This window comes from Trichocoleus sp. DQ-A2 (genome assembly GCF_039961915.1).
Taxonomy (GTDB): domain Bacteria; phylum Cyanobacteriota; class Cyanobacteriia; order Cyanobacteriales; family FACHB-T130; genus FACHB-T130.
Genome location: NZ_JAMPKD010000027.1, coordinates 1 through 57,671 on the forward strand (window position 1 = coordinate 1; position 57,671 = coordinate 57,671).

Here is a 57,671-nt window from a genome sequence, read left to right on the forward strand (position 1 = left end):
TGAGTTTCTCGGCTTAAATCTCTAATAAATCTCATAAGTCTCTTGTTTTCTTGACTTTTGTTTTAGCTTATTCTACTTTTTATTATGTGTAATTTATTTTACATAAGCACTTATATAAATTAGTGCTTGGGTGCTGCTCTCTAAAATCACCGCCACCTGACCCCCAGGAGGCGTGTATTGAATTGCATTCACCACTAAGTTAAAAATCAGGCGATACAGCTGTTCTTCGTCGCCGTTGACGTGCAAAGGTTCTGGCGTGCGAATATCTATAGAAAGCGTCAAATCGGCAGCGATCGCTAGTGCTGACAATTCTTCTGCAACGTCGCTGACAAGATCGTTGAGACAGGCGGGACGATATTTAATTGACAAAGCCTGCCGATCCATACGGGAGAGTAGCAATAAATCCCGAACCAATTCAGATAGGCGGTAATTTTGCCGTTCAATGGTTTTTAGAGTATCCCGCGCCTCTAGTTCGCTGAGTTGATTCATTCTCAACGTCGATTCAACGGTTGCTTGGATTGCCGCTAAGGGCGTCCGCAACTCATGGGCGGCATCGGCTGTGAATTGTTGGATTTGCCCATAGGATTGGTAAATTGGTTGCATTGCTAGCCCTGCCAACCACCAACTGGAACCAGCAACGACAATCATTGCCACGGGCAACCCCAGTAAGAGAATAAATTTCAGGGCAGTCAGATGATCGTCCAATTCTTTGAGACTTCGCCCCACCTGAAGATATCCCCAAGGGCGATTGTCTTTGGTATGCAGCGATAGAGAAATTTGATGAAAACGGGTGCCCTGGCGATTCTGGAGGATTTGCCACAATTGGGGTGTAGAAACGCGATCGCCTTTATCTGCCGCTAGCAATCCCACTGGCTGAAGTCCTGCCAAGGCAACTGGGCGTCCCGAATTCTCTAGCAGCCGCACGTAGTAGTCGCCTTGGTGAATTGCCCCCAAAGTGTGCCGAGTCGGATTTTCTATCTGACTAACGCATTTTTCCCCAAGCAAACAAATATCCGGCAACAGTTGTTGGATAGCAGGTTCCAGGCGTCCCGGTTGCTGCAAAATCGGCTCAATACTGTCGTGAAGCGTACCGGCAACAGATTCTAATTCTCGGTCGAGGGCAACCCAATTCGCACGAGCGATCGCTTCATAAACTGCAACTCCACACAAGCTTAAAATCACTCCCATGACGCCTGCATACCAACCTGCCAGTCGCCAACGAGTTAGTTGAAAAAGTTTGTTTTCATTCACGTTAGTTGGTAATCGGGAATTGGTAATTGGGAATTAGTAATTGGTAAACTCCATTAGCTATTATCTATTTGTTAATGACTAATAACTAATAACCAATGACTAATGACTATTCAAACGATAGCCTATCCCATAGACAGTTTCGATAAAGCGATCGCACCCAAAAACCGCTAATTTACGCCGCAACAATCGCATCTGCGCGGCTACCACATTACTCATCGGTTCTGCGCTAAATTCCCAAAGCTGACTTAGCAACTGATCGCGGGTAAGAATTTGGTTAGGATGCTTCATAAAATATTCCAGCAATTGAAATTCCTTGCTAGTTAGAGGAATGATTTGTTTGTCATCCAATGTATTCTGAGACCAAACCGTATGAGTACCGTAATCTAAAGTCAGGTTTCCTACTTGTAGGTGTTGGGGATGAAGCTGAGGCGATCGCCTTTGTAATGCGCGTAATCGTGCCAACAGTTCCGCCATACCAAACGGCTTCACCAAATAGTCATCTGCACCAGCATCCAATCCAGCCACCTTATCTTCCATGCGATCTTTAGCAGTTAACATCAAAACCGGCAGAGGATTGTTTTTCCCCCGCAGTCGCTGACATAACTCAATTCCTGATAATCCTGGCAGTAACCAGTCAAAAATAGCCAGCGTATATTGCGTCCACTGGGTTTCTAAAAACTCCCATGCCTGCGTGCCATCCAGAACCCAGTCAACCACATACGCTTCTTGACTGAGAGTTCGCTTAATTGCCGCCCCTAAATCTGGCTCATCTTCAACTAGGAGAACCCGCATAATCCCCTTTTTTCTTCGATTTGCTACACATCAGCAAGGTAGCACTCTGTAGGGGCAAAGAAATTGCGCCTCTACAGCAGTATTTTAAGCACTTTGGTAGATGTAGATAAGAGTAAATATTGCTACAAGATTGGTAGCAAACCACAATTTCCCTGCTCCCACGCAGAAAAAAAAATGCAGACTAGACCAAACCAACCGATGACACCAGACGATGCATCTACATGGGTGGAAAGACTGGCACGTTTGGGCTTTGGGGCGAGAGGGGTAGTTTACGCTACGGTGGGAGTGCTGGCAGCGCAGGCAGCCTTTGGTGCAGGCGGCAGAACCACCGATACAGAGGGTGCGCTGGTGACGATTGTGACACAGCCGTTTGGGAAATTCTTGCTGGCAATCGTTGCTTTGGGTTTGGTTGGGTACGTGTTGTGGCGTTTCGTAGAAGCGATCGCCGATCCGGAAAACAAAGGCACCGATGCCAAAGGTCTTGCATCGCGCTTGGGAGCGGTTGGCAGCGGCTTAATCTATGCTGGTTTAGCCTGGAGTGCGATTAAGCTGATCATGGGTTCGGGAGGCGGCGGTAATAGTAATTCGTCCCAAGACTGGACAGCACGCTTGTTAGCGCAGCCCTTCGGTCAATTTCTAGTTGGAATTGTGGGAGCTGCTGTCATCGGCATGGGCTTCTATCAATTTTACAGAGCCTATAAAGCGAAATTCCGCAAAAAGTGGAAAGTCAACCAGATGAGCGAAAAAGAGGAGAAATGGGCGACCTTTGCGGGCAGATTTGGGATTGCTGCCCGTGGTGTCGTTTTTAGCATTACTGGTCTTTTTCTGCTCCAAGCGGCGCGGCAGTCTGATGCTAACCAAGTTCAGGGGCTAGGTGGGGCGCTAGCTGCACTGGCACAACAACCTTTTGGCCCTTGGTTGTTAGGAACTGTGGCGCTTGGTTTAATCGCTTACGGTATTTATAATTTCGTAGAAGCTCGATACCGCCATTTTGCTACCAGGTAGTCAATTTTTAATGCAGAGGTAATAGCAAAGATAGGCTTTACGGTGGTTGAATAGATAGTTAGGTATGTTCCTAACTTCAGATATTTCTAAGTCCTATGCTCAACAAGCATGATGAGTTGTTACTGAAGGATCTTAAGCTTCAACCACTTTGGCTGCTCCAGTTATATGTAGTTCTAGGAGTAGCGGCGGCAATTTCTGGATTCGTTCTTGAGAGCGGAAATCTCTCAAAAGCTGCTTGTCTTGGAGGGGGTTTCCTGATTGCTCTGGGAGCTGAAAAATTAGTAACGCACCGAATCAGAAAGGCTGCACTTTCTTTGATTAATAGAAACTAACGCTATTTTTCAAGCTTATCCTCTCACTTCTCAACCATCGGTAAAATATCTGCACTGTAAAATTCAAAATTCAAAACTTATCAAATGGTTTGACGGCAAAATCTCCCAGTGTCACCGTGAAACTTTCCCGATTACCAGTGGCGACAAAATTAATAATTACTTCACTCGCTACGGCAACAGCCAACATTACTAAATTTCGCGCTAACGGGTAGTCGCAAACGTCATCGTTTACTGGTGAAGGAACGCGGTAAATTTCGTTCCAGATAATTTCAGCATAATCGGAAGCTAAGCCAACGTGCAGACAAGGAATATTTGCCGCTGTGCAATAATCTTTGACAGCTTGACGGCTGATGCTGTTATCAAAAGTATCAATAACAACACTGCTACCACTAAGCAACTGGGCAGCATTTGCCGATGTTAATTCTTTCGGACGCCCATCAACAGCAACACCCAAAGCACGGTAGAGGGTATTGGTGAGAATTTTAGCTTTGTAAGCGCCAACATCTGAGCGGTAGTAAGGCTGAGTAGAAAGGTTGCGTTCCTCAATGCGATCGCGATCGATAACCACCAGCTTCCCAAAGCCAGAACGTGCAAGATTTTCAGTAATATTCGCCCCCAGCGCCCCCGCACCGCACACCGTCACCGGGAAGTCTTTTAGCTTCGCCATCAGTGCGGATGTTCTGTGGAGTTGTTCGTGAAAGAAGATAGACATTTTTGCTAATGGCTAATGACTAATTCAAAAGTCCCAGTTATCTCGCGCTTCGATAACGCCAACGAGGGATTGCAAGTCAAAATCGCGATCGCGTCCGCTTAGGCAAATGCCAGAACTAATCACTGTCAAATCGCGCTTGTCAATGGCAGAGATGTGACGTTCACCGCTGCGGGTTGTCCACTCGACTTGCCAAAAGTCACCGCGATCGCGCACATCTTCGAGTTCGCCACCACCCATCCCCAAGGCATCGCGCACGCGGCTTTCATCACCTGACATCGCCCGCCGATCCGGATCTTGCCGTACCTCTTGGTAGTGTCTGTATGGGCGTTGTGCTTGCTGCTGGCGTCTTGTATCCCGTCGCTGCTGGCGCAAGCGTTCTTCTTCAAGTTGTTGCTGCCTTCGGCGTTGATATTCTTCTGTCTGCTGTAACGCCAAGTCATAGACGGTACGCATCTCTGGCGTCATCCCCGCAAAGCGAAGATTTTCCGTTTCCGTCCCATTCCTCAATTGTTCTCTGAGTTGTTCCGCCACCAGCGGATCGGCACGTCGATCCAGTTCATCAAACCACCAAGCGCTGCCATCCCAACGCGCAATTATTGGCTCAAATGCTGCACCCTCAGTAACTAAATATACCGGCACTGGCTTAGCGGCACCCAAGCGCTGCTGCATATCAGATTCGTTAACAGGGTACGCAAGCCAAGTTTGTCCTTGCAACACATAAGCCAGACGCAAGCGCAACGGCTTCAGCAGTCGCAGATATTCCGCCACCTGCGGCAAGTTTGCTTCATCCACCATTTCAGCCTTTTTCTCATTTATCGGCTGAAAAATGCCCCATCCTTCAAAGTCTTGTGGCTGCGGTTTAAAGGTATAAACCATCCCCGCTACAGAAGCGCGTACTTTCCCCCCACCTACGCATGGTGCGAGAAACTGAGTATCGCGCAATTGCACTTCCTGTGCAGCAATTTGGTTAAGGAGGTTGCGAATATCTGTCATGATATTGCCTTGATTAAGATGTTTGGCTTAGTTAATTTTTTTTGTAAATAGTGATAAGGCTGACTGCGGGCAACTGTAGGTTTGATTGAGCGGCGAAAACCGATATTCCCAGGATGATGCTGAGTTTCGTTACCTCAATCCAGCCTACAAAATGGGTGTTTAAATTAACATAACACTATTGCCTTTTCCGTCTGCCGTTGTTCAGCAAAGCTTATGCCGCCAGTTAAATAGAATACATATATGTCTCTTCTTCTTTCTTTGTTTATTTGTGGTTAAATAACAACCTTGTATCTTCATTTATCTAACCTTACACAAATCGGTGAGCGAATTCATAGGTAAAATCAACTCTTCCCTTGCGTAAAACGGCTGGATCTAATCTTTCAGTTGTATTGCAAGTCATCAAAACCACTAACTTTTGCTTCGTATGAATTCCCGAATCATCAATTACGCTTTGATACAATGTTCCATCCAGTAAGCTCAAAATATGCTCCGTCTTATTATTATTTTGAGCAGCTTCAGAAGCGCGATTTTTGGCTAAATTATCCGCTTCGTTGATAATTAGACAAATTCGCTCTAAGTAACTTGGCGGCACAAAATTCTCAACCGCATCGTGATCCAGAATAAAAATCACATATCCGAGAGGCGCGAGAATTTCTTGTGCTACAGCTTGCGTCCAAGCAGTTTTCCCCGTACCCGGATCTCCGTGGACGAGAACCGCCAACTGGCTTTGGTCGAGAATTGCCTGCTGTACCGTATCGGTAAAGCTTTGAATATCGGCGGGAAACGACCGAATTGGAAATTCGCCGTGAATTTTTCCTACACGACTTTGGTAGCCACTCAGCATCACTGCAAGATTGAAAGTTGCTTTATTGATCAGTGGCGCTAGTTCCTTCGCCATTAGGGTATAGCGTCGTCGTCCCCGATCTAAATTTTCAATTTCTAGCCAAGCTTGCTGTTGAGGCCAATAGGCATAAACCGTGTTAATAATATCGAGACGTTCCCAGTTAACAAATCGATCTACCGGAAAATAAAAATATCGATCTAGATAATACTGGGTAATCATATCTGGACGACCCAATAATTCCAGAATTTTGAAAATCGTTATTTCTTGTAGCCGGTTGAGGACGTGTTCAATGGGAATGCTGTTACGACTGACAAATTGAATCACAGGCGAATCAACACTTAAAACGTCTTGGAAGCGATAATCTGGAGTTGGAGGATCTGGGGTAATATAATTCCAGAATTCATCAACTTCATATCGCGTACTTTCAGAAAATACATTTAAAATATTTGCCCACCAAGTATATTCGTTGCGACCCATTGCATCAGCAATGTCGCTTGCTAAACCCAAAGTTTTCTGGCTTAGCTCTTTGGAATCGTTAAATACTAAATGCCAAAGAAATCCCCAGTCTATCTGCCGAGTTAAGGGTCGCCAACCTGCACCTAATAAGCCTTTAGCTTGCGGGTTTTTGTTGCCTGGATTGCTTTCGTCGTTTCCGAAATATCCCGATCCCATAGTTTCAGTTCTTCTTGCTTTGTGATGGAATGATGAGAAAGTAATGCGCTTAATTTTTTTCCAAGCTGCCATTAAATTTGTTGCAAGTATTCGGCTGGAACGCAATCCACCAACCAAACCCCATTTTCAGAACAGTAAAATTCATATCCTGCTTTGTGCATCGCCGCCGCATCTACAGCAAAAACCACCGGAAGACCATGCCGTGCGCCGACAGTTTTTGCGGTGGAAATATCCTTCGATAGATGAACGTGGTGTCGCGACATTTTACACAATCCCGTACTCAAAATTGATTCGACTGTACCCTGTCCTGTACCGTGGTATAACACATCTGGAGGAACAACGGCTTCTAGCTGCAAATCAACTTCTGTACTATGTCCTTGATTCGCTCGAATTAAGGTGCCTGTTGAGTTAAAAGAAAAGCGTTTTTTGTCATTTTTAGCAACAACTTCATCAAGTTCAGCACGAGTAAGCATAAAAGAACGATCTACACACGCTTTTAGAAGTTCATCGACAGCAACCCAGCCACCAGGTGCAAGTTCAAGACCAATGGCTTCAGGAGTATGCCGAAGATGCTTGCTGAGATATTTGCTAATTTTAACTAAGCGAGAATTATTCATTAAGTCGCTCTTTTTAGCTTAACAATACCAGTCATCTTCTAAATATCGCTTGACCAATCCTGCGTGGGATAAAGGACTCGATAAATCGTCTAAATCGCAGTTTGTTTCATAATCTAATAACAATACTGTTTGGTCTGCACTTAGCTGTTTGAGTTCCGCAAGTAGGTTCTGAAGGCGGTTCTCTAGTACCCATTTATACGATGGTAAGTAGATGGCACGACGCGCTTCTACATAGGACAATAATTTGTCTCCGGTTAAGCCTGCACGATGCCCTAGAACCTTGCCGAAAGTTCGTGTCGTGCGCTTGATCCCTTTCATATTAGCGATCGCTAGTTTGCCCGGATCTACATCCGCAGACTCAAAAACTTTTAATCCTTGCCAAATTCCTTCAACGGTATAGCTGAAGTGTCCTGGGGAAAAAGGAACGGGAATTCCACCATGCGGATAAAAAGGGCTAAAGCGAACCCAAGATTCGGTACTGCGAGAAGTTACGTCGAGAATCGTTGCTGCATCATAGCGTTTATGCAAAGTATCTAGGGATGTGCGGCGACTTTTTACAAAAAGCGGCATTGAGGGCTAAATGTGTAGAGACGCGATGAATCGCCTCTTGAGTCCTGAGTGGGAAAGAAGAAAGGGAAATTGAATATTTGTATTATAAGGTACTACAGGATGGTTGTGGCAGATTCCCGATCGTTTCTATTTTCCCAATCATAGGGGCGCACAGGCGTGTGCCCCTACTGTATTACCGTGCAATGAGTTTGATATTTGGCTAATGCAACTCAGTACCGTCTTTGCCGAGGAGGTAGCGCTCGCTGCAAAAGAAGCAACGCGCAGAGAACAAAGGTTTAATAAAGAAGGAAATTAACACCGAGTTTGATGATGAACTTTGTGCTGAATACGACAGCGCTCAAATGCATGGGTATGTCAAGGGGAAGTATGTTGAACGTTACAAACAAAGCACTAACTTAGTATTGCTAGCACCCAATGTTGCTAAGGCTTTTCCAAGTGATGAAGCAGTGAATAAGGCACTATGACTTTTAATTAGATTTTCTAAAACTCATCTGGAAAATCTTGAGTAAAAAATAAATTTACCTTTGATTGAACTGAATGGCGGGCATTGCTTGCCAGGTAATTTTTGGCTCAAACTGGAAGCATCGATCTAAGTCAAGTGAAGTTAATATAAAAGCTTGGGTTGGTGGGCAATGCCATTCTACTCTGTGTAGGGATGTCGGGATTTTCGCGGGCAATGCCCACCCTACAAGAGATCGCGCTAAAAATGAAGCATTGGTACTGATGAGCTATATGACAAATCCAAATTCCCGACCATCAAATCATCCTTTAGCTACGCTAAATTATCTGTCTGAATCATTTGTTGATGATGCAACACCCTTGACTGAATTTGATTCAGGCGAGCCTCCAAAACCTCCGCGACGCAGACCTCCTACTGGAGCAGAGTTTGAGCCAACCTATCTGGGGAAAAGGATCGTCAACGTGATGGAAGAGTTGGTGCAAAAAGAGGCGCTCGCACAGTTGGCGGAAATTGAAGCCACAAGCGATTGCATCCAGAAGCTGAGAGATATTGTTGCCTATGTCTTGAATAGAGTGCCCCCTCTCTATGCCACCACAAAAGAAGGTGCCGAGTATCAGCAACAACGTGCCAGAGACGAACTCCAACAACTGATTTCCCAGCAAGTCACAGAAGCGATCGCCTACATCAATAGACCATAATTTTTACCATAACGACAAGCCAAGTCCCACTTTAAATTTAATTAGTAGGTTGGATTAAGGTAACGAAATCTAATACCCCTTCTATAGTTGGGTTGAGCTTACGCTCAACCCAACTACATTCTTTGAGCAGTTACTTATCATCCCGTACTGGTAGCGGTGTCTCCAGAATTTCCATTAGCAACTCTAGACGCGAAGGACGAGACAAAAGCAGGATAAGATTCGGCAGCGAGTAGTAGTCACCCGCAAAGCTGAAAGTATCTACTTGCACCTGTTTTTCCTGTAACCGACGCTCCAGCCAATCGTAGGTTTCTATTTTTCTAATCATAAGAGCGCACACTCGTGTGCCCCTACACCTATATACCGTGCCATAAATTTGATACTGACTAATGCAACTCAGTACCGTCCTTGCGGAGGAGGTAGCGATCGCAGTTTTGAACAGAGACAAGACGCGATCGCTCTTCTGTACCAATTTTGGCTCTAGCGATCGCGCAAAGGCTTATCCACCAAGCAATTTCTCTGTAAGATAGCTGCATCTGCTCCTAGAAGATAGATTTGTCATCCGCGATGAAATAGCTAAAAACAAGGCGGCTAAACTTATACTTGAGCTGAGACTTCTGCAATCTGCAATCCTCCATCCCAAGTCAGCGTGACTCCATTTCAAAAATAGACACTATGACACTCAGTAGAGAGCAAGCGCTAGAAACCCTACAAACATATCTGGTCGCTGGAGAACGGCTCAAAGCCACATCATTCCTGGCGGATGCCTTGATTAATAACGGATTTGTTCAAGCTGCTGCCTTGTTTAACGATGCTCAAGGGAAAGAAATTGCCCCTGATGTTTGGATGTCAGCAATAACAACAATTGAAAATACCCCCGAAGGATCTGTAATCGATAATGTTTTGTACAGTCCACATAATTGCCACTTGATGGGCGTTTATCCAAATGAAGAAGATGACGAACCAGAGTTCACATACTCAATTGGACTTTGGTATAACTTTCAACACCCAGAAATCTTATGTCTGGGGCTTCCTAATCGCGTTTCAGGGGGACTGATTAACGAGTACGCTCAGGAAATTGCCGAGGGGAATGCCCCACCTCTGGATACTCCTTTGGATGGCGTACTTGCCGACGGTTATCAGCTCCAATTTAAACTTTGTAGTAACAAGGCAAAAACAGAATACACCTGCTGGGCTTCTTGGTTTAACGGAGGTCTCCACTATCCTGTTATCCAGATGATTTGGCAAGACAAAGAATACCGCTGGCCTTGGGATGAAGGGTTCCGCCCAATTCAAGCTCAACCCTTGCTAACCTGAGTTGTAGGGTTTGCTTGGTATAGTTGTAACTGCCCGTAGTTTTTTAGAGTAATAAGGACGAATCCTCAATTCATCTAAAAACTTTTCGGAAATAATACTATCAATCGGAAAGTAGAACGCCAAATCCCCAGATTTGAAATTACCCTTGGCGGTAATAACCTGATACGCCATCCCTTCAAACGTGCAAATGTCTAATCTGTCTGCATTTGGGTGAGGATTGGCGCTATTAATTTTGACTATTTCTACTTTAAAAATGCTCATGACAAATTTATTAAAATTTGAAATAAGTCTGAATTCTTTTTCCCTTTGCTTTAACGCGAAAAATTCGTTTTAATATTGCTAAATCATCGGGATGCTCTTCGCCAGCAATTTGCCATACGGCAAGGGCTACCACTTTGTACGCTGTCTGTATTTCGCTCATGGCATCTTTTTGGGATGAATATATTTTTGGCAAGGATTTGCCACTAGCGGCAAATCTACATTTATCGTTGATATATTTCACCGATAGCGAAACCTATGCAGTCCAGCGTAGGGTGGGCAGTGCCCACCCTACTTTTTTTGTCAGGGTAAGTTTTTTAAAACCTACCCCTACTTGTCATCCCGGACTGGCAAAGGTGTCTCCAGAATTTCCATCAGCAACTCTAGACGCGAAGGACGAGATAAAAGTGGCATCAAGTTCGGCAACGAGTAGTAATCACCCGCAAAGGTGAAAGTATCTATCTGCGCCTGTTTTTCCTGTAACTTGCGCTCTAACCAATCGTAGGAATAACCTACTTTGACGATGAGGACGCTTGGCTCTACTTTGAGATCGCGCTTGTAGGCGTCGAAAGTTTCCACAAAGTAGGGAGCTTTATTTTCTCCTCCGTCCGTCACCAGGATGATTTGCTCAACCAGCTGCTTTCTTAGGCGCATCGCTTCCAACCCGCAACCGATGCTGGTGGCACCGTTTGCCTTGATGTGCTGGAATGCCCGTTCCCAGTCACTCAACTGGTTCCCAGTCGCTTTGACGGGGTAAGGCATGGTGTCGAAAGCGTAGACGAATAAATCTGCCGCCGCCATACCGGAAATTAAAGCGGCAATGCGCTTTCCGACTTCGATGGCACTCTCCATCGAGCTAGATTTATCAACTAATAAGGCAGTCGGTTTAGCAATTTTGCCACGCTTTTTTACCTGTTCGTCCATGACGCGCTCTAACCGTGCAGCGGTATCGGCGTCTAATTCTGCCGCATCTGCTGCTACACGCGCCTTGAGAGCCGCTACTCGGACATCTCCTTGCGCTTTCTCCAATTTCTCGTCGATGAGTGCTTTTACCTGGGGGTTTTCCATCGCACCGCGAGTTTGGAGTGACTTGAGGTTATTAATCACCTCTTGGGGTGTCATGGAGTTAATTAGCGCGACTAGCACGGTGGGGGTCATCTGTTTGATGGCTCCCACGGCAACTGTGTAGGGAATTTTGTGTTCTACAATTAGTTGCGCTTGTTCTAAGGGTGAAGATGCGATCGCCATCAGCTTTAGCGCAAAGGCTAAACTATCTTCTGGCGGGTTGTCCTTGAATAACACTGCATCCGCGCGATCGCTCGGTTTAATATGCAAGCTAGCATACAGGTGCTTCATCGCACTCCGTGCCCGGAGCGCTGCCCGATCGAAGAATACAGGATTTTTCTCCCGTTCCTTCAGATAGCGCCGCACCGCAGTCCGAGTAGAACGCGGCAACTTACCCCGGTGTTGCTTCAAGAAGTCTACAATCCGCGCAACTTGATATGGCGGAAACTCTTGCAAAAGCACATAACCAGCATCGCGGTGTTCCCCTAAGCTACTGCTTAGCAGACTCCCCACAAATACCTCTTTGTGGTCGCGGACATCCCCGTTGCGCTGATACCAGACTGCTAAATGTCCGTAGAAGATGGGGTCGCTTTCCACCATCGTCCTGTGAACTTCACTCACCTTCTCTAGCTCCCGGTGAGGCGTGGTTAGCAGACTATTTAACATATCTAAACGCAAGTCGCGCTCGGCTGTTTCCACAGGAATCACCTCGATATAAGTCACCCCGTACAAGTTGAGAAAGCTCTTAGTTACTTTGGAAATAAGTATGTAAGCTTTCTCGGTTTGGATACGGGGCGAACGCTTGAAGAATTGGAAATTATAAGCTCCGCGCAAGTCGGCAAAGCCGTTTCACTTTTTCTGGTACTCTACCACTGAGCTACATCTCCAATTGGAGAGAATGGGATTTGAACCCACGACAACCAGAACCCTAGGTGTGTATGCTTCACTCATCTGGGCGCGGAGCAGAAAAATATAAGTGCCGTCTGCTCTTTGAGATAAAATCCCGTCGCCTAAAAGCGTCGGTTTCGCTTCCACGGCTACTGCCAGATGGCTTCAAAATCAGATACTTCTATATACTACAAAAGTAATACAATACCGTCAAGAGACTGGAAAAAAATTTTTGCGCTTTAGAGACTGACGATAGAATACAAATTCTCTACCAAGTCAGAACACCTGTATGGGGATGGTTCATTTCTATCGCCGTCCGGTTGCGGTCGATTTATTTGCGGGTGCGGGTGGATTTTCTTTAGGGATTGAGCAGGCTGGGTTTGATGTAGCGGTGGCAGTTGAAGTTGACCCCGTTCACGCAGCCGTTCACGCCTTTAACTTTCCCCATACCGAGGTTTTGTGTGCCGATGCGAGGACGCTATCCGCTGAAGCGATTAGAAAAGCGTTACAGAGATGGGCATTGCACAAGGGTAGCAGCGGGGTTTCCCCACCCGCACCCGCTTGGAATGGTGAAATCGATTTAGCAATTGGGGGACCCCCTTGCCAAGGGTTCTCTTTAATGGGCAAGCGGCGTCTCGACGATGAGCGCAACGATTTGGTATTGCATTTCTGTCGATTAGTCATTGAACTGCAACCCCGTTACTTTCTCATGGAGAACGTACCCGGCATTGCTCAGAAAGAACACGCGATTTATCTCGAACAGCTCAAGAGCGCGTTTAAATCCGTTGAGTACCACATCACCGAACCCGTGCAGGTATTAAATGCGGCGGATTTTGGGGTGCCGCAGAATCGGAAAAGGCTATTTTTATTAGGAACTCGTGCCGGGGAGGTGCCTTTGTCTTATCCTGTTGTCGCAGGTTTTGTCGCAGGTAAAGGCGTTAAGACAACCTTCCCCGATACTTCATTCTCCGATACTTTATTCCCCGATATTTCCTTGCCAAAGACTTCCTTGCCAAAGAAAAGAGGCAAAAAGAAGAATCCTTTGAGCCTGCACTCTTTATCCTTTCGAGTGACCGTGAAGGATGCGATCGCCGATCTCCCCAACCTAGATGATTTTCCCGAACTCCTGACAACTGATGAAGTCTTGCTACAGCAGCGACAACTAGAGCAGATGGAGACATTAGCCAGCATCTATGCACAGCACTTAATGGGGATTGCACCCGAACCGAATAATTTCGCCTATCCTCGGCTAGTCAATCCTCATCTGTTGACTAGCTCTCTGCGAACCCAACACACGGTAGCTTCGATTGAACGGTTCGAGAAAACAGTGCCCGGACAGCTAGAATCGGTGAGTCGCTTTCGACGGTTGAATTGGGATACGCTGTCTCATACCTTACGCGCCGGTACGGGTTCTGGAGGCGGTCGCTACACCTCTCCCCGTCCGATTCATCCAACTTATCCCAGAGTGATTTCAGTCCGCGAGGCGGCGCGACTGCACTCTTTTCCGGACTGGTTCCGCTTCCACACAACAAAATGGCACGGGTTTCGACAAATTGGAAACGCCGTGCCGCCAAAACTGGCAAGAGCCGTCGGGTATCAAGTTATTGCTGCCTTAGGGATCAGACCACCCATGCCACAACAGCCGATAAATTTGGGTGATATCGAGCTAGTGAGGTTTAACCCGTGGGACGCGGCTCACTATTGGATAAGCGTCAATCGTCATGGTTGATTGCAACCCACTACTGAGAACTGACGACTGACAAACCGCTAAATCTACTTTTGTACCTGACTCTTGGTTGCAGAGACAGGATTGTATCCCGGTGCTCCTGGAGGATTTTGGGATTCAGCAGCCCCTTCTGTAGGACCTGCGATCGCTTTCCATGCAGGAAAACCGCCTTTGAGTTCAGCCACGGACTGGAATCCAGCCGAGCGAAGTTCGGAAGCTGCGCGAGAGGTTTCGGTGTCGCTGTCGCCATAGACGTAGATATCGCGGGCGGGACGAAGGCTAGTTTTCGCACGCTCTACTAATTCATCCATCGGCATGGACATGGCTCCCATGATGTGGCCTTCGTTGAAGGCACCGCGCTCGCGCACATCGAGAATTGTTAAAGCTGGCTCGCCCCATTCCAGACGGGATTTCAGGTCATTCACGCTGGACTGCGTTTTCATTCCCGGTGGGGTGGGAGTAATATCTGGAAGGGCTTCTTTTGCCTTAGAAATGGTGTCTTGAACCTTGGCACTAGCGCTTTCAACGCCACTTACGGCTTTGTCTTTAGCGCCTTCAATGTTGTTTTGAATGTCACTCATAAAAAAACTCTAAGTAATTGATCTCTTCAATGGAAATTTAATCAAAATTTGATATTTAACTTCTCTTTCTGGAGAAAGAACATTTAAATAATCCTTCTTTAGGCAGAGTAAAGTGTTAGAATTCCTATCCCAATTGACAAATATTTTCGGCAAAATTGCGGCAAATAAACAGCAACTCTCGCCTAAACTAAACTGGATCTCATGGTGTCTAGTATTCAAACTCTACCGGCAGAGGTAGTAAATTTAATCGCCGCTGGAGAAGTCATTGACTCTTTGGCTGCTGTAGTGCGGGAATTAGCGGAAAACGCCCTTGACGCCGGTGCAACCCGCATCAGCATCTCCCTATCGCCGGAACAGTGGCGGGTGCGAGTCGCAGATAATGGCTGCGGAATGGACTTGGTAGACCTGAAAGAAGCTGCAACTGCCCACAGCACTAGCAAAATCCGCGACTTAGAAGACTTGTGGAAAATTAGCAGTCTGGGATTTCGGGGAGAGGCGTTGCACAGTTTGGCAGCGTTAGCAGAGTTGGAGATTTTTAGTCGTTCTGCGGGAAGTTGTGAAGGTTGGAGAGTGGTTTATAACTCAGTCGGGGAATTCGTGCAGGTGGAAACTGTAGCGATCGCGCCCGGTACTGTTGTCACCGTCTCTAATCTGTTTGGCAATTGGTTGGCGCGGCGTCAGGGAATGCCTTCCGTCGCCCAACAACTCAGATCAGTGCAAGCCACGATTCAGCAAATCGCCCTTTGTCATCCTCATGTCACCTGGCAGGTTCAGCAAAATGACCGCCAATGGTTCACCATTAGTCCTGGGAAAACCGCACAACAGATTTTGCCTCAAATTCTCCGGGAAATCCGACCGAGTGATTTGCAGCATCTGACGGTGGAAGTGCCAACCGTTCCAGAAAAAGCAGGAACCGACGCGCCGGGGAGTCGGGGAGAATCCAATTCCCGTCAAAACTCAACCCTGACAGTGGTACTCGGCTTGCCAGATAGATGCCATCGCCGCCGTCCCGATTGGGTACGGGTGGCGATGAATGGAAGGCACGTAAAGTCGCCGGAACTGGAGCAAACGATCCTGGGGGCTTTAATGCGAACGCTACCGCGCGATCGCTACCCGATTTGTTTTCTCCATCTTTTCATTTGTGCCAGTCAAATAGACTGGAACCGCCATCCTGCCAAAGCAGAAATTTACTTGAACCAGCTCAATTACTGGCAAGAGCAGGTGACAGCAGCCATTGAGCAAGCTTTGCGTCTAAATGTGGGGACGATTCTGGAAAAAACTCCAGAGCGAGTCAGCCGCCTCATCAAAGCAGCGGAAGCGAAAAGTGCCTACAGCGTCAATCGTTCCCTGCAATCGCACCCAACCGATAGTCAGGCAAAGAAAACGGATGAGATCGGATTGATGGAACTCCGAGCCGTTGCCCAGGTTCACAACACCTACATTGTGGCAGAGCATCCGGCTGGGGTGTGGTTGGTGGAGCAGCACATAGCCCATGAACGGGTTTTATACGAGCAGTTGTGCCAAGCTTGGCAACTCGTCCCCCTAGAACCCCCCGTCATCTTGAATCATCTCTCTCCCGCCCAGATCCAGCAACTCGAACAGATCAACTTAGATATAGAACCTTTTGGAGAGCAACTGTGGGCGATTCGCACGGCACCCGCACCCTTACAAGAGCGAGAAGATCGTGCCGACGCCTTAGTGGAACTCAGCTTAGGTGGAGATTTGCAAACCGCTCAAGTAGCGATCGCCTGCCGCACCGCCATCCGCAACGGGACTCCTCTCGGCTTGCCCCAGATGCAAACTCTCTTAGAGCAATGGCAGCGAACTCGTCATCCTCGCACTTGTCCCCACGGTCGTCCAATTTATTTGTCCCTAGAAGAATCAGCGCTTTCGCGTTTCTTCCGCCGTCATTGGGTAATTGGCAAAAGTCATGGGATTTAGAAATAATTCAGTAAGGACACGGCAATGCCGTGTCCTTACTGAATTATCAAGAATCAGCAGTAACCTTTTGTTTCTTTTTCCTCCCTTCTCTCTTGATATTGTGTTCGTACCAATTCATCAAAGGAGTAGCACTAATCCCATGCAAAAATACAGAAATCACGATGACGATGTAAGTAATCCAGGCAATTTGTTCGCCCAAAGTATCTTTTAAACCTTCGCCAAAAGCATAGGAAAGATAATATAAAGAACCAACGCCACGAATACCAAACCAGCCAAACAAAAAGCGGGTTTCAGAGGGGTAGCGACGACCGAGAAAGCTAATCCAAACTCCCAGAGGTCGAATCAAAAAAATCAACAAGACTGCTACCAAGAGACCCTGACCACCAAACTGGCGAATCGGCTCATACCGCAATAGCGTTCCTAAGATCAAAATTGTTGCAACTTCCAGTAATTTCTCAACTTGTTCGGTGAATTCAAATTGCGAAATTTTCTTTTCGGGATCGTGGTAACTCCGCTGAACGACGACTCCAGCCACAAAAACTGCCAAAAAGCCGTAGCCATTAACAATTTCTGTCAAAGCATAGGTAATTAAAATCGTACTGAGAGCAACAAAATCCTCCATCAACTCATCGACCTGGCGGAAACGTTGCAGTTGCTGGTCAACCAAAACAACCATTTTTGCCGCGATAATTCCCATGACAATGCCAGCTGCGATCGCCCAAAGTAAATCAACCGCTACCCATTGTTTAAACCAGTTGTCCCAGTTGCTATCTTTTAAGGAGTGAATCCCGAAATAAACAAACGGAAAAGCGAGCGCATCGTTTAAACCCCCTTCCGAAGTTAAACCAAAGCGCAGCTCATCTTTATCTTTTAGATCTCCCATCTGAACTTCTGAAGCCAAGACTGGATCGGTTGGCGCGAGAATTGCACCGAGTAAAATCGCTGGTCCCCAATCCATTTTTAAAAACCAATGACCAACCGCAGCGATCGCAAAAATTGAAATCGGCATCAGAAATCCAATCAACCGCACTGTTGTGTTCCACGACCTTAATCTGAGTGGGCGATTCATCTTTAGACCGCAGTTAAAGACGGAGACAATCACCACAAATTCCGTTAGTCGTTCCAGAAATTCGGCGTCTGGTCGTATCTGAATTAACTTAAGCCCGTATTGCCCTAATCCGATACCCACGAGCAGGTAAATGATGGCATAGGAGAGGGGTAATCGTTTAATCCAGCCCGATCCCAAAGTAACCATCAGCAGGAGTAGACCAATCACCAACAGGTCAAGAATATAGATAGATACAGGAGGGAATAGGACTTGGAGCATACATTTAGCGATCGCATAGTTGAAAACAGTACCCTCTGAACTCTACTGACTTGCCGAAGACCCCAAATCATCACCGGGCTAGATTTTAGACAAAATGCGATCGATCCACTTTTACGACTGAAGGCTGAGGATCGCACTCCTGAAAAGCCTCTAAACCCTGACGCCAAATTATCTTGTAGTGGAAGGTTTTCTAGTGGAAGGTTTTCGCTCCAGATTACAGCGATCGCATCGCTGCCTCTGCTAGCTTAGTTTTGCGATCGATAAAAGGAAAAAATAAAAGGAAAAACGCTATGACACTGCCTGATGGGCCGCAGACGCCGCAATTCCTGCAACTACTCCAATGGATTTCCCAGCCCGTGCAGTACCTAGAAACGTCTGTTAAAGCTTATGGTGACTGCTTCACAGCCCGCTGGGGTGGCTTTCCCCCGTATGTACTCATTAGCAATCCGCAAGGAATTCAGGAGCTGTTAACGGCAGATCCCAGACAATTTAACAGCGGTAGTGGGAATAAGATTTTACAACCTTTGCTGGGCGACCAATCTCTGATATTACTAGATGGCGATCGCCACCAGCGCCAGCGACAGCTATTGACTCCCCCCTTTCACGGGGAACGAATGCGAGCTTACGGCAAGTTGATTTGTGACATTACCGAGGAAGTCATGAATCGGCTAACGATTGGCAAACCCTTCCTAATTCGTGCCACCGCGCAAGAGATTTCTCTGGAAACCATCTTAGGCGCTGTCTTTGGCATCAATGAGGGTCAGCGTTTCCAGGAACTCAAGGGACTCCTTACTTCGATGCTGGATGCTGTGAGTTCTCCCCTCTCATCCGCCGTCCTCTTTTTTCCATCACTCCAACGAGATTTGGGTTCTTGGAGTCCTTGGGGAAAATTTCTTCGCCAACGGCAGCAAGTTGACCGACTCATTTACGATGAGATTCAGCAACGCCGGGAGCAATTCGATCCAGATCGCACAGATATTCTCACGCTGCTGATGTCTGCGCGGGATACTGATGGGCAACCAATGACGGATGAAGAATTGCGCGATGAGTTAATGACCCTCCTGTTGGCGGGTCACGAAACCACGGCTTCAGCGATCGCTTGGGCATTGTATTGGATACACCGTCAACCAGAGGTACATGACAAGCTTCTCCAGGAACTGAATAGTGTTGGGGATGTTTCAGATGTCAGCGCCATTTCTAAACTTCCCTACCTCAACGCTGTTTGCTCGGAGACACTGCGAATTTATCCAGTGGCGATATTTACTTTTGGTCGAATTACGCGATCGCCAGTGCAACTGATGGGCTATCAATTTGATGCCGGTACACCGCTTGCTGCCTGTATTTATCTGGTTCATCACCGTGAGGATATTTACCCCCAAGCAAATTCTTTCAAGCCTGAGCGCTTTTTGGAACGGCAATTTTCTCCCTATGAATATTTGCCCTTTGGTGGCAGCAATCGTCGTTGTATCGGGATGGCATTTGCCTTGTTTGAAATGAAGCTGGTACTGGCGAAGATGCTTTCGCGTTATCAACTAGCTCTCACCGATCAACGTCCGGTTAAACCTGTCCGTCGTGGCGTTACCTTAGCACCCCCGGCAACGATGCAGATGCTTATCACCAGTCAGCGTCCCCAGAATACTCAAATACATCAGCCCCTTTCTACGTCTGCATAAATAACTGTTCGCTCAATTGTCATTCAGTTTGAGCTTTAGCCAGTCCAATCAGGATTTACAAGAAACGCTTGGAAAACTAACAGGTACGGCTGAAGATATGCAAAAGACTCTATACACTGCAAAAATGGCTTGTGAAAATCCCTAGTAAATTTGCACAGTTCTAACTCTTATTGATTCCTTCTGTCTTCAGTCCTATCTTCTAATGAAAAGGTCATGGGCTTAAAATATGCAAGTCTTGGTACCAAATCTTCTTTCCCATGTCCTCTTGCAATTCACAGCAGCGGCGGGAAAACCCCGCCTCTACAGGATTCAGCAATTTTTAAAGTCAGGACATCCAGAGGCGATCGCTACCAAGATAGCGATCGCCTCTGGTTTAAGATTGAGAAAAACAACGATTTTGTAAATATGGTGAAGTAAATGCTCAATTTCTATGTATTTTTAGCTAAAGGCTGGTTAAAATCTGGAACTTTTAAGTGTTTTCTTCATTCTCAGATTTGTTGAAGCATAGTATCTTTAGTTAAGAACTAATCAGGGCAAAATAATGATAATACTTAACATTATTCTAATTTGTGCAGGTTTAGGGATTAGTAGTTGGTTACTTTTAAGTTATGGAAATGAGTTAGTTAAAGCGATAAATGTCTTGTTTTCAGGATTAGAATCTATATTTATGGTGATTATCGTTATTGTTTTTAAAACTGTAAAATCCCTAATAATTGGAGGAATTATTGCTCTAGTCTGTGCTGGAATATTTAAAATAGCGGGTGCCCAGATAAGCCTTTTAAAAGCCGCTGCGATTGCAGTAGGAATTATATCTTTCGCTTTTCTCATGCTTAAAACCTTCGTAGAAGAGTGGAGTAACTTTTACTGGAGTATCCGCAATGTGATTCGCAACAAATATCGCTAACGGTGAAAACATCTAGTTTCTAAACAGAGCAAACTAAGCTAAGATTTTGAAGATTGTCATCTTCCAGTTTTTCTTATGAGAATTGCCCAAATTGCACCGCTGTGGGAACGAGTGCCACCTTTTCGCTACGGCGGGATTGAACTCATTGTCAGTTTACTAACTGATGAATTAGTTCGGCGCGGTCATCAGGTAACATTATTCGCCTCTGGAGACTCGATTACAAAAGCTCAGATGAAGTCAGTGCATAACCAGGCGCTGCGCTTAGATTCAAAGATTAAAGAGCCTGGAGTTTATGAGCTAATGATGCTCTCTCAGGTCTATCAACAGGCGCATCACTTTGATATTATTCACTCCCACGTCGGCTATGCAGCTCTGCCCTATACGCCTTTTGTGAAGACGCCGACCGTACACACCACACACGGCATTTTCACGCCAGATAATGAGAAAATATTCCGGCAATTTGCATGGGAGCCTTATATCAGTATCAGTGAAGCTCAGAGAGAACCCCGACTCGGTTTAAATTACATCCATACGGTCTACAACGGCATCGACCCAGCAGTATATCCCTTTCAGGAAAAACCAATTGAACCGCCCTATCTAGCCTTTGTGGGGCGTATTTCCCCAGAAAAAGGTCCGGAAGGAGCAATAAAAGTTGCTCGTGCCAGCGGCTATCCTTTAAAAATGGCAGGTAAGGTTGACCCAGTAGACAAAGTTTATTTTCATGAACAGATAAAACCGCTGATTGATGGCGAACAAATCCAATATCTCGGTGAAGTTTCTCACGAAGAAAAGGCGCAGTTACTAGGAGGTGCCACCGTGACGCTATTCCCGATTACCTGGCGGGAACCATTTGGCTTGGTAATGATTGAATCGATGGCAACGGGGACGCCGGTGATTGGAATGGCGATGGGTTCGGTGCCAGAAGTCATCGCGCATAGCAAGAGTGGATTTGTTTGTCACTCTCTGCAAGAAATGATTGACGCAATTCCACAAGCGATGACCTTAAACCGCCAGACGTGCCGAGACTACGTTTTGAATCGCTTTAGCGTCAAGACGATGGTGGATGAGTATGAACGAGCTTATCAAATGACGCTAATGGGGAATCCGGAAGGAGTAAAACACTAGCAAATTACTAATTTTTGGCATAAGTTTTTTCCTTGAATTTGATTAATTCTAAGGGATCTAAACCAGAGGGCGTCATCAATTCTTTTGCTAATAAATACCCGGCACAAGTCCAGGTTTGATGCCTTCTGGCTTCTCGACCAATTAAGTGACCGCTTTTCCCGTCATAATATTCAGGCCAATCTTCTTTTTGCAAACGTTTTCCAGCTTTTTCAATTGCTGCTTTTGCAAACTGCATATATTCTTCTTCTTTTGCATCTTGACCCAATTTTCGAGCGGCCGCTGCCCACATCCACATCAAAACAGGCCAACTTCCCCCATTGTGATACGACCAAGGGCTATTTTTAGGATCGCAACCCGTCAAAATTCTCCAATCTTCGTCTTCTATGGCTGGATAACAGATTTTAAACGGCATTTGTCCAAGTAGCTCTTTATCTCGTTTTTCGATGAGATTCATGATTTTTTCGGACTGATCGTTGGTAACTAAGGAACAAACGATTGCCATCAAGTTACCAACCGAAAAGAATCGAAAATCCATCTGCGATGGGCCAATATTTCCAACTAAATAACCCCCGTCTTCTGGCAGCCATTCGTCTAAATTAGCATAAGGAATAGATGCGGCATAGATATTGTATTTGTTGATAGCGGTTGCCCCATATTCCTCAACATTGTACTGATAGGTTTGATTTAAACGATCCATATCCATCCAATACTCAGTCCGAATATGGTTAGCCAGAGAACCCAATCGTTTCTCTATCGCTGAGAGAATATCTTTATTGTTGTGATTTTTGCGGTCGAGTAGCTCATCAGCAGCACGCAAGGCAGCGTAGAATAGGACTTGGATTTCTAGTGGGTATCCATAGATGCCCATTCGACGGTCAATCATAAAAGCTCCATCGGGAACTAAGAGAGTAGGTTCTCGATCGAAGCGATCGCTAAAACAAAGTTCCAGAATTAATCTGATTCCTTCTTGGAAGTCGGCTTGATGGACTAAAGAGGTGTCGCCCGTCGCTTTCCAATAAGCCCGCAACAGGATAATCCACCAGAGGCTAGAATCAACTGGCGTGACTCTAGCGATCGCGTGCTGACCAAAATCGGGGTCTAAGTGTTCTTTGCCCTTCTTATTCTTAATAATTTTGAAGCTAGCTGGCATTAAAACTCGACCCGTATTCAAAAAAGTTTCGGATCTTTCTTGCTGGTGTAGTTCTAACGTTACTTCTAGAAAATTTTTGACAATTTCCTTGCCGTTGACTGTCACCTCTTTTTTGTTATCAAGTTGAACGGAAAATTCACCTTTAACTAAAAATAAAAGTGCTACTGGAACAAAATCACGAATAAAAACTTGGTCATAATTCAGCGTATCTCTACTAACTTTTTTGGGGATATTTATTTCATTTTTATCTTTTTTATAAGTATGAGCGGCTGGAGTTCCAACCAGCCGTCCTTTATAAGAGATAAGCGAATCCACCAGTATTTGTAATGCTTCTATTTCCAGTGCCTCTACTCCCATCAGATACGAACCTCCTTAATTTCTAGAGCAATCTATTATACGAGATGCTGCTTCATCACAGACACTTTTAAGCCAGAGAATTGTGCAACATAATCCCTTAAATAGAGCGTACTATAGAATGCAGGGTGTGGTGTATTGTTGAATTTCCATTTAACGCCGTCATCCCCGCAAAGGGCATGATTGACCAGGTTGAGCGAAGAAAAAATCCGTCCGCAGTAAGAGAGTTGGAAAAAAATTGGAAATTTTGTTCTCTCCGAACGATAGAGCGGATCGTTGATTAGATTTGTAGAAGTATAAAAAGGGCACATTTGTCGAAACCTCGATCCTCTACTGAATATCAGTAGCGATGGGTAAGGTTTTAAATTAGATCGTGTGACCCTGATTAAAGCCTCACAAAGACCCTGTATTCTTGAGCAGAAACCTGATTCATGGCACCGGATATTCTTGAACTGGACGGAAAAACCTTTGTTCCCGCACAAGAGCTGCCCATTCCAGAGTGGCCTTGCGTTCTTGGCGATCGCCCCCAACCGACTCTTACTATTAAAGACAATGACCTGTTTTTAGTCACCGATACCCTGGGCAACATTGCCGGGTGTTTAGGCGATGACATGAATGCCAGCATGGGGCTTTTCTGCGCCGATACGCGGTTCCTTAGTCGCCTGGAACTGCAAATTAACGGACGCTCCCCCGTCTTGCTCAGTAGCACAGCTGACAAAGGATTTGCCCTTTCAGTTCTGTGTACCAATCCCAGCATGGACGGAGGAGAGCGATTAGAGGGAGGGGATAAATTAGAGCCAAATGAGCAAATTGACGGCGGGGCAATTTTTGACTTTGCACCTCTTCGAGCCGACACCATCGGAATTAACCGAGAAATTGTCCTAAATGGAGCGCTGTTTGAAGAATTAACTGTTTCCAACTACAGCACCAGTTCCATTCGCTTTCAACTGAGTCTCAGCTTTGATGCGGATTTTGTGGACTTATTTGTAGTCCGGGGGTACGGTCGAAAAAACAAGGGGCAGCTGTTACGAGCCGTGCCTAAAAGTCAAGCCGCAGAACCCGAAAAGCAAGAAATGACGCTCGCTTATCAAGGGTTGGATGGCTCTGTAATGGAATCGCACATCGAGTTTGTTCATCGCCAGCCAGACACTCTCAGTGGTTATACGGCAGTTTGGCAGCTGGAGATGGAGCCTCACGAAACCCAAAAACTGGGCTATCGGCTGCAAATGCGTACCAATAACCGTCCCACTTCTAGGGTATCTGCCCCAGTCACGCTGGTACAGGCTAGAGCCGCAGAGTTATCGGAGCAGCAAGAGTGGCGTCAACACGTAACCGGGATTCGCTCAGACAAAAACACGTTTAATCGAGCGATCGAGCGAGCCGAGCAGGATACTTATTTACTACGCCAGTCTTTCGGCAAAGGGAAGGTACTCTCGGCTGGGGTGCCTTGGTTTTCGACGTTGTTTGGGCGCGACTCGATTATTGCGGCGTCGCAAACGCTGATGCTCGATCCGACAATTGCCCGCGAAACCCTAACGATCTTGGCTGAATACCAAGGGAAGACGGATAATGAGTGGCGCGATGAGCAGCCAGGGAAGATTTTGCACGAGCTGCGTTTGGGTGAAATGGCGCGTTGTGAAGAAATTCCCCATACGCCTTATTACGGCACCGTAGATGCGACCCCGCTATGGTTAATGCTGTATGCGGAACACTTTGCCTGGACAGCCGATCGGGAAACCCTAGAGCTACTGTGGCCGAATGCCTTGGCGGCAATGGATTGGATTGACCGCAACAGCAAGGAAACGGGTTATCTCATCTACCAACGTCAATCGAAGCGGGGTTTGGCGAATCAGGGGTGGAAAGACTCTGGCGACTGTATTGTGAATCGCAAGGGGCAGATGGCGATGGGCGCGATCGCTCTTTGTGAAGTGCAAGCTTATGTCTATGCTGCCAAAATCCGTCTGGCAGAAATTGCCCGCATGAAGAAGCGCCTTGATTTAGTCGACAGGTGGCAAGATGAGGCGAGAGATTTGAAGAATCGCTTCAATCGGGATTTTTGGATGCCAGAGGAAGATTTCTGCGCCTTGGCTTTGGATGGCGACGGCAATCAGGTTGATAGTATTACTTCTAACCCCGGTCACTGTCTGTATTTGGGCATCTTGACACCAGAAAAAGCTTATAGCGTGGCGGAACGGCTACGGGCACCGGATATGTTCAACGGCTGGGGAATTCGCACCCTCAGTAGTTTGTCACCGGCTTATAATCCGATGGGCTATCATGTCGGTTCTGTGTGGCCTCACGACAATGCCATGATTGCGATGGGGGTGCGATCGCTCGGTCTAATCGATCAAGCGCTGGAACTTGCCAAAGCTTTAATTGATATGACTTTACAGCAACCTTATCAACGACCGCCAGAACTTTTCTGCGGTTACGAACGCACAGAAGATAACACTACGGTCAAATATCCCGTCGCTTGTTCTCCTCAAGCTTGGGCAACCGGCAGTATCTTCCAGTTGCTGCAAATGATGGTAAATTTAGTCCCCGATGCTCCCAATAACTGCTTGCGGATTATCGATCCTGCTTTGCCGGAGTCGATTAATCGTCTAGCGCTACAGAACTTGAGAGTGGGGCAGACTTTGCTGGATTTGGAATTTGAGCGTTCCGGCAATACCACTGCCTGTCGGGTTGCCAAAAAACGCGGTAATTTGCGGGTTGTGATTGAAGCTTGATTTAGAAGCTGGGTGGGGAATGCCCACCTAGCTCTATCAAGCTGATTGCCAGTCTCTAAAAAACCTTGCTAATTTTTCGGCTAAATTATCCAATTTTACTTTTGAAATAGCTCTGATTCATGCTTCCTCAGTGTCCCCATTGATACCGGGAGAAGATTTATAGAGGGCGTCCAATTGTTCGCGGGCGTCTTCTACGGTCATGGAACGCATCACGAGAAGCGGTTCATTAATCGGGTTCCCGGCATCATCTAATAGTTCCGGGTGTGGGATTGACCCATAAGGAGAGCGAGAATCTCTAAATTGGGACTGCATCCCTGGTGGGTAGCGCCGTTGAGAATCCATACTACTGATGGTTAACAAGTTGCGGAGCATATTCCCTATAGCAAGAAACGCCAGAACAGTAAAGGCAATTAAATAAAGCAGGTGTAACATACGATTTTCCTCCAAGCCGCACAGTCTAATGGGATGTTCGTCAATAGGGGCTTTCGCATTCGTGGCGAAACGGTAATGCTTGCCCCCGGATTTTCCGTAAAAATGTTTCGCCCTTAGATTTACTTGTTCGTGGAAGTGGATTGCTCAGCGTGGAAGCGCATCGACACCTGCCAACACTCAGTAACCAACTGGTGCCACGGCATCAGAACTGACGTTTCAATGCCAACTTGAGCATCAGTCGCTTGAAAGAGCATCTGAGCGGTGCTGACTTCCGCGTGAGCAAGCTTGACTCGATCCAGTAAGTCGGATTGCTGTTGGGCACTTAAAAAAGTAATTTCTTCAGTTTCTAAGAGAGCGCGCGATCGCGCAAACCAATACTGAAAATCTTCTAAGAGCGGTTGTAATACCGTTTTCAGCAATTCATTTTCAGGCAAGTTGGAAGCAGCCATGAATCAAAAACCGAATACTATCTAAATTTAATCTTAACGTAGTTTACAATTCGTAATAATATTTTTAGATTCTCTTAAACAACAACCACATCGCCAGGGAAAAACAACCTCGGTATGATAGAGGCAGTAACACCCGATTAATTGCCCGTTTCTTCGTCCTTATGGAACCGCCGATGAGCGTCTCAGAATCTCCAGCGTCTCAAGAACAGCCAGAAAAAATGTATTTGCCCCGTACCAGCGAATCTGAATCGTTGAAGAAAATCCGTCACACCGCTTCCCACGTTATGGCAATGGCGGTGCAAAAGCTGTTTCCCAAAGCGCAGGTGACTATCGGCCCTTGGATTGAGAACGGCTTTTACTATGACTTTGATAATCCAGAGCCATTTACCGAAAAAGATTTGAAGTCCATCCAGAAAGAGATGGTCAAAATCATCAATCGGAAATTGCCGGTGATTCGGGAAGAAGTCAGTCGCGAGGAAGCTGAAGGTCGGATCAAGACAATTAATGAGCCTTACAAGCTAGAAATATTAGAAGACATTGAGGAACCAATTACCATCTACCACTTGGGGGATCAATGGTGGGATTTGTGTGCTGGCCCTCATTTGGAAAATACCAGTGAGTTAAATCCGAAGGCAATCGAACTCGAAAGTGTTGCCGGTGCTTATTGGCGGGGGGATGAAACGAAAGCTCAACTCCAGCGCATTTATGCCACCGCTTGGGAAACGCCAGAACAGCTGGCTGAATATAAGCGCCGCAAGGAAGAAGCGCTACGCCGAGATCACCGCAAACTCGGCAAAGAACTGGGACTCTTTATTTTCTCAGATCCGGTGGGGCCGGGATTACCTCTGTGGACGCCGAAAGGAACGGTGTTGCGAAGTGTTCTGGAAGACTTCCTGAAGCAGGAACAGCTGAAACGCGGATACCAGCAGGTGGTGACGCCTCACATTGCCAGAGTCGATTTATTCAAAACTTCCGGACATTGGCAGAAATACAAAGAGGATATGTTCCCGCTGATGGCGGAAGATGAGCAGGCGGCGGCGATAGAACAGGGATTCGTCCTGAAGCCGATGAATTGCCCCTTCCACATCCAAATCTATAAGAGCGAGTTGCGTTCCTATCGGGAACTGCCGATGCGTCTGGCGGAATTTGGCACCGTCTACCGTTACGAGCAATCTGGGGAACTGGGCGGCTTAACGCGGGTGCGCGGTTTCACGGTGGATGATTCTCACTTATTTGTGACGCCAGAACAGCTAGACAGCGAATTCCTGAAAGTGGTGGATTTGATTCTGTCGGTGTTCAAGAGTCTGCAACTGAAAAACTTCAAAGCGCGACTCAGTTTTCGCGATCCGGCTTCAGATAAGTACATCGGTTCCGATGAAGCTTGGGAGAAGTCTCAAGGAGCGATTCGCCGCGCCGTGGAAACCTTGGGCATGAACTACTTTGAAGGCATTGGCGAAGCCGCATTTTATGGCCCGAAACTGGATTTTATCTTCAGCGATGCCTTAGACCGCGAGTGGCAGTTGGGGACTGTCCAAGTGGATTACAACCTGCCAGAACGGTTTGATTTGGAATATGTGGCGGAGGATGGTTCCCGGAAGCGTCCGGTGATGATTCACCGCGCTCCCTTTGGCTCCTTGGAACGGCTGATCGGGATCTTGATTGAAGAGTATGCGGGGGATTTCCCGCTGTGGTTAGCGCCAGTCCAAGCGCGATTGCTGACGGTGAGCGATGCCCAGTTGCCTTTCGCTCAGGAAGTGGCACAGAAGATGCGATCGCTCGGTATTCGCGTGGAAGTCGATACCAGCGGCGATCGCATGGGCAAAATGATTCGCAATGCCGAAAAGGACAAGATCCCTGTCATGGCGGTGGTAGGGGCGAAAGAGCTGGAATCAAATAGCCTGAGTATTCGCACCCGCGCGGCTGGCGATGTGGGGGTCATTCCTGTAGAAGAAGTGTTGGAGAAGATGAAAAACGCGATCGCTAACTTCGACAATTTTTAAGAAGTTGCCAGTTCATAGTTCATATAGGGGCACTCCAAAAGAGTGCCCTTTTTCAATTGGGTGCATCTCAATAACAGCAAAAATGCTACCCCAGCCCAGTCTCTCTTTGCTTGCAAAGAGGGGTTAAATCTTTCCCCCTCTCCGTCCACGGAGAGGGGCTGGGGGTGAGGTTCCGCCTTTATATTGCACGCTATAAATCCGTTTAATATTGATATTTTTCAGCTTCCCAGTGCCTGCCGATTCCAACATTTTTTAGAGTGCTGGTTTGGGAAATCTAACAAATAGATTGCTAATCCCGATAACAAATACATACAGTACAACCGCACCCGCAAGCGTTACCGCAGTGTAGGCAGTTGCTTTATTTTTCGGGCATTTCATCACAATCGGCAATCCCAGATATAGCAGATATACGCTATACAACCCAGCAAGAAATGCGAAAATCGTGAAACTTGGGATGATACGGAGGATACCGGCTAACCAGGCAGGTGTGTTGGCATAAGCAGCAACTTTAAGAGCTTGTAGCTGATTTTTCTCGGCTGAAAATTGAGGAGCGAAAGCATTAATAATCAACGACAAGAAAAATACGCTTAATAGTGTTAATAAAAAGCTAACACCTGCATATAAAATAGCTGGCACTAAGGGCAACCGAGACGTAACGATACTAGAAGTATTGATGCCGATAACTGCCCAACCAACAGCTGCGGCGATTGGAGCGATCGCTGCCAGAGGAGCAATATAGGTGTTATACAATCTAGCGCTAGAGGTTGTTTCTTTTGCGATCGCTCGCCACTCACTTTTGGGGTGCAACAGGATATTTGGAATGCGCTTAATTAAGTTCATTTTTCACTTTGTTTTATTGATTTGATGTAGCAGAACTGATTTTAAGCCCCAATCCAGCTAAACACTATATATCTTCCCAATTATTAGGATTTCACCCTTTTGTCAGATGCTGCCAGCACAGATATTAGTCAAATCAATATCCATTTAAATATTCCTTTAGTAAGAGGATTTAAGAGGTTGACAAAAGGTATACTCAAAAGGGTTTTGTCTTAACTCTCTGGCTAGGTAGGATCTAGCTAAGGTGGAGGTGGTAAAAAAGCGATCGCCCTGGTAAAACATCCGAATCATATGGGATTTCACGGTTGCGGGGATGTTTTCCTGCTGTCATGAATTTGATGAATGAGGGCAAAAGCACGCGAAGCCTAGAGACGAATCAAAGATTTACCTTCCTGCACGCAAATAGGGCACGCAAATAGGGTGCCGGTAGTAGCGATTGGTGAATTTTGACTGTACCGCAAAAGGCGCGGCAACTTGTGTGAAGGCAATTTGTGTCAAATAAATCCCGTTGCGAGGCGGCGATGTGATACCGAATACAGTTCTGGCGGGAATCCTAAGTGAAGGAGCAACTGCTTTTCGCAAAATCTATTTGGTAATAGAGGAATTGCAAATGCAAGTATGCGATCGCCCACTGCAATACACCGCAATAATACACAGGTTGACCCATGCCAACAAAGGGATTGCTTAGCTTAGAATCTGTCATCGATCGTCGTCCTCTGACTGTATCGGCTGACACCCCACTGATGGACGCGATCGCCATGATGGGCAAAGCGAAAAGCAGTTGCGTACTTCCTAGTTTGAAGATACCCCCAGAAGCAGTGCTAATGAGCGAGGCACGAGCTAGCGCTGTCTTTGTAGTAGAAGGGTTGCAGTTAATCGGAGTGTTTACCCACACAGATGCTATCCAGGTAATCGCCTCAGGAATCAATTTAGCAGAAGTCAAGATTGCCTCGGTGATGACGCAGCCGAGCATCGCTCTGACTGAATCTGACACAGAGAATATTTTCACAGCATTGTCAATCCTGCGCCAGCATCAAATTCGCCACCTACCTGTTATAGACGCGCAAAGGCAAGTGGTGGGCACTATCACCCTCGAAAGTATTCGCCAAGCACTGCCCCTCGATGAGCTAATCAAATCGCAGCCTTTGACAGAAGTGATGACTGCCCCAGTTATTCAAGCACCGGCGACGGCTTCGGCGCTGAGCTTAGCTCAATTAATGGCAGAACACCAGGTCAATTGTGTTGTGCTTACAGAAGAAAGTTCCGAGTCGAGTTCTATTGAAAACTCAAAACTTCAACCCGATCCCTTGAGCGAAGCAAAGGTTCAACACTCAAAACTTCCTACGCATCGCTACACTAACAAAACTCAAAACGTGCGACCTACCGCTACGCTAACAACCCTCCTGAAGCCAGTAGGGATTGTCACCGAACGGGACATCATCGATCTTCAGGCTCTCAGCCTGGATTTATCGCAGATACAGGCGTTTAGGGTAATGAGGGCATCCGTGTTGTCTTTAAGCCCCTCAGATTCAGTGTTAGTTGCCCTTTGGGAAATGCAGCAGCACCAGGTGCAGCGAGTTGTGGTGTCGGAGAATCCCAGGGAGCTGTTAGGTATTGTTACCCAAACCAGTTTTTTGCAAACGCTCGATCTCACACAAATATCTACAGCAGTAGAGCAATTGCAGCAATCGATCGAGCAGTTTGAAGCCGAATCCTCTCTCCCCCCGCCCAATGAAACCCTAGAACCTCAAGGACAGGAAAGCCCAGCGGAACTCTTGGAACAGCTTGAGCGCAATCGCCTGTTAACCACAATTGCCCTTCGCATTCATCAATCACTCAATTTGGACGAAATTCTGAACACCGCCGTCGCTGAAGTGCGGCAATTTCTCCAAACTGACCGCGTGATTATCTACCGTTTTAATCCAGATATGAGTGGCACTGTCGTTGTCGAATCGGTTGCTGAGGGCTGGCAACCTGCTCTAAGTAGCACAATTCACGACAATTGCTTTGGGAAGAATTATGCCCAAGCCTACAAAAAAGGGCGTATTCAAGTCACAGCAGATATTTATACCACCGGGTTAACCCAATGTCACATCGATATCCTGGCTTTGTATGATATCCGAGCGAGTCTCGTGGTTCCGATTCTGCAAGGAGAACATTTGTGGGGTCTGCTGTGCGCCTATCACTGTTCGGGACCCAGGCGGTGGCGGGAGTTTGAGATTGATTTGCTCAAACAATTGTCAACGCAAGTAGCGATCGCAATTCAGCAGTCTGAACTTTATCAGCAGGTACAAGCTGAACTCGCCGAACGCAAACGAGCAGAAGAGCAACTCAAGGCTTCGCTTAAAGAAAAAGAGGTGCTGCTGAAGGAAATTCACCACCGCGTCAAAAACAATTTACAGATTATTTCTAGTCTGTTAAAGCTGCAATCTGCCTATACCAAAGAGGAACAGGTTTTGGGAATGTTCAAGGACAGTCAGAATCGCATTCGCTCGATGGCTCTGATTCACGAAAAATTGTATCAGTCCAAAGACCTATCTAGGATAGACTTTGCTGAGTATATTCGCGACCTGGCAGGAAATTTACTTCGTTCCTACAAAGCAAGCTCTCAGGCAATTACGCTGAAAACAAACGTTAATGACATTAACCTAAACATTGATACAGCGATTCCTTGTGGTCTAATTATCAATGAATTAATGTCCAATTCCTTAAAACACGCTTTTCCAACGCCCAGTATCGATAAGGAAATTTGTATTAATATTTACTCAAATGGCAATCATCAATTTATTTTGAACGTCAGTGACAACGGAATCGGTTTCCCGAAAGACTTGGACTTCCGGAATACTGAATCCTTGGGGTTGGAGTTAGTCTGCACCCTCACTGAACAATTAGACGGGACTATCGAACTTGATAGTCGTAGAGGGACAAGCTTTTTTATCACATTTTCAGAAATCGGCAACATTAGGAAGACATAAATAAAAAAAATGGCAAAGGAAAAAATTTTAGTAGTTGAAGATGAAAGAATTGTTGCCAAGGATATCGTAAAGAGCTTGCAACGCTTAGGATATAACGTTGTCGCTTCTGTTGCTTCGGGAGAGGAAGCGATTCAAAAAGTATTGGAAATTCAGCCCGATTTAGTGTTAATGGATATTATGTTGAAAGGACAATTGGATGGAATAGAAACCACTGAAAAAATTCATAAAAACTTCGATATTCCAGTAATTTATTTAACTGCTTATGCCGATAAAAAAACCCTGGAAAGAGCCAAAATCACAGATCCATTTGGCTATATAATTAAACCGTTTGATGAAAGAGATTTACATACTACGATTGAAATCGCACTTCGCAGACATTTAGCCGAAGCAGCAACTCGCGTAGCTCTTGAAAAAGAAAAACAATTAAGCGAACTTAAATCTCGCTTTTGGTTCATGGTTGCCCACGAATTCCGTAACCCGCTGACCGCAATTTTATCTTCTGCTGAACTACTGGAATCTTATAGCCACGAATTAACAGAACTTAGAAAACGTGAGTATTTCTATCTTATTCAAACCTCGGTTCATTCGCTGAACAATTTGTTAAACGAAGTTTTAGAGTTTGGAAAAGCAGACGAAGGAAAACTAGAATGCAAGCCAAAACCCTTGGATTTAGTATGCTTTTGCCGGGATTTGGTAGACCATATGCAATTCAGCTCTGGTTCAAAACATAGAATTATTTTCACCAATCAAGGTGACTGTACTGATGCTTGTTTGGATGAAAAACTGCTGCGGCATATATTTAGTAATTTGTTAGGGAATGCTATCAAATATTCACCCGAAGGCAGCAATATCTACTTTGAACTTTTGTGTGAGAATGGAGAGGCAGTTTTTCAGGTAAAAGACAACGGAATTGGCATTCCTCCAGGCGACCGAGAACTATTGTTTGACTCATTTCATCGAGCGACAAATGTGAGTAGTATTCCCGGTCATGGACTAGGACTAACGATTGTCAAAAAATGTTTAGACTTACAGAGTGGAGAGATTGCTGTAAATAGTGAAGTTGGAGTGGGGACTACTTTTACAGTCATGCTGCCATTGAACATCTGCGTAATGCCGGAAAAAAACGTTCCTTCATAGATAGCAGGCTGTTAAACGGTAGAGTCTATAATAGTCTATTTCGCAATTCGTTGAGATGCATCCTGTTTCTACCGTTACCGTCAGCGTTCCAGCCACAACTGCTAACTTGGGGCCGGGTTTTGATTGCATAGGCGCAGCTTTAACGCTGTACAACCAGTTCAAGTTCACCCGCCTGGAAGCGGATGCTGTAACACGACTCAGCATTACGGTCGAGGGAACAGAAGCCGCACGAGTCAACACGGGTGCTGATAATCTGGTTTATCAGTCATTTGTGAAATTGTACGAGCATATCGGGAAAACGCCACCGGCTGTGCAGATTGAGATCGAGCTGGGTGTGCCCCTGGCAAGAGGACTGGGGAGTTCGGCGACGGCAATTGTGGGAGGTTTGGTGGGTGCGAACTGTCTGGCTGGGGCACCTCTAGATGAAAATGAGGTGAGAAGAATTGCGATCGCTCTGGAAGGACATCCTGATAATGTGGTTCCAGCACTGTTGGGGGGGTGTCGTCTAGCAGCGACGGGTTTGAGTGACGAACCGCACAGACACGGAGAAAGCAAAGAAGAATGGGCAATTTGTGAGATTCCTTGGCATTCTGAGATTGTGCCAGTAGTCGCGATTCCGGATTTTGAACTTTCAACTGAAGAAGCGCGGCGAGTTTTACCAACTCAGTACAGTCGTGCTGATGCAATTTTTAATACAGCTCATCTGGGTTTATTGTTGCGAGGGTTGGAAACCGGCAGGGGTGATTGGTTGCGAGTTGCGATGCAAGACCGAATCCATCAGCCTTATCGGACAGCGTTGATTCGAGGATATGATGCTGTACGCTCGGCAGCAATGGCTTCTGGTGCTTTTGGGATGGTAATTAGTGGTGCGGGACCAACTTTATTAGCTTTAGCAGAGGCGGCGTTGGCACCGACAGTTGTGGAGGCAATGGCGGCGGCTTGGAAGGATGAGGGAATTATGGCACAAGTGCGATCGCTCTCGATTGACACCCACGGGGCGAAAACCTCTAATATTTCCTAAATTGGTCACTCAGATTTTTGCGTAACTGCTGAATTTGTCGAGATTGATTTCTAGGTCCTGAAACAAAAACGAGAACTTTATCCCCTTCAGGCGCACAAATTAAATAAGCTGACAGATTCCCAAATCGTCCGTAAGCTGCTTCTGTGATAACTCCTGTCTCTTGGGCATTACTACTTTTCAGGAATTCAAGCGCATTATCCAGACAGTTGTTCTGGCTGGTATCGTCTCTCCGATTCGTCACTCGGCTGACACTGTTGGTTTCATTGATTTCAATCCATTCGCTCCAGTTACTTGTAGTCATATCCGCTAAAGCAGGCATTGACTCATTTAGCAATCCCGTTTCCATACTTAAAATTGTGGCAATGACTAAAAACGAATTTGCTGTCTTTTTAAGACTAATTCGGTTCAACATAAGTTAGGTCAACAAACGGGTGAATTAATGTCGAGTAATCGTAACCCTGTAAATTGATTCACAAAATGCCAGAAGTTTTACGGAACTATTCACCTAAGTTAGGAAAGTAATTATGGAGCCAATTCAAGTAGAAATTGAAGCGATTCGCACTCAGATTGAGGCGCTCAAAGAAGAACGCGCCATCCTGAAAGTCGATCCAGTATTGCCAAGCTATAACACGCCAGAAGCAATCGTTGAGGCTTATCGTCGTCATGCTAGAGAAACAGCACAAATCTCTGCTGAAGTCAAGGGAATCGATGATGCGATCGCTGCCTTGGAAGCTAAATTGAAGGAGATCGGGCGATCGCAAGGATTGGCGCAACAGTTATTGCATGAGCGGACACAACATCCTCTCGCAGAGCAGGTAGAGGAAGGAAAACAACGCGCTCAGGATCGCGCTGAACGAATTAACGAACTGGCGGAGGAACTGAAGCAGGAAGTGCAAGCGCTCAAGGCGATCGCTGATGAGATTAGTCCCAGTTATTGGCAGTTATACAACAGACCTTTCATTACTGGATTTAGCAAAATTTCGGTTCCCTACGTCCGCTCGGATAGCACTGTGTGGATGATTACGAATCAAGTCGTGTGAACGGGAAAAACATCTCTCTTAACCCCTCTCCGAATCGGAGAGGGGCTTTGAAGATAGCTTGCGCCCCTTAGAAAGGTAGGAAGGGGTGGACGGTTAGGTCTGGGAGCGCTGGCTATTTTTCCAGGTTCGCCAGTGTTTTCGGTAAAGGCAATCGCTTTTGTACAGGATAATTCCGCTGCTCAATTAAGCGCTGCAATTCTTTAACGCGCCTACCAGGGGCAGGATGGGAGGTCAAGAAATCAAAGTCTGCACCCCTTTTGCGACTCATTCGAGCAAAAAAGTCGGTTGCACCCGCAACATGACCGTAAGTTTGTTGCAACAATGTTAAGCCAAACTCATCCGCCTCAGATTCCTGAGATTGAGAGAATCGGGAACTGCTAACAGCTTGAACACCCGTCGCCGCTGCCGATGATAACCCAGCAGCATCCCCAAAGACAGTAGCGATCGCAATGGGTAACAGTAGTTGTCGCACCAACGCCCGTAAATGATCTCGGTGGGCGAAATGCCCCAATTCATGCCCCAACACCATCATCAGCTCATTTTCCGATTCCGTCTGTTTCAGCAAACCGGCGTAGATGATAATGCGATCGCCCGGTAGCGCCAGCGCATTCACCGTATTATCGGGAACATATAGCACCCGATAATCTCGCTCTTGGCGTTGCTCGGAAGGCAACTTTGTCTCCAGCCTATCGAGCAGCTGATTTAGCGTATCTTGAGCCGGTGAGGGCTTCGCCAAGCGCTCATAAGCCGGGACAATGACGGCACCCAACTGTCGCTCCACGCTGGGAGGAATTACCCACACTAAGCTATTAATAAACAACCCCAGCAGCCAAATAACGCCGACGATAAATCCAATAAATAGCCCTAAGAGAATCAGTAACTGACGGTTATTGGGAGGTGGGTTGCGATCGCTCGATGTTGCAGTTCCAGACACTTCAGGCTTGCTCCAAAAACGCTATTGTTACTGCATTGCCTAGTTGCATCCGATATAGCAATGCATTGACCTTCTTTCTATTGCATCGTGAGTTACCTGCACCGATCGCAATTCTCTATTTAGATGCCTTACAGTTCACCCCCATCCCATTTACCCACAGGGGTTCAAGATTCTCCCCTCTCCGTGAACGGAGAGGGGTTGGGGGTGAGGTTCCTTTCTATATTGCCCTTAAGTAAGAACCGACATAACGCGACCGTCTAAAAGTTCTATTTCGTGCAGTTACAGCAAGATTCAGCTTAGTTACTACTCTTAACTGGACGGAACGGATTCAAGAAATTTACCAGTGCATAAAGCTCACGCGACTGAATCCATAAACGCCCCTTACCCCGGAAGCGGCAAACTAATCCTTCCCCGCCCAAAATTCCAGTTCTCAGCCCTTTAAATGACAAGCCTCCCAACATTTCGACATTGTATTGTAACGAGTCTTCAAACGCCACAATATAGCCAGTATCTACTACATAATCACCGGCAACTGGAATTTCTACAATTGCCCCATAAGAACTAAACCAGATATCTCCTTGACCTGTTGCTCTCAGTAAAAATAACGCCTCCCCACTAAAGAAGCCCTTAAAACCTTGAAACTTAGTATCAATTTCCACACTAGGGTTAGCTGCAACAAAACCCGAAGATTGCACCATCAATCCATTACCACTCAGGTAGTAATGCTGAATGTCTCCAGGGACTCCAGGCGAAACATAGAGTTGTCCTGCCCTTCCTTCAGCGGTAAATTCACTCAAAAATAAAGATTCACCGCCCAGCATCCGACCGATACCTTGCATTAAGCCACCTTTGACTTTGGACTTCATTTTAATGCAAGTATCCATTGCTGCCATTGCGCCCGATTCTACCAAGACAGTTTGATTTGCTTGTAAGTCGAGGCGTAGGGAAGCATAGGCTGGGGAATGCTCGATTTCGTAGGCAATCTCATTCATAATAATCCTTTGCTAATTCCTTATTGAAGGATTGGTAATCGTTCAAAATCTATTTATCAATGACAAATTTCCACTCACTCTTTATCGCGGCGGAAGCTGAGAACCCACTAGCACCCCGAAGGCACCTGGATTGTGAGTTTGGCAAAATACTCGACCTTGTCCTTGAAACCGACAAACGAATCCTTCTCCGCCCAAAAACGAACCAATTAAACTGGAAGTTGCTTTTCTAATTTCAAAGTTCAGGCTTTTCTCAAATGCCACAATATGTCCCGTGTCAACGATATATTCGCCATTCACAGGAATTTCATAAATCGCCCCAAAGGAAGAAAGCAGAACAGAGCCATGACCGCTAACATTTAACCAAAAAATTGATTCCCCAGAAAACAAAGATTTTAAGCCTTGAAATCCTAATTCAATATCAACATCTGACTCGCTAGCAAGGTAAGAAGCAGATTGGACGACCAGCCCAGATCCAGTCATTTGATAAAGTAAAATATCGCCCATCAATTTGGGAGCTAAAAATACTTCACCGCCAGCCGTGGGAGAGCGAAAAACGCTCAAAAACAGCGACTCACCGGCAACCATGCGTTTCAGACCGCCCAAAATTCCGCCGCCTTTTCCTTGCCTTAAAGTCGTACTGGCATTGATATAACCGCTCATGGCAATCATCCTGCCAGCTTCTGCGACTAATTCTTCACCGGCACCGAGAGTAACGCGAGCGATCGCGCTGTCCGGTTGATGTAAAACTTCCACATCCATCGCTACAAATCCTCTTGATTTATGCACTCAGCAATTAGGTGAAAAAGCTATTACGATCGGCTTTTTCTTAACGAAATTTAGGACGTAAATATCCGACCAAACCCCCAATACTGCGAGATTGTAAATAAATTTCTCCTTGCCCCGTCAGCCGGTTGACTAACCCTTCCCCCGACGTGACAGAACCAAGCAAGCCGCCTGCGAGTCCAACATTCATTTTGATGCCAGGTTCGTAGGCAACTAAGTGACCGCTATCAACCACAAATTCCCCGGTTATCCGTTTTTGAATGATGCCGCCATAAGCACCGAAAAATACCTGACCTTGACCGCTTAACTTCAGCTTAAACAGCCCTTCTCCTGAGATCCAGCTCTTAAAACCTGCCCACTGAACTCCCATTTTCACGCCTGGACTATGGGCAATATAAGCACCTGGTTGAAAGCAAATTTCTCGTCCGCCCCGCAAGTCAATACAAGCTATATCGCCAATGGTGGATTGAGTCAAGATTAAATTCAGAGGTTGCTGTGTATTGTTGGTAAAAACATTCACAAAAAGGGATTCCCCACCAAAGAATTTCTTTAGCAATCCAGAGATTAAACCCCCTGAAAATTCCGTCTTTATCGACAATTTGGCATCCATACTGGTCATAGCTCCCGCCTCAGCAGTGAGGCTATCACCTGGATTCAGGATGACAAAAATAGAGGCAAAGGCTGGTTTATAGCGAATTTCGTACTTCACCGACAAATCTCCTGCTTGTGGAGGATGCAAACCTATACAAGTCTGGCAGAAGTTTTTCCGGTATCCAGATTTTTTTAAGAAAAAGCAATAAGTCGATCCGGGGCGACTGAGGCGGCTTGGCTCTGGATTTAGGGCATTATTTAGCTTTGGGGAAGCAGCAACTTGACCGCGTGGTAGGTTGGAAGGAAGACTGTAACAGCATCCTTTCCTCCATGCGATCGCCTCAACCTCGAAAACAATTTGCTCAACACTGGCTGCGGAGTGACAAGGCGCTCAATCAAATTGTCGCCGCAGCGGAGTTATCCAGCAGCGAGTCGCCTGAGGGCGATCGCTCCGCTTCACGGGTCTTAGAAATTGGCCCCGGCACCGGCATCCTGACTCGTCGCTTATTACCTTTAGCTCAATCTGTTGTTGCGGTTGAAATTGACCGCGATTTATGTCAACTGCTGGCTAAACAATTAGGTAAAGTCGATCATTTTTTACTTTTGCAAGGCGATTTCCTTTCATTCGACTTAGACGCTCAACTTGCTCCTTTTCCAGCGTTCCAACATCCCAATAAAGTTGTTGCCAATATTCCTTACAACATTACCGGCCCAATTCTGGAAAAGTTGTTAGGTACCATTGCCCAGCCAGCCGCTAAGCCGTTTGATTCCATCGTGCTGCTGGTACAAAAAGAAGTCGCACAAAGGCTTTATGCCAAACCAGGCACGAAACATTTTGGGGCATTAACCGTGCGGGTGCAGTATTTGGCAGAGTGCGAGTTAATCTGTATTGTGCCAGCCGGAGCATTTTATCCGCCGCCCAAAGTAGATTCAGCGGTAGTGCGGCTGCGTCCGCGATTGATAGAACCGCCCGCCCAGAACCCCAAGCACCTAGAGAATTTAGTCAAACTCGGCTTTGCCGAAAAGCGCAAAATGTTGCGAAATAATCTGAAAAGTGTGGTTGAACGCGATCGCCTCACCCAAATACTGGAACAATTAGAAGTAAACCCTCAAGCCCGCGCCGAAGACTTGGGCCTTACCCAGTGGGTTGCTTTGAGTAATTTGCTCAAGCCTAACGACTAAAGTTGCGGCTACACAAACTCTTGTCAGGATGGTGCGCGGACTGAAAAGATCGCTTGTTTGACTAAGCCTGCTCTCGTCAAACTTGGTTTATGTAGCCCCAGTATGAGAGCCTGTGGGCATATATCTACAAAACCCTAATGCGTTCCTATACCCTGATTTCCCCAGCCAAAATTAATCTGTATCTGGAAATTATCAGCGATCGCCCAGATGGTTATCACGAACTGGCGATGGTGCTGCAAAGTGTTGGTCTGACCGACCAAATTGATTTGCGATCGCTTAGCACTGAATCCATCCAAGTTCACTGCGATCATCCCCTAGTACCGTCAGACAAAACCAACCTTGCCTACCGCGCAGCAGAGTTGATGGCGGCAGAATTTCCCCAAGCTTTTGCCCAGTACGGCGGTGTCGAGATTAACATCAACAAACGAATCCCCGTGGGGGCAGGGTTAGCAGGGGGATCTAGCAATGCTGCTGCTGTTTTAATGGGAATCGATTTGCTGTGGCATCTAGGACTCACTCAGTCGGAATTGCAAGAACTGGCAGCAAAAATTGGCTCAGATGTCCCCTTTTGCATCGCGGGGGGGACAGCGCTGGCAACTGGGCGAGGCGAACAACTCTCTCCCCTCCCTAATTTGGAGCATCCCTGGGTGGTATTGGGCAAATACCGCAACCTTGCGGTATCTACACCCTGGGCTTATCAAACTTACCGGCAGAAGTATATCAGTACCTACGTTTCTGACGCTGATAGTTTAGAGGCTCGCAGACAACGGGTACATTCTGGATCGATGGTTAACGCCATCTTCAAGAAAGATCAGGTGAAAATCGGTCAATTACTGCACAATGACTTAGAAAAAGTCGTATTGCCGGAGTATCCCCAAGTGCTGCGACTGCGGGAAGCGTTCTATGAAGCGGGGGTCTTGGGGGCAATGATGTCGGGATCGGGGCCAACCGTGTTTGCTCTCTCAGAATCAGAAGCCAAAGCACAACAAGTACAGCAGCACGTAAGAAAGTCAATCCCCGAACCCAATTTAGATTTGTGGGTAGCACCGTTTACCACCGCTGGGATTCGGGTTGTTGCCCATTGATTGCGCTAAATATTCACTACCCCCTAATTGCGAATCGCTCAATTAATCTATGAATAATCCGAACACTACAGATAACCCACCAGCCCCAGTCCAAACGCCCACGAGTCCTCTACGCTGTTTGAGTGGTGCGTCGATCGCAGGAGCAATGGCAACAGGTTGTTATTTCCTCACCAATTCAATTGCTCAAAGCTTTGCTGCCAAGCCCATCCACTCGGATAATGTAACGACCATCAATATTGCGATCGCTGTTCGCACCCTCGTGGTGGGCGTCAGCACGCTGGCAACCTCTATCTTTGCCTTAGTGGCTGTTGGTCTAGTTGCCTTAGCGATCCAAATCGCCTTTCAACGCTTGACGAATCGGACGCCTCCACCCAGTCAAAATTAGAATTCTTATCTAATTACTTTCAGGGCAAAGCGAGATACCCGTCGAGAGCTTTAGCATCCCAAAAGTCGGGTGGGCATTTTTATCTTGAGACAAATGGAATGAATCGGGGAAGCTTGCCGATGGTGGGTGCTAGCTTCCCAATTTTCCGCGCCGTTAGCGAACTAGAGCAATCCGATTTGAGCGGTGAGCCAGCCTATCAGATCCCAGACTTCTCTCCCGAAGTCTGGGATCTGACCTTTCCGAGTTATTTAGAACTGCTATGCCTAATCAGATGAGCAACTACTAGGGAAATTGTAATACTCATTACAATTTCGCACTGTCAAAAAGACTTGTCTTGGCAATTTTTTCTGATGCGGCTTTCTTGCCCATCACCGCCACAAACTCCTATTTTAAGGCAAGATGAGCTTGATTCTAGCTAACTTAGCTCGCATCTCCCGAAAGTCATTAAAAAGAATCAGTAAAAATGCCGATGACTGGTACGCCAAATTACCTGGAAATTAGAATTTAGGACTCAGCAACCAGTGTAAATTTTTCAAGAAGAATTATGAAGAATAGATGAAGTATGCAAATAAGTAATCACTCTAAAAAGACGGTTTTTAGCCTTTTCAACAGACTCGACAGTAACTTTCAAGACAAACTATGCTTCTGATTTCGTCGCAAATCTTGCTAACTTTATCTTTTCTTTAAAATCTCTGTTTAGAGGTGCGTAGAAATAGCAGATGATAGTCATAGAGAGGTTCGCTCCAAAAACTAGGATTAAAATACTCCTGGTTGAGCGAGGAGCATTACCGGCTGCAAAGATAAACCCGGTATTCCTGCTCTGCGGTGCCTGAGTTGCTTTTTTAGAAACCTATATTCAAGCAGCTACCATCAAGCTTACGTGTAATCAAACGGTGCATACTTATGACTGTCTCCCCTTGCCAGATAATCACAGCGAAGAACCAAGTGTGGCTTCCGGAAATCAAAGAGCCAGCAGAACTCATTGAGCAACTTTTGGCAATCGGGACAGCGCTTTCGAGCAGTCATAATTTAAAAGAATTACTGAATCTGATTTTATCGAAGAGTCGGGAAATTACTTGTAGTGATGCGGGGAGTGTTTATTTAGTAGAGCGAAGTAGTGACACTCCCAAGTTAGTGTTTAAGGTCGCGCAAAATGATTCTCAATGCAGCGATTCCTTTCAAGAGTTTTTGATGCCATTGACTCCGAAAAGTCTGGCAGGGTATGTGGCGCTGACAGGTGAAAGCTTAAATTTGCCGGATGCTTATAATTTACCCCTGGAAGTTCCCTATCAGTTGGATCGCAGTTTTGACAGCTCGATTCCTTACCATACTCGCTCCGTCTTAGTGCTACCCATGCAAGACGGTGAAGGGGAAATTATTGGGGTGCTTCAGCTAATTAATCGCAAGGTTAATCGTGATGCGATTGTCACGCCTGAAAATGTGCTGAATGTTACCCAACCTTATTCTGCTTGGGAAGAGCGCGTTGTGCGATCGCTTGCTTCTCAGGCGGCGATCTCGATCGAACGCAATCAGCTGCAAGAAAGTATTGAAAATCTATTTGAAGGCTTTGTTAGAGCTTCTGTCCAAATTATTGAAACACGAGATCCCACAACATCCGGGCATTCCGAACGAGTTGCCGACTTAGTGGTGCGTCTCTCGCAAGAAGCCAGTACAATTACCACGGGATCGCTGCGGTCAATTTATTTTAACGAACGCCAAATCCAAGAAATTCGCTACGCCGCACTGTTACATGACTTTGGCAAAGTCAGTACACCCGAAGCCATTCTGGGGAAGCAGAAAAAACTCTACCCATCCCAGATAGAGGTGATTCGTAACCGCTTTGCTGTGGCGCAGCGAACGCTGGAAATGGAATGCGCCCAGACTAAATTTAAGTATTTACTGGAGCATCCCAGCCATCAACATAAAGATTCGGAAATTGTCTGTTCCCACTGCCAACAGCTACAACAATTAGATAGTCAGTTAGAGGATGCGATCGCGCAACTCAATGAATATTGGCATCTCCTACTAGAGGCGAACGAACCCCACATTCTCGCCCAAGAGCTTCCAGAACGGCTCCAAGAGCTGTCTGGTTACACTTATCAAGATGTGGATGGACAGATCAAGCCTCTCCTCTCACCGACAGAGATTGCTCAGCTAATGGTGCCACAAGGCAACCTGACAACCGAAGAGCGTTTAATCATCCAAGCGCACGTCACGCACACTTTTGAGTTTCTCAACCGGATACCCTGGACGAAACACCTCAAAGATGTTCCCGCGATCGCCGCAGGGCATCACGAAAAACTCGACGGGAGTGGCTACCCTCAAGGCTTGAAACAGGAAGCGATTCCAATTCAGTCTCAGATATTGACAATTGCGGATATTTATGATGCTCTTACAGCAAGCGATCGCCCCTATAAGCGCCGCTTGCCCGTAGAAACTGCCCTGAAAATCCTCAAAGCAGAAGCCGCCCAAAACAAAATCAACAGCGACCTCGTTACCCTGTTTGAGCAACGCCAAGTTTTCGCTGCTTTGGGACATTCCCTCTCAGTTCCAGCTCCTTCAGCCGCCTGATTCCGTAGGATACCCATTTAAGGTTGAAATGTTGGATCGGATTAAAAAGTTAAATTTTAACCGACCAACGTTTTAAAGTATCAACATTTCAACCCTCGACTGAGTATCAGCCGTCCTTCGATTAGCACTTTGCAATTCTTATCTTTCACCCAACTTTTCCCCACCCATTCCCCAGCCTTTCCACAAAGGCGTTCAACTTTTTCCACAGGTTCTCTGACCTTTTCCACAGGGTTGAACACTCGGATCGGGTTTTGCTGTTCTATTGGGGATTTTTCTAAAAGACAGGAACTCAGCCGAGAGCAACCGAGTTTTTGTAAAGATAAGTAACAAAAATCCGCCTACAAAGCTGATTAACTCGTGAATATTTTTTAGACATACCCCGGCCTGTAATATTTCGCAGCATTGACAACCCTACCCCCTCTCAGCAGACAATGATGCGACGGTCAGTGTGATTGGCAACTGCAAGACTGACCCTTGTAAGGGCATGGGCCTGTTGCGCCCTTACCCATAGACAACGCAAAGGAATTCTATGAACACAAATATCAGTATCTTGGCAGAAATTCCCGAAGACCTACACGAATCTCTCAAAGATTACCTGGAAACTCATCCCGATTGGGATCAAGACCGGGTATTTGCCGCAGCGCTGTCGCTGTTCTTGCTGCAAAATGGTAATGGCAGCACCCCAGAAGCTTCGCACAGTTATCGCAAAGCAGCACGGGTCTATCTGGAAACTCTCTTCCAGCACTCAGTTTGAAAAATTGCTCTGCTACCCTTGCAAAAACTTGTTGATTTTACAGAGTTTGACTGTAGAGGACACGATTGATGGCTTATTTCTGGTTTAAGGCTTTTCACATTGTCGGCTTTGTGGTTTGGTTTGCAGGCTTGTTCTACCTAGTACGTTTATTTATTTATCACGTAGAGGCGTCGGAACAGCCAGAACCTGCCCAAACGATTCTGAAGAATCAGTATCAGATTATGGAAAAACGCCTTTACAACATCATCACTACACCGGGCATGATTGTCACGGTAGCGATGGCAATTGGTCTGGTAAGTACTGAGACTGAAGTGCTACGAGAGAGTTGGTTGCATATCAAACTCGGTCTGGTGACTGCTTTGATTGGCTACCATCATTACTGTGGTCGTCTCATCAAACAGTTAGCCGAAGACCGATGCACCTGGAATAGTCAGCAGTTACGCGCTTTGAATGAAGCACCGACGTTACTTTTAGTGGTGATTGTTTTGTTGGCTGTGTTTAAGAATAGCCTGCCTACAGACATTACCACTTGGCTCGTTGTTGGGCTGATTGTGACGATGGCAGCGACCATTCAGCTTTATGCGAAAAAGCGTAAGCGCGACCAAGAAAAACTCATGGCTTCTGTTCCCCAAGAAGAGGCTCAACAAGTAATCTGACGAAGTTAGCGATCGCTTCTTAATTCGCTTGACCCAGGTTAGTGGTTAGTAATAATAGACAATTGATAATGGACAATCAAAAAATGACCACTGACAACGGAAAGGCAACCTCTACTCTAGTGATTCCCCAGCTAATCGTTGGTCTGGGGAATCCAGAACCCAAGTACGAGAAGACGCGACACAATATCGGGTTTGAAGTGATTGATGCCTTAGCGCGTTCCTGGCAAATTTCCAAGAGTGAAAATCGCAAGTTCCAGGGGGAGTTTGGGGAGGGACGCGGATTACACGGAGACAAGGTGCGGTTACTCAAACCCCTTACCTATATGAATCTCTCCGGACAGGCAATTCGCGCGGTGACGGATTGGTATAAACTACCACCAGAGTCTGTCCTAGTAATTTATGACGATATGGATTTGCCGCTGGGAAAGATTCGCTTGCGTCTTTCTGGTTCGGCTGGGGGACATAATGGAATGAAGTCTGCGATCGCTCATCTCGGTACTCAAAATTTCCCTCGATTGCGGATTGGCATCGGTAAAACCAAAGTAGAACAGGACACGGTTTCCCACGTCTTGGGTCGGTTTTCCCCTGATGAAAGTAAAGCTTTGTCTGATGTCATGCAACTCGTGGTTGAGGCGGTGGAGTTGAGCCTCAAACAAGGAGTTGAGAAATCTATGAGTCTTTACAATAGCCGTAGTGTTATGGCAAATAAAGAATCTAAAGAAGCGCCCTAGCTGATGCTGTAGTGGTAGCACGCCAGGGCAACTCACTTTTGTTACCCAAAACGTCTTTTTTTGCGGCGGGCAGCAGTTGCCTTGCGCTTGCGCTTTTCTATGGGAGTTTCAAAATGCCGCCGATATCTAAAATCTGCTAAGATTCCAGCCTTGGATACTTGCCGTTTGAAGCGGCGCAAAGCTGATTCTATTCCCTCATTTTCGCCTAAAACCACTTGGGTCATTCTTGATGATTCCTCTGTATAGGTGATTAAGTTGCTTTTCGGGTGTGAACTTAATCCACGATCGATGGCTTCCCTTGAGCGATCGCAGCTTTCGTTCATTCCTCCTGCGATTGGAGCAGGGGCCAGGGTTATGACCATGTCCCTACTGCCGTTTTCGGTGTGTTTCGGGTAAAGACTTGGCTGCCGAGTCTCTAGTGCCCTACTCACCTCCAGACCCTTTGCGTACTGGAGTTGTACAGACCCAATATCGCTTCTGTACAAAGCTTTTTGCTTATTGTTTTTCCCGACGAGTGCGATTAGCCTACCAACGTACTCAGTCTCGGACTTCCAGGAGCAGCCCTACCTTATTCAGTCGCTCTGAGTACCTGAGATGACTCCAGCCAAACGACGGGCGAGCAGCACACTTAAGCTACCCTAAGCATTGATTGTACCATGCGCCACCCAGCATCTTACGACTAACCTGGTCTGGTGTAGTCGTAAGATGCTGGGCACATTTTTACTCAATTTTGACCAACTAACACTGCTAGTCCCTAACCGAAATCAAGCAGAGAATTACAGGCAATCGATCTTTGCTGTTATTTCAATCTCAAGTTGACATGATTAAGCCACTAGCTCAATAGCGCCGGGAAGAGAAATTTCCTCCTCCTTGACCGCTCCGGCTTCCCGGACTGCGACTCCCACCCCTATCTTCACGGGGTTTGGCTTTATTTACTTTCAGGGTGCGACCCATCCACTCTGCTCCATCGAGGGCTTCAATTGCAGCTTCCTCTTCAGCATCCGTTCCCATTTCTACAAATCCAAAGCCACGCATCCGCCCCGTTTCTCGATCTGTAGGCAGCTGAACTCGTTTAACGGTTCCGTACTCTGTAAAGACAGATGTGAGATCGTCTTGCGTAACTTCGTAGGATAGGTTTCCTACATATATCGACACGGAAATATCTCCACCATTCAATATTTTCAAGCTCCAGTTTCGGAGAGCTATTTGCCCACACAGTAGAGATAAACTTGCTGCGCGAGTAACAAAGCTTACATCCGATTCTGATTCACGAGCAAGATTCTAGCATAAAATTTATTTTCTGAATCGAACCGTTCCTAACTTTTCATTAAGCAGGCGTACAAAATCAGGGGAAAACTGTTTTTCACCAGCAGCAGAAGTCGGATTTCTTCGTCTGTCTACCCTCCTTGCGCCCCCGCGAACCCCCTCAATTCCTCCACTAAGGGAAGGAGGCTTAGGGGGTTAGGGATTGTATTTGAGCTAACTGTTACCATTTCACTTTTGTGAGGCTACACATCAGCTTTCCTGAACCCCTGCTGAATTCGGGGCAATAGACAGATGAAATGTAGTGGTAATTGGAAAAACTAGAAAAGTAAAAAATAATGCCTCTTGCCTTCGTTGGGGCAATCAGCGGCAATTCCTGATAATATTTAGCTCATAATATTTGGCTCAAGCAGGAAACATCAGCATCCCCAAAGTGTAGGCTTAAAGCTACATTCAGATTTTCCAGAGATTTGATTAACCACGGCACACCATCTCTGGCATAAGACTCGTAGTGGTTAAAAAGAATTGAAAATCGCTTTTCCAAGTAGGGCTTGACCTTGCGGCACAGCAGCACTATTTTCAAAAGCAAGCCGGTTGTGAATGTCGCCCCCAAATTCGTAATCAGATCGACGAAGACATAGTGATTCGGTCGCTGCGGACTTTCTACCACTAAAAAGTTCAACAATTGACTACAAGTTCGGACAATCAAGAATTCGCTAGGTCTTTGGGAATCGCTATTCGGGAGAGTGTTTTTTAGCTGGGCATACAAGCGCTCGTTAAACTGACGTTTACCAAATTCTGGGTCAATGGAAGCGGTCAGATATTCGTATAAATCCCATTTAAAAGCTCTGTAGGAAGGTGTTTGGCTAGTGTGGGTGAGGAAGCGCTGTGATAAATCTCGGTAGGTGTGGGAGCCTTCTACTTTGCCGTAAAATTGTTTGAGAGCAACACCCAGTTCGCGATCGCTCAATAACGTTGGATTCGTCACCGGCTGGATAATTCGTTCGCGTTGACTAGGGCAAGTCTGACGCGACACTTGGGCACGCCGTACTTGGTAAGTCACGTACTGAGACAAATCGACTTCAAATCCCCGCTGAATTCGGGATTGAATTTGCCGAACTGTTTGCTGATGCTCGTAAGAACTGTCTTCACTCAACAGGCAATGTTCATATAGGTAGGGATACCGGCGAATTAAGCTTCCTAAAGGCTTAGAGTCATTGCCAGCTGCCTCTGCGGCTTGACTCATCACCTGGGCTAGCCGTCGCAGGGTCAGATATTGCTCCGTCTGGTTGAAAATCCTTACCAGTTCCCGCAAACGTCTGGCTCCGCGAGAGCGAACCGTTCCCATGACCGGAGGCGTCTGGAATATTTCTACCAAATCCGGGATGGACGCTTGGAGATTGGGGTGCATCTGCCAGCGATTGATCAGAATATGGCAGCACCGATTAAGAATAAACCGGAATTCCTGCTCAGCCTGCTTGGAAGTCGTAATTCTCTCCAGCGCCATCCAGATTTTTGGCTCTGAATACCCCACGCCATCCATGAACAGCTGGCGAAATCGCTCGATCATCCGACTGGGTGATTCATGTTGAACCCAGTAAAGCAAATGATCGTAAAGCTGCTGCTCTTCAGTGCTAGTGTGTCGGTGATAACAGTCTGTCCAGGTTGTCACTTCAATGCCCCCCTACGTACGCACGCTAGGGCTGAGTTTATATCAGTTCGGTTGATTCGGTTTATTTCTATTGCAACTGTCGTGTAGTAGACGCTTGAATCGATGCACCCTAAATATCACCCTGATAAGGGGGCTATTTTCTATACTCCTATAATCGGAGAAAGATTACCCCAAATAGAGCATATCTTGGTTGATTCTTCAAATGGTTCCGCAAATATGCGGCAAAATTGTGAAGTTTCGATGAAGTAGAAATACGGATGCCGCAGAGCATCAATTATTCACTTCGCGCATCTACCTCTAAAGTAGTGGGACAAGATAGCGGATTATGTGATGGAAATCACTGCTCAAAATGCATCTTTTGTTCTAACGCTTTGCGTAGTGCATGATAAGGATGAATCTTCTTGAATGAACATAAGCCTCATGCCTTGTCACGTCCTCCTCTCTCAAATAGCCCAAATCATAGGGGCGAAACCAATCAATCTATCTGACGCCGAATTAGCAAGATATGTTGCAGGAATTACAACTGACACCCGTAGCCTGAAGCCGGGGGAAATTTTTGTGGCACTACGGGGAGACAAGTTTGATGGGCATGAGTTTGTGGAAACTGCTCTAGAAAAAGGAGCGATCGCAGCCATTACTGACCACCCATTGTCGGGATCTCTTCCACATTTGTGCCTAGAAGACACCTTGAAAGCATATCAAACGATCGCTCATTGGTGGCGCTTGCAGTTCGATATCCCTGTAATCGGTATAACCGGCTCGGTAGGTAAAACCACTACCAAAGAATTAATTGCAGCAGTTTTGTCAACAAAGGGCGACATTCTTAAAACTCAGGCTAACTACAACAACGAAATTGGTGTTCCCAAAACACTATTAGAACTTTCACCAATGCATAACTATGCTGTTATTGAAATGGCAATGCGTGCTAGGGGTGAAATTGCCCTATTAACACAAATTGCACAACCTTCTGTAGCGGTAATTACGAATGTGGGAACCGCGCATATCGGGCGGTTGGGTTCGGAGGAAGCGATCGCCCAAGCGAAATGCGAATTACTCGCGGAAATGCCTTCCAATAGCATCGCTGTTCTGAATCACGACAACCGCTTGTTAATGGAAACTGCGGCAACAGTTTGGCAAGGGCAAACCATTACCTACGGCTTGGAAGGGGGAGATTTACGCGGGGAATTGATTGATAACGAGACATTGTGCGTCGAAGGGGTGCATCTGCCGTTACCGCTACCGGGGCGTCATAATGCATCTAATTTTCTGGCAGCCTTGGCAGTAGCTAAAGTTCTCCAGGTTGACTGGAAATCGTTAACCGCCGGTTTGTCGGTAAATCTCCCATCTGGGAGGGCACAGCGCTACGATTTGCCCAACGATGTTGCCATTTTGGATGAAACCTACAATGCTGGGCTAGAGTCAATGCTGGCGGCACTGCAATTGTTGGCACAAACGCCAGGAAAAAGGCATATTGCGGTTCTGGGGACGATGAAGGAATTGGGAGAGCGATCGCCCCAATTCCACTTCGCAGTTGGAGAAGCGGCGCGGCGGTTGAATCTAGACGCTTTGCTGGTGCTGGTAGATGACAAAGAAGCCGAAGCGATCGCTCTGGGTGCTGCCCCTTTACCTGCTGAGTGCTTTTCGACGCATCAGGCTGTGGTAGAGCGTTTGAAAGAAATGGTGCAAGAAGGCGATCGCATCCTTTTCAAAGCCTCCCATTCAGTAGCCTTAAGCCGAGTTGTCAATCAACTTCGCACCGAATTAACTGACTAATTATTTCAAATTCCCAATACCCCGTAGAGGCACCTCTACGGGGTGTCCACACCAAACAAAAAGTCACCCCAAAATGGCTAAGAAATTAGACCAAATCCTTGTGGTTGATATTGAATCAACTTGCTGGCAAGGAAATCCACCCGCTGGACAAGAAAACGAAATCATCGAAATTGGGATTTGTCCAATTGATATCGCTACGGGAGAGCGCTTGGAAAAAGAAAGTATCCTCGTGAAACCCGAACGTTCCCAAGTTAGTCAATTTTGCACCAATCTAACCACATTAACTCAAGCACAAGTTAATCTAGGAATTTCTTTTGAATCAGCCTGCTCAATTTTAAAGAAAAAATATTTATCAAAAGATAGAGTGTGGGCAAGCTACGGCGACTACGACCGACGACAATTTGAAAAACAATGCCAATCTCGCCATATCAGTTATCCTTTCGGAACCCGACATATAAATATCAAAACTCTTTTTGGGATTATTCATGCCATGCCAAATGAAATTGGCATGGATATGGCATTAGAATTACTGAATCTTCCCCTTGAAGGAACTCCCCATAGAGGAGGAGATGATGCTTGGAATATAGCCGGTATTTTATCGATATTAATATTACAAAAAAGAATAAATGTAACACTAGGTGCAAGTTGAAAACTTAAACTCACCCATTCGTTATGCCCGCTGAAACACCAACACCCACATTACTTCCATCGATTCTCTTAGGTTCAGCAGAGGCTGATAGCGAGTTGCACTTCTTTGAGCTTAGCTTGGAAGTATCTGAAGTTTAGCATCACAAAAGTTAAATAGTATTAGTATAAGTTAGCTTAAAATAAAATTGGGGCAACAACCTGTGGGGAAATATTATCAATAGCTGCAATAATACTCATCTTGTTCCCCATAAAATAATTTGTTTTATATTTATCAATTAAAAAAAATCGCAAATATAATGAACGCTTTATAGAGAGGATATTTCCTGCTGACCCCAGCTAGACCAATTAAATAAAAGTAGATAGAATCTAGAAGCAAAATTCTTTTAGTGTCTTAGTAGTCCTGAGTCCTTAGTCAAGAGGTAGTAGGTAATAAGTGGTCATCCTTACCAACTACCCACCACCCATAACCCACTACCCACTATCCATGAGCAAGAAAACTATTTGCCTAGTTTTAACTTTGTTTCTGGTGGCCTGCGGTGCAACCGGAAGCAAGATTACACCTACACCTGAGGCTGGAAAATCCGGGACTTTTAAAGTAGCAATGCTTTTTCCTGGCCCTATAAATGACAAAGGTTGGAATCAATCAGGTTACGAAGGGCTGAAATTGATTGAAAAAGAACTTGGGGCTGAGGTGGCTTATACTGCTAGCGTTCCTGAAGCTGATGGTGAGAAACTTTTTCGTCAATATGCCCAAAAAAGTTTTGATTTCCTCATCAGTCATGGTGATGAATATCGCGACGCCGCCGAAACAGTTGCCAAAGATTTTCCCCGCACTAAATTTGCCCTCATGAGCAGTTATGCCGGTAACAATAAAAACGTGGGTGCTTTGGCGTTTCGGAGTGGGGAAGTGGGTTATCTAACTGGGGTCGTTGCCGGACTCAAAACCAAAACTAAAAAAGTTGCCTTTATTGGCGGTCAAGCATATCCAGTGATGGAAGAAGAGGCTATCTTATTTAAACGGGGTGTCCGGGCAACGAAACTGGACAGTACAGTTTCTATCAAGTGGCTTAACAGTTGGTCAGATGCGGACAAAGCTAGAAAAATTGCCCAAGAGCAAGTAGCAGCAGGAACTGATGTTTTAGTCGTTGATGCCGATAGAGCCAATATAGGTGTTATTAAAGTAGCTGCCCAAAGTAAGGGCGTTTACGTTATCAGCTGGAGACATGCCACCAATGAGATTGAAAATCAGCACAAACTGGCTCCAAAGACGATTGTTACCAGCGTTATCCAGCAGGTGCCTATGTTAATGCTGGAGGGAGCAACTTTGGTACAACAGGGGCGATGGGAAGGCAAGCAATACAAGTTTGGGCTGCTAGAGGAAGTCCAAGATTTAGCTCCTTTTTATGGCTCGTTAACTCCAGAGCAAGAAGCTTTCGTCGCTTCTGTTAAGCAAGAGATCGTCACTGGCAAAATAGATGTTTCACCCTAGAGGCAATTTACATCGCTTCTGTAGGGTTTTTAAACAATTGCGAATCAGCGGGTGCAACTTTCTGAGCTAGGAGGCACGATGAACAAAAGAAATCGCAACAGTGCTTCGCATCAAGCTAATACAGGTATAAATTTACCTTTATCTTGGCTTTCTTCAATTGCAAATCAGCTGAGATACGGTCTGGTCTTGCTAGTCATTTCAACACTATTGCTCACTTCGGGAATTTTAATCTATCTAAGCTTTCAAGCTCAATTGCAACAAGTAGAAATTGCCCAACAAGAGCGCAGTCATGCGGCTGCTGGGGAAATCAATGCTTACTTGGATGACTTGCAGCGGAAACTAAGCTATTTAGCGAGAGTGCAAGGATTGACCGATCTTTCGCCTGAGATTCAAGATAGATTTCTGGAAGCGTTAACCCGCCACAATAGTGCTTATGAAACAGTGGCAATTTTTAATAATAAGGGTAATATTGTTTCTTCCTCTTCTCCTTATGGTAAAGCAATTTTCTATCAAGAAGAAGCTTCTACATCATTTTTACAAGCTTTTAGACAACAGGAAGATTTTGTCAGCCCCGTTAGAATTGACCCTAAGACTCACTTGCAGACGGTCATCTTAGCCGTGCCCATTCGCAATCAACAGGATGAAATTAATGGCGTTTTAATGGCTTGGATCAATTTAAAGTTTCTCTGGAATGTTCTCTCTCACACCAAAGTAGGGAAGACGGGTTATGCTTATGCGATCGATAGCCGCAATTATTTAATTGCCGAAAAAGAAAAATCCCCTGAAAGTTTTAATCTGAAAGACCTCTCACACTACCCATTCATCCAAAAATTAACTAAATTAAATGGTGCAAAACGGCTGACTACTTATCAAGGTTTGCGAGGTGTTGAGGTTGTGGGAGCCATTTCTACCATCCGGACTGGGCGCTGGAAGGTGGTGGTAGAACTACCCACCGTTGAAGCCTACGCTCCGGTGCGAAAAATGCTTTTGGTGATGGGGATAGCATTGAGCGTGGCGATGCTAGTGGCAATTGAGCTGGGTTGGTTCTTCTCCCGGCAAATTGTATTACCTTTGCAGCGTTTAACAAAAGCCGCAGCCCAAATTAGTGGGGGAAATCTAGATACGGAAGTCACAGTTAGACAAGGCAATGAATTGGGGGTATTAGCGACCACTTTTAATGAAATGACGTCTCAATTGCGGGGACTCATTAAAGATTTGAGGAAGGAGCGAAATTTTGTTTCTGCCATCCTTGATACGGCTGGTGCTTTAGTGGTAGTTCTCGATTGCCAAGGACGAATCATCCGTTTTAATCGAGCTTGCGAGAGAACAACTCAATATTCATTTGAAGAAGTCAAGAACAAGTATTTCTGGGATTTATTTATAATTCCGGAGGAATTGGAACCCGTCAAAACTATCTTTAAAGCTCTTCAATCAGGGGAATTTCCTAAGACTAATGAAAACTACTGGGTAACGAAACATGGAAGCCGAAGACCGATTGCTTGGTCGAATACGGTTCTCGTCGATGCGGATAGCTCAGTTAATTACATTATCAGTATTGGGATAGATATCACCGAACGAAAACGAGTGGAAGAAGCTCTGACGCGAAGTGAGGAATTATACCGCACGCTTGCAAGAAACTTTCCGAACGGCGCAGTTTTCTTATTCGATCAAGACCTCCGTTACACGATTGCTGAAGGTGCAGGATTAGCGGCTATTGGTCTTTCTAAAGAGTTGTTAGAAGGAAAGATGCTTTGGGAGACATTACCTCGTGAAACTTGTGAATTGTTAGAGCCGACTTATCGGGCGGCGCTGGCAGGAAAAGGCACTGTTATTGAAGTTCCTTACAATAATTCGTCTGATAGCGATCGCGCTGCTTCCCGGATCTATCTTTTGCACGCACTTCCCGTCAAAAATGAGGGCGGAGAAATTTTTGCGGCAATGGTGATGACGCAAGACATTACCGATTGGAAGCAAGCAGAGGAGAAACTACGCCAAGAAAGAGACTTTAACACCACGATTGTCCAAACTTCTCCAGCTTTTTTTGTGGCTATCAATCCGGATGGCACCGTCAGGATGATGAATGACGCAATGCTTCACGCTCTTGGTTATACCTTTGAGGAGGTTTTAGGAACTGATTATCTTTCAACTTTTATTCCCCAAAGCGATCGCGCAATCGTTTCTGAAGTCTTTGAGCATGTCATCCAACTACAGCAACTGCCTCAAAGGCACAACTACGTGCTTACCAAACAAGGCGAAAAACTGCTAGTAGAATGGCACGGAAAGTCGGTTGCGAAAGAAAATGGGGAACTTGACTTTTTCTTTGGGTTAGGAATTGATATTACCGAGCGCCAGCGTGCAGAAGAGGCGCTGTTACTCTCGGCGGAGCGCGATCGCTTGTCGGGCGCGATGGCACTCCGGATTCGACAATCACTCGATATTCAGCAAATTCTAGATACTACTGTGATAGAAGTCCGGAATTTTCTGTTAGCAGATCGGGTTTTTATCAGTCGTATTTATAGCAATTTTGAGGTGGTTGCGGAATCGGTCGCTCCCCCTTGGCGACCTGTTTTGGGATGGAGTCCCACAGATGAAGAACATATGCAACAAATCAGAGCGATGTTTGAGAATAAAAGCATCCACGTTGTCAAAGATACTTCTCAAATAGAGCTTTCTTCAGCGATTTCTCAAGATTTTTCCAATTATCATATCAAAGCTTATCTGGCTGTACCGATTCTTCTGAATGACGAGCCGTGGGGAATCCTGATGGTCGATCAATGTACAACCCCGCGTGACTGGAAACAATTGGAAATTGATTTGCTTTCATCGCTGTCAACTCAAGTGACGATCGCCATTCAGCAAGCAAAACTCTATCAACAAGTACAGGATCTCAATGCTAGTTTGGAACGTCAAGTTGAGACGCGCACTGCCCAACTTATTCAAAAAATGGAGGAACTCAAAGAGCTGAACGAACTCAAAGATGAGTTTCTTCATGCAGTTTCTCACGATCTTCGCACCCCGATTATGGGAATGTCCTTGGTAGTGAATAACTTGTTGAATAAGCCAGGAGACACGATTCCCATTCCTCGCTCAATTTTAGAGCGGATGATCCAGAGTAGCGATCGCCAACTGGGTTTAATCAACTCCCTCCTCGAAGCGCATTCCAGCGAAGTTCGCGGCGTTGTCCTCCAATATGAGTTTGTAGAATTGAGTACGTTGATTCAAGCGATCGCAGAAGACTTAGAACCGCTGCTATCAAAACATCAAGCGTCGCTGATAAATCGAGTTCCCGACGATTTACCGGGCGTGACAGCCGATCCATTGCAGCTAAGACGAGTTTTTGAAAATCTGCTGACTAATGCTCTGAACCATAACCCACCCGGACTTCGCATCACCTTGGAAGCCACCATAGAAGAAGAGATGATTCATTGCACCGTTGCTGATAACGGGATCGGGATGACTCCAGAAGCGTGCGATCGTCTTTTCGATCGTTATGTTCGAGGAAACCGCGCCCGTTCTGCTGGCATCGGTCTAGGGTTATATCTTTGTCGGCAAATCATCACTGCTCATGGGGGACAAATTGGTGCCATTAGCGCCCCCAGAACTGGAGCAACTTTCTGGTTCACATTACCTTTAGCAACCTCACCAGAGGCAGAAAAAGCTGGTTAGTTCATCGTCATTATTGCGTTACCACTGACTAATGACCGATCGCTAAAAATCACCCAATCGGGTGAGTCACCTGCACGAAGGCGATCGCCAGTGCTTATTGTAACTTGGAATAAGACTGAATAATACTGAAAATGAAGGGTGAGTGCAATGTTGAAAAAGAAATTCTTGACTCAGAGAACTAAATCACGTGCTGCTCATCAATCAGTTTTTCAGTGTCATCCAACATCTAGGAAGGACATGGTTTCTGATTTAAATTATTTACAAGCTTTACGCGCTTGCTGTCGAGATGAAGCAGCTTTTGAACAGTTAAAGCTACTCCTGAATTTGGAGGAAGAAAGTGTTGAAGAAATAGTCAGCCAAACTCAAACACAAGTCGATTCAGATTTTCAGTTCCCAACTGTCACCCATTCCTGGGAAAATCTTTTACCCGCAGAAATTTCTCCGGCACAAAGTGACTCAACACTTGAAAAAGTGGCAGCAAATAAGCTGGGAATTATTTTTCAGCTTCTCAATTGTGATGATTCTCGCTGGTTACTATTTGCCCATTCCGGTTGCCAAGAATTCTTAGAATTAGCATCTTATTCAGCTTATACAGACCCACCTCTGCTATGGAACCTGATCCAT

The 57,671-nt window shown here is 46.1% G+C and carries 55 protein-coding genes (1 of these 55 running past the window's edge); 28 read left to right on the plus strand and 27 right to left on the minus strand.

Annotated features, from left to right (window positions below):
- Positions 1–93: 93 nt before the first annotated feature.
- Together rppB and rppA are read right to left on the minus strand one after the other, a co-directional pair.
- The gene (rppB, locus tag NC997_RS22310; RefSeq protein WP_190523987.1) at positions 94–1,251 is read right to left on the minus strand and encodes a two-component system sensor histidine kinase RppB; all 1,158 of its coding nucleotides are present in this window, start codon (positions 1,249–1,251) and stop codon (positions 94–96) included.
- A gap of 99 nt (positions 1,252–1,350) precedes the next feature.
- Positions 1,351–2,043, minus strand: a complete 693-nt coding sequence (gene rppA, locus NC997_RS22315; protein ID WP_190523990.1) for a two-component system response regulator RppA — start codon at positions 2,041–2,043, stop codon at positions 1,351–1,353.
- A 174-nt stretch (positions 2,044–2,217) separates the two neighbouring features.
- Here rppA and NC997_RS22320 point away from each other — a divergent pair, with 174 nt between their 5' ends.
- On the plus strand, positions 2,218–3,048 hold the full coding sequence (locus NC997_RS22320; protein ID WP_242031217.1) for a DUF1206 domain-containing protein: 831 nt from the start codon (positions 2,218–2,220) through the stop codon (positions 3,046–3,048).
- A gap of 402 nt (positions 3,049–3,450) precedes the next feature.
- On the opposite strand, the gene NC997_RS22325 is transcribed toward NC997_RS22320, so the two are convergent.
- From NC997_RS22325 to NC997_RS22345, 5 genes are all read right to left on the minus strand, one after another.
- Complete coding sequence (locus NC997_RS22325) at positions 3,451–4,092, minus strand: ThiF family adenylyltransferase (RefSeq protein WP_190523993.1); 642 nt, start codon at positions 4,090–4,092, stop codon at positions 3,451–3,453.
- Between the two features lie 24 nt (positions 4,093–4,116).
- On the minus strand, positions 4,117–5,085 hold the full coding sequence (locus tag NC997_RS22330) for a hypothetical protein (protein ID WP_190523995.1): 969 nt from the start codon (positions 5,083–5,085) through the stop codon (positions 4,117–4,119).
- 307 nt (positions 5,086–5,392) lie between these two features.
- Positions 5,393–6,601: an AAA family ATPase gene (locus tag NC997_RS22335; protein WP_190432469.1), complete on the minus strand. Its 1,209-nt coding sequence runs from the start codon at positions 6,599–6,601 to the stop codon at positions 5,393–5,395.
- Positions 6,602–6,672: 71 nt separating this feature from the next.
- On the minus strand, positions 6,673–7,218 hold the full coding sequence (locus NC997_RS22340; RefSeq protein WP_190523998.1) for an RNA 2'-phosphotransferase: 546 nt from the start codon (positions 7,216–7,218) through the stop codon (positions 6,673–6,675).
- 18 nt (positions 7,219–7,236) lie between these two features.
- Positions 7,237–7,788 (minus strand): hypothetical protein, encoded by a 552-nt coding sequence (locus NC997_RS22345; RefSeq protein WP_190524001.1) that lies wholly within the window; start codon positions 7,786–7,788, stop codon positions 7,237–7,239.
- Positions 7,789–8,520: 732 nt separating this feature from the next.
- Here NC997_RS22345 and NC997_RS22350 point away from each other — a divergent pair.
- On the plus strand, positions 8,521–8,946 hold the full coding sequence (locus tag NC997_RS22350) for a late competence development ComFB family protein (protein WP_190429778.1): 426 nt from the start codon (positions 8,521–8,523) through the stop codon (positions 8,944–8,946).
- A 130-nt stretch (positions 8,947–9,076) separates the two neighbouring features.
- On the opposite strand, the gene NC997_RS22355 is transcribed toward NC997_RS22350, so the two are convergent.
- Positions 9,077–9,271: a hypothetical protein gene (locus NC997_RS22355; protein WP_190429779.1), complete on the minus strand. Its 195-nt coding sequence runs from the start codon at positions 9,269–9,271 to the stop codon at positions 9,077–9,079.
- Between the two features lie 58 nt (positions 9,272–9,329).
- Entirely contained in the window at positions 9,330–9,479 is a 150-nt protein-coding gene (locus NC997_RS22360; protein ID WP_190524004.1) for a hypothetical protein, read from the minus strand.
- A 139-nt stretch (positions 9,480–9,618) separates the two neighbouring features.
- On the opposite strand from NC997_RS22360, the gene NC997_RS22365 reads away from it, so the two are divergent.
- Positions 9,619–10,260 (plus strand): DUF4262 domain-containing protein, encoded by a 642-nt coding sequence (locus NC997_RS22365; RefSeq protein WP_190524007.1) that lies wholly within the window; start codon positions 9,619–9,621, stop codon positions 10,258–10,260.
- On the opposite strand, the gene NC997_RS22370 is transcribed toward NC997_RS22365, so the two are convergent.
- The 4 genes from NC997_RS22370 to NC997_RS22385 form a co-directional block, all read right to left on the minus strand.
- Positions 10,252–10,521 (minus strand): hypothetical protein, encoded by a 270-nt coding sequence (locus tag NC997_RS22370; protein ID WP_199305997.1) that lies wholly within the window; start codon positions 10,519–10,521, stop codon positions 10,252–10,254. The genes NC997_RS22365 and NC997_RS22370 overlap by 9 nt on opposite strands.
- Positions 10,522–10,531: 10 nt before the next feature.
- Positions 10,532–10,762 carry a hypothetical protein gene (locus NC997_RS22375; protein WP_190429772.1) on the minus strand — a complete coding sequence of 77 codons (231 nt, stop codon included), beginning with the start codon at positions 10,760–10,762 and terminating at the stop codon, positions 10,532–10,534.
- An 86-nt stretch (positions 10,763–10,848) separates the two neighbouring features.
- Complete coding sequence (locus NC997_RS22380; RefSeq protein WP_190524150.1) at positions 10,849–12,282, minus strand: hypothetical protein; 1,434 nt, start codon at positions 12,280–12,282, stop codon at positions 10,849–10,851.
- 150 nt (positions 12,283–12,432) lie between these two features.
- Positions 12,433–12,618 carry a hypothetical protein gene (locus NC997_RS22385; protein ID WP_190524010.1) on the minus strand — a complete coding sequence of 62 codons (186 nt, stop codon included), beginning with the start codon at positions 12,616–12,618 and terminating at the stop codon, positions 12,433–12,435.
- Between the two features lie 148 nt (positions 12,619–12,766).
- On the opposite strand from NC997_RS22385, the gene NC997_RS22390 reads away from it, so the two are divergent.
- The gene (locus NC997_RS22390) at positions 12,767–14,200 is read left to right on the plus strand and encodes a DNA cytosine methyltransferase (protein ID WP_190524015.1); all 1,434 of its coding nucleotides are present in this window, start codon (positions 12,767–12,769) and stop codon (positions 14,198–14,200) included.
- Positions 14,201–14,244: 44 nt separating this feature from the next.
- Here NC997_RS22390 and NC997_RS22395 read toward each other — a convergent pair whose 3' ends face one another.
- Entirely contained in the window at positions 14,245–14,778 is a 534-nt protein-coding gene (locus tag NC997_RS22395; protein WP_190411620.1) for a rhodanese-like domain-containing protein, read from the minus strand.
- Between the two features lie 201 nt (positions 14,779–14,979).
- On the opposite strand from NC997_RS22395, the gene mutL reads away from it, so the two are divergent.
- A complete protein-coding gene (gene mutL / locus NC997_RS22400) occupies positions 14,980–16,719 on the plus strand; it encodes a DNA mismatch repair endonuclease MutL (protein WP_190524017.1) in 1,740 nt (579 codons plus the stop codon).
- 46 nt (positions 16,720–16,765) lie between these two features.
- On the opposite strand, the gene NC997_RS22405 is transcribed toward mutL, so the two are convergent.
- On the minus strand, positions 16,766–18,046 hold the full coding sequence (locus NC997_RS22405) for a sodium:proton antiporter (RefSeq protein WP_190427775.1): 1,281 nt from the start codon (positions 18,044–18,046) through the stop codon (positions 16,766–16,768).
- A 290-nt stretch (positions 18,047–18,336) separates the two neighbouring features.
- Here NC997_RS22405 and NC997_RS22410 point away from each other — a divergent pair, with 290 nt between their 5' ends.
- From NC997_RS22410 to NC997_RS22425, 4 genes are all read left to right on the plus strand, one after another.
- On the plus strand, positions 18,337–19,719 hold the full coding sequence (locus tag NC997_RS22410; protein ID WP_190524020.1) for a cytochrome P450: 1,383 nt from the start codon (positions 18,337–18,339) through the stop codon (positions 19,717–19,719).
- Between the two features lie 226 nt (positions 19,720–19,945).
- Complete coding sequence (locus NC997_RS22415; protein WP_190524023.1) at positions 19,946–20,122, plus strand: hypothetical protein; 177 nt, start codon at positions 19,946–19,948, stop codon at positions 20,120–20,122.
- Positions 20,123–20,260: 138 nt separating this feature from the next.
- Positions 20,261–20,623, plus strand: coding sequence for a hypothetical protein (locus NC997_RS22420; protein ID WP_190524026.1), 363 nt, complete (start codon positions 20,261–20,263; stop codon positions 20,621–20,623).
- 75 nt (positions 20,624–20,698) lie between these two features.
- Positions 20,699–21,748: a glycosyltransferase family 4 protein gene (locus tag NC997_RS22425; RefSeq protein ID WP_190524028.1), complete on the plus strand. Its 1,050-nt coding sequence runs from the start codon at positions 20,699–20,701 to the stop codon at positions 21,746–21,748.
- A gap of 7 nt (positions 21,749–21,755) precedes the next feature.
- Here NC997_RS22425 and NC997_RS22430 read toward each other — a convergent pair whose 3' ends face one another.
- Positions 21,756–23,255, minus strand: a complete 1,500-nt coding sequence (locus NC997_RS22430; protein ID WP_190524032.1) for a glycoside hydrolase 100 family protein — start codon at positions 23,253–23,255, stop codon at positions 21,756–21,758.
- Between the two features lie 428 nt (positions 23,256–23,683).
- On the opposite strand from NC997_RS22430, the gene NC997_RS22435 reads away from it, so the two are divergent.
- Positions 23,684–25,981 carry an amylo-alpha-1,6-glucosidase gene (locus tag NC997_RS22435; RefSeq protein WP_190524037.1) on the plus strand — a complete coding sequence of 766 codons (2,298 nt, stop codon included), beginning with the start codon at positions 23,684–23,686 and terminating at the stop codon, positions 25,979–25,981.
- 117 nt (positions 25,982–26,098) lie between these two features.
- On the opposite strand, the gene NC997_RS22440 is transcribed toward NC997_RS22435, so the two are convergent.
- Both NC997_RS22440 and NC997_RS22445 read right to left on the minus strand, forming a co-directional pair.
- Entirely contained in the window at positions 26,099–26,413 is a 315-nt protein-coding gene (locus NC997_RS22440) for a DUF2973 domain-containing protein (RefSeq protein ID WP_190411611.1), read from the minus strand.
- A gap of 119 nt (positions 26,414–26,532) precedes the next feature.
- On the minus strand, positions 26,533–26,862 hold the full coding sequence (locus NC997_RS22445) for a DUF2605 domain-containing protein (protein WP_190411610.1): 330 nt from the start codon (positions 26,860–26,862) through the stop codon (positions 26,533–26,535).
- A gap of 173 nt (positions 26,863–27,035) precedes the next feature.
- Between NC997_RS22445 and thrS the strand changes: the two genes are divergently transcribed.
- Positions 27,036–28,862 carry a threonine--tRNA ligase gene (gene thrS, locus NC997_RS22450; protein WP_190411609.1) on the plus strand — a complete coding sequence of 609 codons (1,827 nt, stop codon included), beginning with the start codon at positions 27,036–27,038 and terminating at the stop codon, positions 28,860–28,862.
- Positions 28,863–29,114: 252 nt separating this feature from the next.
- On the opposite strand, the gene NC997_RS22455 is transcribed toward thrS, so the two are convergent.
- Positions 29,115–29,702, minus strand: coding sequence for a Yip1 family protein (locus NC997_RS22455; RefSeq protein ID WP_190411608.1), 588 nt, complete (start codon positions 29,700–29,702; stop codon positions 29,115–29,117).
- Positions 29,703–30,364: 662 nt separating this feature from the next.
- On the opposite strand from NC997_RS22455, the gene NC997_RS22460 reads away from it, so the two are divergent.
- Genes NC997_RS22460 through thrB form a run of 3 tightly spaced genes read left to right on the plus strand, consistent with a single transcriptional unit; the run spans position 30,365 to position 34,832 of the window.
- Positions 30,365–32,674, plus strand: a complete 2,310-nt coding sequence (locus tag NC997_RS22460; RefSeq protein ID WP_190524041.1) for a CBS domain-containing protein — start codon at positions 30,365–30,367, stop codon at positions 32,672–32,674.
- Between the two features lie 9 nt (positions 32,675–32,683).
- Positions 32,684–33,811, plus strand: a complete 1,128-nt coding sequence (locus NC997_RS22465) for an ATP-binding protein (protein ID WP_190524044.1) — start codon at positions 32,684–32,686, stop codon at positions 33,809–33,811.
- 55 nt (positions 33,812–33,866) lie between these two features.
- Entirely contained in the window at positions 33,867–34,832 is a 966-nt protein-coding gene (gene thrB / locus NC997_RS22470; protein WP_190524047.1) for a homoserine kinase, read from the plus strand.
- Here thrB and NC997_RS22475 read toward each other — a convergent pair.
- Positions 34,819–35,244, minus strand: a complete 426-nt coding sequence (locus NC997_RS22475; protein ID WP_190429155.1) for a hypothetical protein — start codon at positions 35,242–35,244, stop codon at positions 34,819–34,821. The two genes, thrB and NC997_RS22475, sit on opposite strands and share 14 nt — an antisense overlap.
- 112 nt (positions 35,245–35,356) lie before the next feature.
- Here NC997_RS22475 and NC997_RS22480 point away from each other — a divergent pair, with 112 nt between their 5' ends.
- Positions 35,357–35,872: a hypothetical protein gene (locus tag NC997_RS22480; RefSeq protein ID WP_190429154.1), complete on the plus strand. Its 516-nt coding sequence runs from the start codon at positions 35,357–35,359 to the stop codon at positions 35,870–35,872.
- Positions 35,873–35,984: 112 nt separating this feature from the next.
- Here the strand turns inward: NC997_RS22480 and NC997_RS22485 are convergent, their stop codons facing one another.
- From NC997_RS22485 to NC997_RS22500, 4 genes are all read right to left on the minus strand, one after another.
- Positions 35,985–36,806, minus strand: coding sequence for a M48 family metalloprotease (locus NC997_RS22485; RefSeq protein ID WP_190524049.1), 822 nt, complete (start codon positions 36,804–36,806; stop codon positions 35,985–35,987).
- Between the two features lie 296 nt (positions 36,807–37,102).
- Positions 37,103–37,801: a TIGR00266 family protein gene (locus NC997_RS22490; RefSeq protein ID WP_347276029.1), complete on the minus strand. Its 699-nt coding sequence runs from the start codon at positions 37,799–37,801 to the stop codon at positions 37,103–37,105.
- 78 nt (positions 37,802–37,879) lie between these two features.
- The gene (locus tag NC997_RS22495) at positions 37,880–38,557 is read right to left on the minus strand and encodes a TIGR00266 family protein (RefSeq protein ID WP_190524052.1); all 678 of its coding nucleotides are present in this window, start codon (positions 38,555–38,557) and stop codon (positions 37,880–37,882) included.
- A 67-nt stretch (positions 38,558–38,624) separates the two neighbouring features.
- Positions 38,625–39,290 carry a TIGR00266 family protein gene (locus NC997_RS22500; RefSeq protein ID WP_190429149.1) on the minus strand — a complete coding sequence of 222 codons (666 nt, stop codon included), beginning with the start codon at positions 39,288–39,290 and terminating at the stop codon, positions 38,625–38,627.
- A gap of 212 nt (positions 39,291–39,502) precedes the next feature.
- On the opposite strand from NC997_RS22500, the gene rsmA reads away from it, so the two are divergent.
- The 8 genes from rsmA (at position 39,503) to pth (ending at position 46,536) form a co-directional block, all read left to right on the plus strand.
- Positions 39,503–40,354, plus strand: a complete 852-nt coding sequence (rsmA, locus tag NC997_RS22505; RefSeq protein ID WP_190429159.1) for a 16S rRNA (adenine(1518)-N(6)/adenine(1519)-N(6))-dimethyltransferase RsmA — start codon at positions 39,503–39,505, stop codon at positions 40,352–40,354.
- 137 nt (positions 40,355–40,491) lie between these two features.
- Positions 40,492–41,439 carry a 4-(cytidine 5'-diphospho)-2-C-methyl-D-erythritol kinase gene (ispE, locus tag NC997_RS22510; protein WP_190432523.1) on the plus strand — a complete coding sequence of 316 codons (948 nt, stop codon included), beginning with the start codon at positions 40,492–40,494 and terminating at the stop codon, positions 41,437–41,439.
- Between the two features lie 49 nt (positions 41,440–41,488).
- Positions 41,489–41,824, plus strand: a complete 336-nt coding sequence (locus NC997_RS22515; RefSeq protein WP_190411597.1) for a DUF3082 domain-containing protein — start codon at positions 41,489–41,491, stop codon at positions 41,822–41,824.
- Between the two features lie 98 nt (positions 41,825–41,922).
- Complete coding sequence (locus NC997_RS22520) at positions 41,923–42,099, plus strand: hypothetical protein (RefSeq protein ID WP_190524055.1); 177 nt, start codon at positions 41,923–41,925, stop codon at positions 42,097–42,099.
- A 628-nt stretch (positions 42,100–42,727) separates the two neighbouring features.
- Positions 42,728–44,395, plus strand: a complete 1,668-nt coding sequence (locus NC997_RS22525; protein WP_190411596.1) for an HD family phosphohydrolase — start codon at positions 42,728–42,730, stop codon at positions 44,393–44,395.
- A 529-nt stretch (positions 44,396–44,924) separates the two neighbouring features.
- Entirely contained in the window at positions 44,925–45,149 is a 225-nt protein-coding gene (locus NC997_RS22530) for a DUF2811 domain-containing protein (protein WP_190411595.1), read from the plus strand.
- Between the two features lie 68 nt (positions 45,150–45,217).
- Positions 45,218–45,805, plus strand: a complete 588-nt coding sequence (hemJ, locus tag NC997_RS22535; RefSeq protein ID WP_190524058.1) for a protoporphyrinogen oxidase HemJ — start codon at positions 45,218–45,220, stop codon at positions 45,803–45,805.
- 83 nt (positions 45,806–45,888) lie between these two features.
- Entirely contained in the window at positions 45,889–46,536 is a 648-nt protein-coding gene (gene pth, locus NC997_RS22540) for an aminoacyl-tRNA hydrolase (protein ID WP_190411593.1), read from the plus strand.
- A gap of 41 nt (positions 46,537–46,577) precedes the next feature.
- Here pth and rpsU read toward each other — a convergent pair whose 3' ends face one another.
- The 3 genes from rpsU to NC997_RS22555 form a co-directional block, all read right to left on the minus strand.
- Entirely contained in the window at positions 46,578–46,760 is a 183-nt protein-coding gene (rpsU, locus tag NC997_RS22545; RefSeq protein WP_190411722.1) for a 30S ribosomal protein S21, read from the minus strand.
- Between the two features lie 613 nt (positions 46,761–47,373).
- Positions 47,374–47,691, minus strand: coding sequence for an RNA-binding protein (locus NC997_RS22550; protein WP_190524061.1), 318 nt, complete (start codon positions 47,689–47,691; stop codon positions 47,374–47,376).
- Positions 47,692–48,190: 499 nt separating this feature from the next.
- Positions 48,191–49,471 carry a hypothetical protein gene (locus NC997_RS22555; protein ID WP_190524064.1) on the minus strand — a complete coding sequence of 427 codons (1,281 nt, stop codon included), beginning with the start codon at positions 49,469–49,471 and terminating at the stop codon, positions 48,191–48,193.
- Positions 49,472–49,891: 420 nt separating this feature from the next.
- Between NC997_RS22555 and murF the strand changes: the two genes are divergently transcribed.
- The 5 genes from murF to NC997_RS22580 form a co-directional block, all read left to right on the plus strand.
- Positions 49,892–51,244: a UDP-N-acetylmuramoyl-tripeptide--D-alanyl-D-alanine ligase gene (gene murF, locus NC997_RS22560; RefSeq protein WP_190429144.1), complete on the plus strand. Its 1,353-nt coding sequence runs from the start codon at positions 49,892–49,894 to the stop codon at positions 51,242–51,244.
- 73 nt (positions 51,245–51,317) lie between these two features.
- Positions 51,318–51,893 (plus strand): 3'-5' exonuclease, encoded by a 576-nt coding sequence (locus NC997_RS22565; RefSeq protein WP_190524066.1) that lies wholly within the window; start codon positions 51,318–51,320, stop codon positions 51,891–51,893.
- A 483-nt stretch (positions 51,894–52,376) separates the two neighbouring features.
- Positions 52,377–53,381, plus strand: a complete 1,005-nt coding sequence (locus NC997_RS22570) for a BMP family protein (protein ID WP_190524069.1) — start codon at positions 52,377–52,379, stop codon at positions 53,379–53,381.
- A 78-nt stretch (positions 53,382–53,459) separates the two neighbouring features.
- Positions 53,460–57,047, plus strand: coding sequence for a PAS domain S-box protein (locus tag NC997_RS22575; protein ID WP_190524072.1), 3,588 nt, complete (start codon positions 53,460–53,462; stop codon positions 57,045–57,047).
- 237 nt (positions 57,048–57,284) lie between these two features.
- Positions 57,285–57,671, plus strand: partial view of a PAS domain S-box protein gene (locus NC997_RS22580; RefSeq protein ID WP_190524075.1) — the beginning only. The gene runs 1,872 nt beyond the window's last position; only the first 387 of its 2,259 coding nucleotides appear in the window; it begins with the start codon at positions 57,285–57,287; its stop codon lies off the right edge, out of view.

Excerpts from the sequence above, each read along its gene's own strand:
- rppA (WP_190523990.1), bottom strand. The coding sequence starts at position 2,043 with ATGCGGGTTCTCCTAGTTGAAGATGAGCCAGATTTAGGGGCGGCAATT.
- NC997_RS22320 (WP_242031217.1), top strand. The coding sequence starts at position 2,218 with ATGCAGACTAGACCAAACCAACCGATGACACCAGACGATGCATCTACA.
- NC997_RS22325 (WP_190523993.1), bottom strand. The coding sequence starts at position 4,092 with ATGTCTATCTTCTTTCACGAACAACTCCACAGAACATCCGCACTGATG.
- NC997_RS22330 (WP_190523995.1), bottom strand. The coding sequence starts at position 5,085 with ATGACAGATATTCGCAACCTCCTTAACCAAATTGCTGCACAGGAAGTG.
- NC997_RS22335 (WP_190432469.1), bottom strand. The coding sequence starts at position 6,601 with ATGGGATCGGGATATTTCGGAAACGACGAAAGCAATCCAGGCAACAAA.
- NC997_RS22340 (WP_190523998.1), bottom strand. The coding sequence starts at position 7,218 with ATGAATAATTCTCGCTTAGTTAAAATTAGCAAATATCTCAGCAAGCAT.
- NC997_RS22345 (WP_190524001.1), bottom strand. The coding sequence starts at position 7,788 with ATGCCGCTTTTTGTAAAAAGTCGCCGCACATCCCTAGATACTTTGCAT.
- NC997_RS22350 (WP_190429778.1), top strand. The coding sequence starts at position 8,521 with ATGACAAATCCAAATTCCCGACCATCAAATCATCCTTTAGCTACGCTA.
- NC997_RS22355 (WP_190429779.1), bottom strand. The coding sequence starts at position 9,271 with ATGATTAGAAAAATAGAAACCTACGATTGGCTGGAGCGTCGGTTACAG.
- NC997_RS22360 (WP_190524004.1), bottom strand. The coding sequence starts at position 9,479 with ATGCAGCTATCTTACAGAGAAATTGCTTGGTGGATAAGCCTTTGCGCG.
- NC997_RS22365 (WP_190524007.1), top strand. The coding sequence starts at position 9,619 with ATGACACTCAGTAGAGAGCAAGCGCTAGAAACCCTACAAACATATCTG.
- NC997_RS22370 (WP_199305997.1), bottom strand. The coding sequence starts at position 10,521 with ATGAGCATTTTTAAAGTAGAAATAGTCAAAATTAATAGCGCCAATCCT.
- NC997_RS22390 (WP_190524015.1), top strand. The coding sequence starts at position 12,767 with ATGGTTCATTTCTATCGCCGTCCGGTTGCGGTCGATTTATTTGCGGGT.
- NC997_RS22395 (WP_190411620.1), bottom strand. The coding sequence starts at position 14,778 with ATGAGTGACATTCAAAACAACATTGAAGGCGCTAAAGACAAAGCCGTA.
- mutL (WP_190524017.1), top strand. The coding sequence starts at position 14,980 with ATGGTGTCTAGTATTCAAACTCTACCGGCAGAGGTAGTAAATTTAATC.
- NC997_RS22405 (WP_190427775.1), bottom strand. The coding sequence starts at position 18,046 with ATGCTCCAAGTCCTATTCCCTCCTGTATCTATCTATATTCTTGACCTG.
- NC997_RS22410 (WP_190524020.1), top strand. The coding sequence starts at position 18,337 with ATGACACTGCCTGATGGGCCGCAGACGCCGCAATTCCTGCAACTACTC.
- NC997_RS22415 (WP_190524023.1), top strand. The coding sequence starts at position 19,946 with ATGCAAGTCTTGGTACCAAATCTTCTTTCCCATGTCCTCTTGCAATTC.
- NC997_RS22420 (WP_190524026.1), top strand. The coding sequence starts at position 20,261 with ATGATAATACTTAACATTATTCTAATTTGTGCAGGTTTAGGGATTAGT.
- NC997_RS22425 (WP_190524028.1), top strand. The coding sequence starts at position 20,699 with ATGAGAATTGCCCAAATTGCACCGCTGTGGGAACGAGTGCCACCTTTT.
- NC997_RS22430 (WP_190524032.1), bottom strand. The coding sequence starts at position 23,255 with ATGGGAGTAGAGGCACTGGAAATAGAAGCATTACAAATACTGGTGGAT.
- NC997_RS22435 (WP_190524037.1), top strand. The coding sequence starts at position 23,684 with ATGGCACCGGATATTCTTGAACTGGACGGAAAAACCTTTGTTCCCGCA.
- NC997_RS22440 (WP_190411611.1), bottom strand. The coding sequence starts at position 26,413 with ATGTTACACCTGCTTTATTTAATTGCCTTTACTGTTCTGGCGTTTCTT.
- NC997_RS22445 (WP_190411610.1), bottom strand. The coding sequence starts at position 26,862 with ATGGCTGCTTCCAACTTGCCTGAAAATGAATTGCTGAAAACGGTATTA.
- thrS (WP_190411609.1), top strand. The coding sequence starts at position 27,036 with ATGAGCGTCTCAGAATCTCCAGCGTCTCAAGAACAGCCAGAAAAAATG.
- NC997_RS22455 (WP_190411608.1), bottom strand. The coding sequence starts at position 29,702 with ATGAACTTAATTAAGCGCATTCCAAATATCCTGTTGCACCCCAAAAGT.
- NC997_RS22460 (WP_190524041.1), top strand. The coding sequence starts at position 30,365 with ATGCCAACAAAGGGATTGCTTAGCTTAGAATCTGTCATCGATCGTCGT.
- NC997_RS22465 (WP_190524044.1), top strand. The coding sequence starts at position 32,684 with ATGGCAAAGGAAAAAATTTTAGTAGTTGAAGATGAAAGAATTGTTGCC.
- thrB (WP_190524047.1), top strand. The coding sequence starts at position 33,867 with ATGCATCCTGTTTCTACCGTTACCGTCAGCGTTCCAGCCACAACTGCT.
- NC997_RS22475 (WP_190429155.1), bottom strand. The coding sequence starts at position 35,244 with ATGTTGAACCGAATTAGTCTTAAAAAGACAGCAAATTCGTTTTTAGTC.
- NC997_RS22480 (WP_190429154.1), top strand. The coding sequence starts at position 35,357 with ATGGAGCCAATTCAAGTAGAAATTGAAGCGATTCGCACTCAGATTGAG.
- NC997_RS22495 (WP_190524052.1), bottom strand. The coding sequence starts at position 38,557 with ATGGATGTGGAAGTTTTACATCAACCGGACAGCGCGATCGCTCGCGTT.
- rsmA (WP_190429159.1), top strand. The coding sequence starts at position 39,503 with ATGCGATCGCCTCAACCTCGAAAACAATTTGCTCAACACTGGCTGCGG.
- ispE (WP_190432523.1), top strand. The coding sequence starts at position 40,492 with ATGCGTTCCTATACCCTGATTTCCCCAGCCAAAATTAATCTGTATCTG.
- NC997_RS22515 (WP_190411597.1), top strand. The coding sequence starts at position 41,489 with ATGAATAATCCGAACACTACAGATAACCCACCAGCCCCAGTCCAAACG.
- NC997_RS22520 (WP_190524055.1), top strand. The coding sequence starts at position 41,923 with ATGAATCGGGGAAGCTTGCCGATGGTGGGTGCTAGCTTCCCAATTTTC.
- NC997_RS22525 (WP_190411596.1), top strand. The coding sequence starts at position 42,728 with ATGACTGTCTCCCCTTGCCAGATAATCACAGCGAAGAACCAAGTGTGG.
- NC997_RS22530 (WP_190411595.1), top strand. The coding sequence starts at position 44,925 with ATGAACACAAATATCAGTATCTTGGCAGAAATTCCCGAAGACCTACAC.
- hemJ (WP_190524058.1), top strand. The coding sequence starts at position 45,218 with ATGGCTTATTTCTGGTTTAAGGCTTTTCACATTGTCGGCTTTGTGGTT.
- pth (WP_190411593.1), top strand. The coding sequence starts at position 45,889 with ATGACCACTGACAACGGAAAGGCAACCTCTACTCTAGTGATTCCCCAG.
- rpsU (WP_190411722.1), bottom strand. The coding sequence starts at position 46,760 with ATGACCCAAGTGGTTTTAGGCGAAAATGAGGGAATAGAATCAGCTTTG.
- murF (WP_190429144.1), top strand. The coding sequence starts at position 49,892 with ATGCCTTGTCACGTCCTCCTCTCTCAAATAGCCCAAATCATAGGGGCG.
- NC997_RS22565 (WP_190524066.1), top strand. The coding sequence starts at position 51,318 with ATGGCTAAGAAATTAGACCAAATCCTTGTGGTTGATATTGAATCAACT.
- NC997_RS22570 (WP_190524069.1), top strand. The coding sequence starts at position 52,377 with ATGAGCAAGAAAACTATTTGCCTAGTTTTAACTTTGTTTCTGGTGGCC.
- NC997_RS22575 (WP_190524072.1), top strand. The coding sequence starts at position 53,460 with ATGAACAAAAGAAATCGCAACAGTGCTTCGCATCAAGCTAATACAGGT.